This is a genomic window from Micromonospora sp. NPDC005413, assembly GCF_040606435.1.
Taxonomy (GTDB): Bacteria; Actinomycetota; Actinomycetes; order Mycobacteriales; family Micromonosporaceae; genus Micromonospora.
In genome coordinates this window covers 1-57,671 of the sequence record NZ_JBEXEV010000031.1, presented here as the reverse complement: position 1 = coordinate 57,671, position 57,671 = coordinate 1, and the positions used below count along the sequence as shown (strand labels likewise).

Annotated in this window: 42 protein-coding genes (1 of these 42 running past the window's edge); 13 read left to right on the top strand and 29 right to left on the bottom strand. The window is 70.8% G+C overall.

From position 1 onward, the window contains the following. The 3 genes in view from ABZS37_RS25930 to ABZS37_RS25920 are tightly spaced (at most 32 nt apart) and all read left to right on the top strand, a layout consistent with a single transcriptional unit that may run on beyond the window. Positions 1–3,001, top strand: the 3' portion of a protein-coding gene (locus ABZS37_RS25930) for a ThuA domain-containing protein (RefSeq protein WP_355173037.1). It extends 935 nt beyond the left edge of the window; only the last 3,001 of its 3,936 coding nucleotides appear in the window; its start codon lies beyond the left edge, outside the window; it ends in the stop codon at positions 2,999–3,001. Between the two features lie 8 nt (positions 3,002–3,009). Continuing rightward, positions 3,010–4,536: a plastocyanin/azurin family copper-binding protein gene (locus ABZS37_RS25925; protein ID WP_355173035.1), complete on the top strand. Its 1,527-nt coding sequence runs from the start codon at positions 3,010–3,012 to the stop codon at positions 4,534–4,536. 32 nt (positions 4,537–4,568) lie between these two features. Next, positions 4,569–5,546 carry a hypothetical protein gene (locus ABZS37_RS25920; protein WP_355173033.1) on the top strand — a complete coding sequence of 326 codons (978 nt, stop codon included), beginning with the start codon at positions 4,569–4,571 and terminating at the stop codon, positions 5,544–5,546. Positions 5,547–5,617: 71 nt separating this feature from the next. Here ABZS37_RS25920 and ABZS37_RS25915 read toward each other — a convergent pair whose 3' ends face one another. The 4 genes from ABZS37_RS25915 to ABZS37_RS25900 all read right to left on the bottom strand — a co-directional run bounded on the left by ABZS37_RS25915 (position 5,618) and on the right by ABZS37_RS25900 (position 9,182). Further along, the gene (locus ABZS37_RS25915; protein WP_355173031.1) at positions 5,618–6,049 is read right to left on the bottom strand and encodes a helix-turn-helix transcriptional regulator; all 432 of its coding nucleotides are present in this window, start codon (positions 6,047–6,049) and stop codon (positions 5,618–5,620) included. A 279-nt stretch (positions 6,050–6,328) separates the two neighbouring features. Continuing rightward, entirely contained in the window at positions 6,329–7,462 is a 1,134-nt protein-coding gene (locus ABZS37_RS25910; RefSeq protein WP_355173029.1) for a DUF1996 domain-containing protein, read from the bottom strand. A gap of 251 nt (positions 7,463–7,713) precedes the next feature. Beyond that, complete coding sequence (locus tag ABZS37_RS25905) at positions 7,714–8,253, bottom strand: hypothetical protein (protein ID WP_355173027.1); 540 nt, start codon at positions 8,251–8,253, stop codon at positions 7,714–7,716. A 224-nt stretch (positions 8,254–8,477) separates the two neighbouring features. Then, on the bottom strand, positions 8,478–9,182 hold the full coding sequence (locus ABZS37_RS25900; protein WP_355173025.1) for an SDR family oxidoreductase: 705 nt from the start codon (positions 9,180–9,182) through the stop codon (positions 8,478–8,480). A gap of 110 nt (positions 9,183–9,292) precedes the next feature. On the opposite strand from ABZS37_RS25900, the gene ABZS37_RS25895 reads away from it, so the two are divergent. Then, positions 9,293–9,676, top strand: a complete 384-nt coding sequence (locus ABZS37_RS25895; RefSeq protein WP_355173023.1) for a MerR family transcriptional regulator — start codon at positions 9,293–9,295, stop codon at positions 9,674–9,676. 71 nt (positions 9,677–9,747) lie between these two features. On the opposite strand, the gene ABZS37_RS25890 is transcribed toward ABZS37_RS25895, so the two are convergent. Then, positions 9,748–10,458, bottom strand: a complete 711-nt coding sequence (locus ABZS37_RS25890) for a DUF4386 domain-containing protein (RefSeq protein WP_355173021.1) — start codon at positions 10,456–10,458, stop codon at positions 9,748–9,750. A 110-nt stretch (positions 10,459–10,568) separates the two neighbouring features. Here ABZS37_RS25890 and ABZS37_RS25885 point away from each other — a divergent pair, with 110 nt between their 5' ends. Continuing rightward, positions 10,569–11,258 (top strand): TetR/AcrR family transcriptional regulator, encoded by a 690-nt coding sequence (locus ABZS37_RS25885; RefSeq protein WP_355173019.1) that lies wholly within the window; start codon positions 10,569–10,571, stop codon positions 11,256–11,258. 82 nt (positions 11,259–11,340) lie between these two features. Here ABZS37_RS25885 and ABZS37_RS25880 read toward each other — a convergent pair whose 3' ends face one another. Continuing rightward, the gene (locus tag ABZS37_RS25880) at positions 11,341–12,669 is read right to left on the bottom strand and encodes an alpha/beta hydrolase (protein WP_355173017.1); all 1,329 of its coding nucleotides are present in this window, start codon (positions 12,667–12,669) and stop codon (positions 11,341–11,343) included. A gap of 143 nt (positions 12,670–12,812) precedes the next feature. Further along, entirely contained in the window at positions 12,813–14,198 is a 1,386-nt protein-coding gene (locus ABZS37_RS25875; protein WP_355173015.1) for a serine hydrolase domain-containing protein, read from the bottom strand. Between the two features lie 238 nt (positions 14,199–14,436). Here ABZS37_RS25875 and ABZS37_RS25870 point away from each other — a divergent pair, with 238 nt between their 5' ends. Then, positions 14,437–15,813, top strand: a complete 1,377-nt coding sequence (locus ABZS37_RS25870) for an FAD-dependent oxidoreductase (protein ID WP_355173013.1) — start codon at positions 14,437–14,439, stop codon at positions 15,811–15,813. 52 nt (positions 15,814–15,865) lie between these two features. Here ABZS37_RS25870 and ABZS37_RS25865 read toward each other — a convergent pair whose 3' ends face one another. Together ABZS37_RS25865 and ABZS37_RS25860 are read right to left on the bottom strand one after the other, a co-directional pair. Beyond that, positions 15,866–16,342: a heme-degrading domain-containing protein gene (locus ABZS37_RS25865; RefSeq protein WP_355173011.1), complete on the bottom strand. Its 477-nt coding sequence runs from the start codon at positions 16,340–16,342 to the stop codon at positions 15,866–15,868. A gap of 27 nt (positions 16,343–16,369) precedes the next feature. Further along, positions 16,370–17,830 carry an SDR family NAD(P)-dependent oxidoreductase gene (locus ABZS37_RS25860; RefSeq protein WP_355173009.1) on the bottom strand — a complete coding sequence of 487 codons (1,461 nt, stop codon included), beginning with the start codon at positions 17,828–17,830 and terminating at the stop codon, positions 16,370–16,372. 178 nt (positions 17,831–18,008) lie between these two features. Here ABZS37_RS25860 and ABZS37_RS25855 point away from each other — a divergent pair, with 178 nt between their 5' ends. Then, the gene (locus ABZS37_RS25855; protein ID WP_355173007.1) at positions 18,009–21,188 is read left to right on the top strand and encodes a BTAD domain-containing putative transcriptional regulator; all 3,180 of its coding nucleotides are present in this window, start codon (positions 18,009–18,011) and stop codon (positions 21,186–21,188) included. A gap of 1 nt (position 21,189) precedes the next feature. Here the strand turns inward: ABZS37_RS25855 and ABZS37_RS25850 are convergent, their stop codons facing one another. After that, entirely contained in the window at positions 21,190–22,017 is an 828-nt protein-coding gene (locus ABZS37_RS25850) for an ABC transporter permease (protein ID WP_355173005.1), read from the bottom strand. Further along, complete coding sequence (locus ABZS37_RS25845) at positions 22,014–22,994, bottom strand: ATP-binding cassette domain-containing protein (protein WP_355173003.1); 981 nt, start codon at positions 22,992–22,994, stop codon at positions 22,014–22,016. The genes ABZS37_RS25850 and ABZS37_RS25845 overlap by 4 nt, the downstream gene beginning before the upstream one ends. Positions 22,995–23,279: 285 nt before the next feature. On the opposite strand from ABZS37_RS25845, the gene ABZS37_RS25840 reads away from it, so the two are divergent. Continuing rightward, a complete protein-coding gene (locus ABZS37_RS25840) occupies positions 23,280–24,224 on the top strand; it encodes a hypothetical protein (protein ID WP_355173001.1) in 945 nt (314 codons plus the stop codon). 182 nt (positions 24,225–24,406) lie between these two features. Here ABZS37_RS25840 and ABZS37_RS25835 read toward each other — a convergent pair whose 3' ends face one another. The 11 genes from ABZS37_RS25835 to ABZS37_RS25785 form a co-directional block, all read right to left on the bottom strand. Further along, the gene (locus ABZS37_RS25835) at positions 24,407–25,210 is read right to left on the bottom strand and encodes a methyltransferase domain-containing protein (protein ID WP_355172999.1); all 804 of its coding nucleotides are present in this window, start codon (positions 25,208–25,210) and stop codon (positions 24,407–24,409) included. Between the two features lie 32 nt (positions 25,211–25,242). Further along, the gene (locus ABZS37_RS25830; protein WP_355172997.1) at positions 25,243–26,013 is read right to left on the bottom strand and encodes an ABC transporter ATP-binding protein; all 771 of its coding nucleotides are present in this window, start codon (positions 26,011–26,013) and stop codon (positions 25,243–25,245) included. Continuing rightward, complete coding sequence (locus tag ABZS37_RS25825; RefSeq protein WP_355172995.1) at positions 26,013–26,756, bottom strand: ABC transporter ATP-binding protein; 744 nt, start codon at positions 26,754–26,756, stop codon at positions 26,013–26,015. Before ABZS37_RS25825 ends, ABZS37_RS25830 begins: the two co-directional genes overlap by 1 nt. Beyond that, positions 26,753–27,772 carry a branched-chain amino acid ABC transporter permease gene (locus tag ABZS37_RS25820; RefSeq protein ID WP_355172993.1) on the bottom strand — a complete coding sequence of 340 codons (1,020 nt, stop codon included), beginning with the start codon at positions 27,770–27,772 and terminating at the stop codon, positions 26,753–26,755. The genes ABZS37_RS25825 and ABZS37_RS25820 overlap by 4 nt, the downstream gene beginning before the upstream one ends. Continuing rightward, the gene (locus tag ABZS37_RS25815; protein ID WP_355172991.1) at positions 27,769–28,665 is read right to left on the bottom strand and encodes a branched-chain amino acid ABC transporter permease; all 897 of its coding nucleotides are present in this window, start codon (positions 28,663–28,665) and stop codon (positions 27,769–27,771) included. The genes ABZS37_RS25820 and ABZS37_RS25815 overlap by 4 nt, the downstream gene beginning before the upstream one ends. Then, on the bottom strand, positions 28,662–29,855 hold the full coding sequence (locus ABZS37_RS25810; protein WP_355172989.1) for an ABC transporter substrate-binding protein: 1,194 nt from the start codon (positions 29,853–29,855) through the stop codon (positions 28,662–28,664). Before ABZS37_RS25810 ends, ABZS37_RS25815 begins: the two co-directional genes overlap by 4 nt. Before the next feature lie 51 nt (positions 29,856–29,906). Beyond that, a complete protein-coding gene (locus ABZS37_RS25805; RefSeq protein WP_354997152.1) occupies positions 29,907–30,311 on the bottom strand; it encodes a roadblock/LC7 domain-containing protein in 405 nt (134 codons plus the stop codon). Positions 30,312–30,327: 16 nt separating this feature from the next. Then, positions 30,328–32,718: a nitrate- and nitrite sensing domain-containing protein gene (locus ABZS37_RS25800; RefSeq protein ID WP_355172987.1), complete on the bottom strand. Its 2,391-nt coding sequence runs from the start codon at positions 32,716–32,718 to the stop codon at positions 30,328–30,330. Between the two features lie 221 nt (positions 32,719–32,939). Beyond that, entirely contained in the window at positions 32,940–33,434 is a 495-nt protein-coding gene (locus ABZS37_RS25795; RefSeq protein WP_355172985.1) for a helix-turn-helix transcriptional regulator, read from the bottom strand. A gap of 251 nt (positions 33,435–33,685) precedes the next feature. Further along, positions 33,686–34,978: a cytochrome P450 gene (locus ABZS37_RS25790; protein ID WP_355172983.1), complete on the bottom strand. Its 1,293-nt coding sequence runs from the start codon at positions 34,976–34,978 to the stop codon at positions 33,686–33,688. 369 nt (positions 34,979–35,347) lie between these two features. Next, a complete protein-coding gene (locus ABZS37_RS25785; protein ID WP_355172981.1) occupies positions 35,348–37,702 on the bottom strand; it encodes an AbfB domain-containing protein in 2,355 nt (784 codons plus the stop codon). Positions 37,703–37,957: 255 nt separating this feature from the next. Here ABZS37_RS25785 and ABZS37_RS25780 point away from each other — a divergent pair, with 255 nt between their 5' ends. From ABZS37_RS25780 to pdxY, 3 genes are all read left to right on the top strand, one after another. Next, on the top strand, positions 37,958–38,974 hold the full coding sequence (locus tag ABZS37_RS25780; RefSeq protein ID WP_355172979.1) for a LacI family DNA-binding transcriptional regulator: 1,017 nt from the start codon (positions 37,958–37,960) through the stop codon (positions 38,972–38,974). A gap of 204 nt (positions 38,975–39,178) precedes the next feature. Next, entirely contained in the window at positions 39,179–39,973 is a 795-nt protein-coding gene (locus tag ABZS37_RS25775) for a serine protease (protein ID WP_355172977.1), read from the top strand. 142 nt (positions 39,974–40,115) lie between these two features. After that, positions 40,116–40,967, top strand: a complete 852-nt coding sequence (pdxY, locus tag ABZS37_RS25770) for a pyridoxal kinase PdxY (protein ID WP_355172975.1) — start codon at positions 40,116–40,118, stop codon at positions 40,965–40,967. A 49-nt stretch (positions 40,968–41,016) separates the two neighbouring features. On the opposite strand, the gene ABZS37_RS25765 is transcribed toward pdxY, so the two are convergent. The 7 genes from ABZS37_RS25765 to ABZS37_RS25735 form a co-directional block, all read right to left on the bottom strand. Then, the gene (locus tag ABZS37_RS25765) at positions 41,017–41,349 is read right to left on the bottom strand and encodes a putative quinol monooxygenase (RefSeq protein WP_354997160.1); all 333 of its coding nucleotides are present in this window, start codon (positions 41,347–41,349) and stop codon (positions 41,017–41,019) included. A gap of 38 nt (positions 41,350–41,387) precedes the next feature. Next, positions 41,388–44,705: a DUF87 domain-containing protein gene (locus ABZS37_RS25760; RefSeq protein ID WP_355172973.1), complete on the bottom strand. Its 3,318-nt coding sequence runs from the start codon at positions 44,703–44,705 to the stop codon at positions 41,388–41,390. Beyond that, positions 44,702–45,391: a hypothetical protein gene (locus ABZS37_RS25755; RefSeq protein WP_355172971.1), complete on the bottom strand. Its 690-nt coding sequence runs from the start codon at positions 45,389–45,391 to the stop codon at positions 44,702–44,704. The genes ABZS37_RS25760 and ABZS37_RS25755 overlap by 4 nt, the downstream gene beginning before the upstream one ends. After that, complete coding sequence (locus ABZS37_RS25750; protein WP_355172969.1) at positions 45,388–46,461, bottom strand: DUF559 domain-containing protein; 1,074 nt, start codon at positions 46,459–46,461, stop codon at positions 45,388–45,390. Before ABZS37_RS25750 ends, ABZS37_RS25755 begins: the two co-directional genes overlap by 4 nt. A 133-nt stretch (positions 46,462–46,594) precedes the next feature. Further along, on the bottom strand, positions 46,595–48,013 hold the full coding sequence (locus tag ABZS37_RS25745) for a PQQ-binding-like beta-propeller repeat protein (protein WP_355172967.1): 1,419 nt from the start codon (positions 48,011–48,013) through the stop codon (positions 46,595–46,597). 128 nt (positions 48,014–48,141) lie between these two features. Then, the gene (locus tag ABZS37_RS25740; protein ID WP_355172965.1) at positions 48,142–49,080 is read right to left on the bottom strand and encodes an acetamidase/formamidase family protein; all 939 of its coding nucleotides are present in this window, start codon (positions 49,078–49,080) and stop codon (positions 48,142–48,144) included. A gap of 108 nt (positions 49,081–49,188) precedes the next feature. Continuing rightward, positions 49,189–50,217 carry a polysaccharide deacetylase family protein gene (locus ABZS37_RS25735; protein ID WP_355172963.1) on the bottom strand — a complete coding sequence of 343 codons (1,029 nt, stop codon included), beginning with the start codon at positions 50,215–50,217 and terminating at the stop codon, positions 49,189–49,191. 579 nt (positions 50,218–50,796) lie between these two features. Between ABZS37_RS25735 and ABZS37_RS25730 the strand changes: the two genes are divergently transcribed. Then, positions 50,797–51,810 (top strand): LacI family DNA-binding transcriptional regulator, encoded by a 1,014-nt coding sequence (locus tag ABZS37_RS25730; RefSeq protein WP_355172961.1) that lies wholly within the window; start codon positions 50,797–50,799, stop codon positions 51,808–51,810. Positions 51,811–52,022: 212 nt separating this feature from the next. Beyond that, positions 52,023–57,620: a GH92 family glycosyl hydrolase gene (locus ABZS37_RS25725; RefSeq protein WP_355172959.1), complete on the top strand. Its 5,598-nt coding sequence runs from the start codon at positions 52,023–52,025 to the stop codon at positions 57,618–57,620. Positions 57,621–57,671: the final 51 nt, after the last annotated feature.

Here is a 57,671-nt window from a genome sequence, read left to right as displayed (position 1 = left end):
CACCGAATCCCTGCCGACGACCATCACCCGGTCGGACCGCTGGGACAACTGGGACCCGAACCCGATCGGCACCGTGCACACCCTCGCCCAGGTCGAGGAGCGGCACTACAACCCGGGGCCGGGCGCCAACGGCCCCTTCCACCCGGTGTCCTGGTGCCGGGACTACGACGGCGGGCGGTCGTTCTACACCGGCATGGGTCACACCGAGGGCAGCTACGGTGAGGAGGCGTTCCGCACGCACCTCACCGGAGCCCTCAACTGGACCACCGGCCGCGTACGCGGCGACTGCCAGGCCACGATCGCGTCGAACTACAAAGTGGAGCGGCTCACCGCGGCCAACCAGACCGGTCAGCTGGACCAGATCGGCGAGCCGCACGGGCTGACCATCGCGCCGGACGGCACGGCCTTCTACGTCGGCAAGGCGGCGTGCCCGAGCGGCCCGATCGCCGACTGGAACAACCCGAACGTGGGCCTGGGCTGCGGCACCATCCACTCGTGGGACCCGCGTACGAAGCAGGCCAAACTGCTCACCACCCTTGAGGTGATGGGCAACCGGGGCAGCGGCTCCGAGTTGGTGAAGAACGAGGAGGGCCTGCTCGGCATCGTGCCGGACCCCGCGTTCGCCGAGAACGGCTGGCTCTACGTCTACTGGATGCCGCACGACTCGATCGACCGGGTGAAGCGGGTCGGGCAGCGCACCGTCTCGCGGTTCACCTACGACCGCCAGGCGCAGAGCATCGACCAGGCCACCCGCAAGGATCTGCTGCAGTTCCCGGTGCAGATCCACAGCTGCTGCCACGCCGGCGGCGGCATGGCGTTCGACGCCAAGGGCAACCTCTACGTCGGCTCCGGCGACAACAACTCCTCCGAGGGATCGCAGGGCTACTCCGGCAACAACTGGACCCAGGAGTACCAGGGGATCTCGTTCCAGGACGCCCGCCGCACGTCGGGTAACACCAACGACCTCGCCGGCAAGATCATCCGGATCCACCCGGAGGCGGACGGCACGTACACCATCCCGGAGGGCAACCTGTTCCCGCCGGGCACCGAGAAGACCCGCCCGGAGATCTACGTGATGGGCGTGCGCAACATCGCCCGCCTGCAGGTCGACCCCGAGCACCAGTGGCTGACCGCCGGCTGGGTCGGCCCGGACGCCTCATCGCCCAGCCCCACCCTCGGCCCGGCCAAGTACGAGACCGCCACCGTCATCACCTCGGCCGGGAACCACGGTTGGCCGTACTGCATGGGCAACCGGCAGCCGTACCGGGACCGCAGCAGCACCGACGCGACCGTGCTGACCGGCTGGTACGACTGCGACAACCTGAAGAACGAGTCACCCCGCAACACCGGTCTGGTGGACATCCCGGCGGCCCGGGACAACATGATCTGGTATGCGCCGGACGGCGGGGGACCGGTGTTCCCGAAGAGGACGGACGGCAGCGGCCTCCCGACCTACGTCGCGGCCGACGCCACCTACACCCAGCCCTACCTGCGCGGCGGCGGGCAGGCCATCATGTCCGGTCCGACCTACCACCGCGACCTCGTCGACACCAACAGCGGCGTGGCCTGGCCGGAGTACTGGGACGAGAAGTGGTTCATCGGCGACCAGTCGAACGCCGCCAACCGGGTCGCGGTCACCGTCGACCCGGCCGGCGTGCCGACTGCCGCACCGCCGGTATTCGCCGAGTCGCTGCGGGCCATCATCCCCAGTGGCAACGGCGACGCCCGGCTGCAGAGCTGGATGGACGCGAAGTTCGGCCCGGACGGCGCGCTCTACCTGCTGGACTACGGAGGCGGCTTCTTCAGCCTGCACCCCAACCAGAAGCTGATCCGGATCACCTACACCGGCGGCGCACCCACCCCGGCACCCGCCGCGACCTCGGTCGCCGTGCAGAACAAACCGCTGACCATCGCCTTCAACGGCTCCCGCTCCGGCGGCGTCAGCCACCGGTGGGAGTTCGGCGACGGCACCACGTCGACCGAGGCGAACCCCCGGCACGTGTACGCCAAGGTCGGCACCTACACCGCGAAGCTGACCGTCACGTACGCCGACGGTGAGACGGCGACGGTGCAGTCCACGGTCACGGTGGGCTGCGCGGTGCCGGACGACCGGCAGAACGTGTGGCTCGACGACACGGACACCGGGGTGCCCAGCCGCACGGTCGGGCAGGGCTGCACGGTCAACGACCTGATCGACGACGAGAGCACCTGGGCCGACCACAACAGTTTCGTCCGGCACGTGACCGCGGTGACCCGCGCGCTGCAGGACGACGGGTTGCTCACCGCCCGCGAGTCCGGCACGCTCACCCGCCTGGCCGCCGCGTCCGACATCGGCCGGGACGGACACACGGGGTACGAGCCACTCTTCGACGGCACCGCCGAGTCGCTACGCGGTTGGCGGCAGGCGCCGTCCGGGTCGTTCGGCATCCAGCCGGACGGGTCGCTGCGGTCAAGCGGTGGCCTGGGCATGCTCTGGCACACCAAGGAGCTCGGCGACTTCTCCCTGAAGGTGCAGTTCCGCGACATCGCGCCGGGCACCGGTCGGGCCAACACCGGCGTCTTCACCCGCTTCCCGGACCCGCGGATCCCCCTCGACCAGCGACCGCCGGGCAGTTGCGGCACGGTCGGATCGGCCCGCACCTCGGAGGCCTGGGTGGCGATCTACTGCGGACACGAGATCCAGATCTACGACGGTGAGACCGGTGAGCCGCAGAAGACCGGTTCGGTGTACAACTTCGACCCCGTGCCGCTCGCCCAGGCCGGGGTCACCCCGAAAAACCAGTGGAACGACTACGAGATCCGCGTGGTCGGGCAGCACTACACCATGATCCGCAACGGTGTGGTGATCAACGAGTTCGACAACACGCCGGGCAAACAGTCCTCCCGCGCCGGCGACCCGCCGACCGATCTGCGGCAGTTCCTGCGCGGCTTCATCGGCCTGCAGAACCACGGTGACAACGACCTGACCGAGTTCCGCAACGTCCGCGCGCGGGAACTCTAGGAGAGACGATGACCCGACGACTGATGGCCGCGCTGGCGGCGCTCCTGCTCACGGTGATCCCGTTGGCCCCAACGCCCGCCTCTGCCGCCCCGCGCGTCGCGGAACAGGTATTGACCTGGACCGCCGACGACAACATCACCCGCTACAAGTCCGCCCCCGCCCAGGCGGTGGCCGGCGAGACCACGATCATCTGGGAGAACAGCGCGGCCACCGGCAACACCACCGGGATGCCGCACACGCTGACCTTCGACACCACCACCGACGGCTTCAACCACGACGTCACGCTGAACATCCTGGCCAGCCCGTTCGACGCCAACGACGGACGGCACCAGGCGACAGTGACGCTGACCCCGGGTCGGTACCGCTACTTCTGCTCGATCCCGGGCCACAGCCAGATGGTCGGTGAACTGGTGGTCACCGACGGCGGTGGCGGCGGCGACACCACCCCGCCGACGGTCGCCGCCACCGTGTCGGGTGACCGCGACGGGGACGGCAACTACGTGGCCGCGGCCACGGTGACCGTGACGGCCACCGACGCCGACTCGGGTGTGGAGACCGTCGAGTACCAGGTCGACGACACCAGCTTCCAGCCCTACACACAGCCGGTGCGCCTCACCGCGATCGGCGACCACTCGGTGCAGTTCCGTGCCACCGACCAGGCCGGCAACACCAGTGCGGTCGGCTCGGTGTCGTTCCGGATCGTCGAGCCGACCGAGGACGACACCACCGCGCCGGTGGTGACGGCCGCACTGTCCGGCGACCGCGACGGCGACGGCAACTACATCGGTACGGCGACCGCCACGCTGGCCGCCACCGACGCAGGCTCCGGTGTCGCCACCATCGAGTACTCGCTGGACGGGGCCGCCTTTGCCCCGTACGCGAACCCGATCGTCGTGAACGTGGTCGGGATGCACATGCTGCACTACCGGGCGACGGACGTCGCCGGTAACACGTCGGCCGAGCAGATGGCCCACTTCACCGTCGTCGCCCCGCCGGCCGGGGACACCACGCCGCCCACGGTGTCCGCCACGGTCACCGGTGAGCGGAACGACGACGGCGGGTACGTCGGTGGCGCGACCGTCACCGTCACCGCGACCGACGGCGAATCGGGTGTGGCGTCGGTCGAGTACGCGCTCGACAGCGGTGCCTGGACCGCGTACGCCAACCCGGTCACCGTTCGTGCCCCCGGAGCCCACACCCTGCGCTACCGGGCGACCGACACCGCGGGAAACTCCTCCACCGAGCAGTCGACGACCTTCACCGTGGTGGCCGACGGGACTGACGGCTGCCCCGACTCGGACACCCGGGCAATGGTGATCATCGACGGTGACGACACCGGGGTGGCCAACGTCGACACCGGCGACGGCTGCACCATCAACGATCTGATCGACGAACACGCCGACTACCCCGGCCACGCCGAATTCGTCCGGCACGTCGAAGCGGTCACCGCCACGCTCGTGACCGGCGGCACGCTCAACAAGCGGCAGCAGGGCGCCATCGTCCGGGCCGCGGCCCGATCGGACGTCGGCGCATGAGTCCTCGAACCTCATCGACAGGGAGTACAACGATGCCCAGACGTACCGTCGCCAAGCTGGCCACCGTCACCGCCGTCGTCGCCGCCTCGGTGCTGACGGTGGCGCCCAGCGCACACGCCGACCTGGTCACCTACTGCATCGGCACCGGCGGTGCGGTGACGGTGCCCAACGACCTGTTCGTGCCGGCCGGCGAGTCCTGCGCGCTGACCGGCACCACGATCACCGGCAACGTCAGCGTTGCCGCTGGCGGCAACCTGGTGGTCACCGGCGGCAACGTCAGCGGCGAGGTACGCGTCGCCGCGGACGGCTACCTGGACGCCTCCGACACGACGATCGGCGGTCAGGTGGTGCTGGCCGCCGGCGGGTACGGCGTCTTCCTCTCCGACGCCCGGACCGGCACCGTCACCGTGCGGCCGAAGGGTTCCGCGACCATCGACAGCTTCCTGTTCGCTGAGGAGTCGACGATCGCCGGAAATGTCACCGCAAGCGCCGGCGAGGTCCGGCTCGACCGCGGCACCCAGGTGGAGCGCAACCTCAGCAGCACCGGCACCTACTACACCGACGTGCACGACTCGTTCGTCGACGGCACCCTGTCGGTGCTGAACAGCGCCACCGGCAGTGTGGTGTGCGGCAGTGCGGTCCGGGGCCGGGCCACCTTCGCCGGCAACCTGGGCGGCGTGCAACTCGGCCCGAACGGCGGCCTCGACAGCTGCGCCTCCGGCGGCTACTGGGGCGGGGACGTCAGCATCACCAGCACCACCGGTGGCGTCACCGTCGACGACAACATCATCAACGGTCAGCTGACGGTGACGTCCAACGATCCGGCGGCCCAGGTTGCCGCGAACAACCGGATCCGCGGCGGCGTGGTCGGTGACCAGGCGGCTGCGACCACCAACCGGGCGGCGCGGGTGGCCGGTCCGGACCGGGAGGACGCCGGCGATCAGCGTGCGGAGGTCCGCCGTACGTCGGCGGTGCAGGAGGCCACCGCGGCCGGCGACGCCCGGCTCTAGCGCCGGATGGTCACGCCGGGCCGGACGTCATCAGGCGTCCGGCCCGGCGCCCTGTTCTCACCGGGCGGGTCTCAGCCCGCCCGCTGTGCCCCGATCGCCGACGGAAGCCCGTTGCGGCCCCGAACACCGAGCTTGACGTACGCCCTCCGCAGGTGGTTCTCCACGGTCCGTACCGACAACACCAGCTGGGCCGCGATCGCGGCGTTGTCGTGCCCGGTCGACGCCAGCTCGCAGATCTGCCGCTCCCGGGGAGTGAGCCCCTCACGGTCGGACGGCCGAGAATCAACGGCGGCCAGTATCCACCGCAGCGCTCCCGCAGCACATCGGCCCGACGGGCGAGCAGGTTGGCCCGGCGCTGGTCGCCGCGTCGGGCGTACGCCGCCTCGGCCGTGACAACCGCCTCCAACCCGAGCGTCAGGTAACCGCTGGTCTCCAGCGCAGTGGCGACGCGTTCCAGCGCGGCCGGGTCGTCGGCGGCGAGCGCCTGGGCGTAGTCGGACCACAGCCCGAACAGCGCACTGTCACAGTCGGCGGCGGCCTGTGCCAGCCGCTCGGCGGTCTCGGCGCTGGGTTCCAGCCGGGAGAACAGGTGCAGACAATCGACCGTGACCGTCGGTTCGTCCTGGCGCACCCGCGCGGCGACGCTCCGGAGCCGACCGGCATGTGACGCCACCGCAGCCTGAACGGCGGCGGACGGTCCGCCCGGGTGGGACAAGAACCGTGCCGCCGCCGTCATGCCCGGTCGAGCCGTCGTGCCCGGTCGAGCCGTCGTGCCCGGTCGACTAGAAGTTGCCGGCCGAGTTGCACTTCACGCCCTGGTCGAGGCAGTTGCGCACCCGTGCGGCGAGCGCCTCGTCCTTCCACGCGTTGAAGAAGTCCGCGTGCATGGAGAACGAGGTGCCCGACGCGAGGGTGATGCCGTCCGTGTTCGCGCTCAGCGGGTACGAGATCACGAACGACACCGAGGGGACCGGCACCGGGTGACTCTTCGGGCACGCCCCGGTGTGGTCACCGTTGGCCATGTGCGCCTTGTGGTCGGGGCTGTCCAGGTGCTTGCCGTCCCAGCAGTCCGGGAAAGTGACCTGCCGGACGATGTTCGCGGTCTTGGCGCAGACCGGGAAGGTCTTGTCGGCGCTGCGGCCGATCTCGCCGCCGATGCCGGCGCACCAGAAGTGGTTGCCCTGCTTGTCCGGGGTGTCGACCTGGTTCTTGGCGTTACCGGTGATCATTCGCAGGCCGAACGGGAAAGGCTGGGTCCTGCTCGGGTCCTTGAGGCGGGAACCGTAGTAGACGGTCACCTCCGTCGGGTCGACGACCTTGCCGTTCTGGTACATCGTCGGCACCCAGTAGGCGGACTGGTCGTCCGGTGAGTTGCACGTGGTCGCCTTCGACGCCCGCAGCGATTCGGCCGTCGAGTTGGCGTCGGTCGACCTGTTGCCCCAGAACGTGTGGTTGTGCGAGCCGCCGGCCAGCTTCGGCAGCACGATCGGGTCGTCGCTGTTGTGGTGGCTGGTCTTACAGCCCACATTGAACTCGGGCACCTTGACCGGGTTGCCGGTCACCGACTTGGGCTTGCGCGCGAAGAATGCCTTCGTCGCGGCGGCCTGCGCGGCAGGGTCGATGGTGATCCAGCCACCGGACGCGGTGGGCGGGGCGCTGCTGGTCGACGGGGTCGCGGGCTTGGCCGAGGCTGACGGCGTCGCCGAGGCGACCGGCGTGCTCGGGGTGGCTGACGGGTCGTTCGGGACGGCGGACGTCGGGGCCTCCGGGCCGGACGAGCCAATGCCGGTGTCGCTGGACGGCCCGGAGGCGCCGGGAGCGCCCGGAGCCTCCTTGCATCCGCCAGCGAGCGCCACGCTCAACAGCAACAGGGCGGTGACGGAACGACATTGTCCAGGGGTGGGTCGCACATTCATCAAGGGGGATGCACCTTTCTTCTTCCGAGAACGAAGAATACGAGCCGACCCCCTGCCCGCTTCCCACTGAATCGATTAATTCTCCCTTAAATATCGCTCCGCGATTGCCCGATCAGCTTTGTGGAGCTTCCTGGATGTCGTATCAATCTCAATTCTTCGAAAAACTGTAATCGGCGGCTTCGCCAATACTCCACTATCATGGGCCACCAGCTGGGGCGGTGCCGTCCGCGACCACCGGGTCCGGCGTTTCGTCAGCAGCTGTCGCGTGCCTTGCGTACAAAGGCCTCCCGCGAGGCGATCTTCGTCGAGTCCCGTCCGCGTGGCATCAGCACCTCGTCCGGGCCGATCCGCGGGAAGTCCGCGACGGTGAAGTCCACCGAGATGGCGTAGTGGCTGCCTGACCCGCTGAGGCTGTAGGTGACCCCGGGCCTGAGTTCGGTGAGCGGCTCGACGTCCACATCGATGCCTGCCTCAGCAGCAGGGATGTCGACGATGTCATTGACGTTCCAGCCGTCCGGCGGCGGACCGAACAGAGGGACCTCCACGACCTCACTCGCGGGTCGGCCGCTGACGCCCCACTTGATCAGCGTTCGCTCGCCCGCCTCACCCTGGTGGTCGTTCTCGAACACTCCGAACTGCGCGAAACTGTCGTCGCACGTGAAGAGGACGCCGACCGGTTGACCATCCTGGACGGCGAGGGCGACAAACGGCTCGTCAGGTGGGGTGCAGGAGGTAAGAAGGCCGAGAAGGGGAAGTGGAATCAGAATCCATGGGAATCGTCTTCTGCGCATGTCCACAGCGTTCCAAGACGACATCACACTTAGATGCCCCGACGATCACGAACGGTAGACAGCGTGGGGTGCTCAGTGCCCGACGCGCAACGGCTCAGTGGCGCGTCTGGCAGTGAGTTACCGCACCGCCGACCCGAGCTGGAGCCTCAGCCAGCGCGGCCCAGGCGCAGCAGAGCGCAGCCGCCCCGGGCGGACGGGCACGACCGGCGGCTGGCCCGACACCCTTACCGCCCGGTTACGGCGTAGAAGGCGCTCGGGTCCTCGGCGAGGGACGCCTTGACGTGACCGCTCCACTCGTCGGCGAGGACTTCGATCCTGCCGGCCTCGATACCGTCCAGTGCGGCGCGTACGACGTCGGCGGGGTCGACCTTCTCGCCGTCGTGGCCGGCCGACATGTCGGTGTCGGCGCTGCCCAGGTGCAGCCCGGTGACGAGGGTGCCCTGGCCGGCAAGTTCCAGTCGGATCCCGTTGGTGAGGCTCCATTCGGCTGCCTTCGCCGCGCTGTAGGCGTTGGCCCCGTCGTAGGAGAACCACGACATCGCCGACAGGACGTTGAGGATCCCCCCGCCGCCGTTCGCACCGAGCACCGGTGCGAACGCCCGGACCATGCTCAGGGTGCCGTAGAAGTGGGTGTCCATCTCGGACCGGATCCTGCTCAGGTCACCGGTGACCAGGTTGGTCCAGGTGGAGATCCCGGCGTTGTTGATCAGCAGGGTGACGTCTGACGCGACGGCCGCCGCCTCCTCGACGGATCGTGGGTCGGTGATGTCCAACCGGAGCTTCTCGACGCCGGGGATGTCGATCCGCTCCGGGTTGCGGGCCGTGGCGTACACCTTGGTCGCTCCGCGCTCCAGCAGCTGTCGGGTGAAATGCCGGCCGATGCCACGGTTGGCGCCGGTGACCAGCGCGACCGAACCGGGGATCCGCATGAGTGCCTCCTGGCAAATTCAAGGTCGAGGGGTACGCGGACTACGCTAAAACCTGACGTGCACGTGAGAGACAAGGTGCTGTGACCGGCGTCACCGCCAGGGGAGGGTCCATGCGGATCGGTGAACTCGCCACGAAGACCGGCGTGTCAGTGCGCGCGCTGCGCTACTACGAGGAGCAGGGGCTCCTGACTGCCGCACGAAGCAGCGGCGGTCAACGCCGTTACCTCGACAGCGCGGTCGACCGGGTGTACCTGATCCAGATGCTGTACGCCGCAGGCCTGTCCAGCAGGACGATCCTGGACCTGCTGCCCTGTGTCGACGCGAAGGTCAACACACCGCAGTCGCGGGCCATGCTCCGCGCCGAACGCGACCGCATCGATCAGCAGATCACCCAACTCCTGCGGGCGAGAGACCGGCTCGACGCGGTCATCGTCCTCAGTGAGAGCTCGGCCAGCGGCTGCACCCGGACGGACACGGACGTCCTGGTGTCGTAGCGGCGCGGCGAGTGCGTCCCCCTCGCGAGCGGGACCGGTCGGTGCCGGCTAGCCATCGACGGTGTTCGCGGCTAGGCGGCCACTGGCGCGTCCTCCGGTTGCCCGTCGGATGGTGCCTGGTCGTGTGCGTGGCGGCGGACGCCGCGCGTCAGCAGGTAGCCGATCATCCAGAACTCACCGATCGTCGCGGGAACGACCAGAACGTCGGCGATGCCCTGTGCGTCAGGGGCGAGGTATCCGATGAATGCGCTGAGCAGGTATCCGATGCCGCCTCCGACGAGGATCCAGCCGAGCGGGCGGGGCATCCAGTTCGAGCGGAGCACGCAGCGTCCCATGGGGATGAGCCACAGGCCGAAGAACAGCCCTCCGACCCCCCACAGGTTGCCGCTGGTCAGGTAGAGAAGTTGGACGGTGGCCGCCGCGTCGCCGACCGGGTCGAGCGCGACGTCGACCGCCGTGGCGAGCAGTGCCGCGCTGACGAGGACCACGACCGCGTTGATGAGGCCGAAGGCGGCGATGGCGCCGGCGGCAAGCTGGTCCGCGGTGCGGAACAGTCGATAGAACCATGCGGCGGCGAGGGCCTGGCTGATGACGATGAGCAGTTCGAAGGCGACCCCGACGCGCGCGAGTGATTCGTGCTGGACCAGGTTGGCGAGCGTCGCGTCGGGGTCCTCGGCACTGAAGAGTCGCGGCCGGATGAGCAGAAAGCCCAGTGCGCCGGCGAAGGCGAGGGCGAGGTAGAGCAGCCCGGTCACGCGGGCCGTACGGATCAGCGCGGGCATGGTGGCTCCTCTGGGGCCGTACCGGCGTGGAGGTGGTCGCGCTCCGACCATCAACCTTACGATGTAAGGCAACCATACGATGTAAGGTGCTGGCAAGAGGTGGGGGACAGGTGGCAGCGAAGGCAGTTCGGCAACCGCTCAGCCGTGAGCGCGTACTGGCAGCGGCGGTTGCCCTGGCGGACGCTGAGGGGGTCAAGGCGCTGACGATGCGCCGCCTCGCTGCCGATCTCGGTGTCGAGGCCATGTCGCTCTACCATCATCTGCCCGCCAAGGAGGCACTCCTCGACGGCGTCGTGGAGACCGTGGTCGCGGAGATCGGTGCTGCGGTTGGTGGCAACTCCACGAACGGTGGGAATGAGGACTGGCGGACGCGGCTGCGCCGGCAGTTCCTCGCGGCGCGTCAGATCATGCTGCGTCACCCGTGGGTGCCCGGGCTGTTGGGCTCGCGCCGCACCATCCCCGTCGGCCTGTACGCGTACTACGACGGGATCGTGGGCACCCTGCTCGGTGCGGGGTTCTCGCACCGCCTCGCGCACCGGGCGATGCACGCATTCGGCAGTCTGCCGCTCGGGTTCGCGCAGGAGATCTTCAGCCCGTCGTCGGCCGGCGGGAGCATGGAGGACGACGTCGCGGAGGCGGACCTGGCCGCGATGGCCGAGGCGCTACCGCACCTGACGGCCATGGTGGCCACCGAGATCCACGACGTCACCGACCCCACCCTCGGTTGGTGCGACGGCCAGACCGAGTTCGAGTTCACTCTCGACCTGCTCCTGGACGGGCTGGAACGCCTCCGCGCCTGAGGGCGAACCGTCGGTGGCCACGGCGAGCCCGCCCGCTTGGAAAGCGAACCCGTCGCTACGCGCGGTCGACCGGTGGCGCCGATCAGAAGTCGTTGACGTTCACCGACACGCGATGCTCGCTGGACTTCCAGTTGGGCACGTTGATCACGTCATATCCGCCGCCACGTTGACCGACCGTGATCCGTACGAGGCCGAGGTGCGCCGGTGTCGCCGGGATGAACATGTCCACGCCGGTGATGAAGGTCTGGCTGAAGAACTCCGGCAACGGTGCGGTCAGATCGGTCACGCCGTCGCTGCCGTCGTCGAACGCGAAGATGGCGATCGTCCTCTTGACCCGCGGCGTGTTCGCCGCGTTCAGGACGTCCCTGCCGTTGATCCAGAGGTTGTCGCCGGCATCGCCCTGGTCGCCCCACCACTCCTTCTGGCGTTGGATCGTCAGCGCCGTGTGCCGGTCGCTGGTGTCGACCAGCGCGCCCAGGCCCTCGCCCGGCACGCTGGTCGCGAGGCGTACGAACGAATCCGAGCGGAGGAACGGCTGGAAGTAGAAGTGGTGCGTCGCGGCGCCGGTGCGCACGATGGCGAACTCGTAGCGGGCTGTGGCGAGCACCGGGAAGGGACCGAACGAGCCGTCGCCGGCCAGCGGCACCCGATGCGTGGGCCGGTGCGACAACCGACTGCCGGTCAGGGAGTTGACCGGGAAGACCTCCAGGGTCGCATCGGTGACGCCGACGTTGCTCGGGAAGAGCACCGCGCGGCCGGAGACCCGGGCGGTGCCGAAGAGTTGGGGCACGATCCGCGTCGTGTGGGGCGCGCGACCCTGGAGGAACCGGAAGATCTCGCCGAACGACTCCGGCGACGACACGGTCTGGGTGTGGGACTGGTCGGGGAGGTACACGTTGGTCGCGCCCACGATGGCGCGGGCCGGGTCGCCCTCACCCCAGATCGCGAGGGTGGGCACACCGCCCGGCGGGGAGGTCGCGGTGCGCCCGTCCAGGTTGACGTAGTGCGCGACCCGCGCGGCACGCGCCGGTGAGCTGGTGAGATAGCCCTGCATGACGAAGGTGCCCAGGGAGTGCGCGAGCAGGTCGACCCTGTCCGCGCCGGTCGCCGCCAGCAGGCGGGAGATCCGTGCGTCGAGCCCCGCGTACACCTGGGGCAGGATCGTCGCGATGTTCGGTGAGTCGTACTCGTGGGCCTCGATGATGTCGATCGGGTAGCCGTTGCTGGCGAGACGTTTGGCCTGGGACTGGAACTGCGAGGCCGATCCGGCGCTGCCGTGCACGAAGATCACTGGGCGGTGCGTCGGCGCGGCGGCGGCCTCGGCGGCGCTCGGGACGGGGGCGACGGACAGGCTGGTGGCGAGCGCGACCCCGGCCACCACCGAGAGCAATCTCCGGCGAGATGTGTGCATCGGTCCTCCACCTTGAGGGACGAAGTATGTGCACTGCTAGCGCAAGCATCGTGTCAGGGTGAGGCCCAGCGGTCCACACTTTCCTGTTGACACTCCATAAATCTGAGGAAGGGTGGGGGCTCGATTGTGCAGTGGCGCTGCGGTCAGTTGACCTCCTTGGCGAGCAGGTCGCCGACGGCGGCGCGGACCGGGTCCGGGTTCGCCCAGCTCCAGTTGGGGTGCGCGCGGTTGGTGAGCAGGGCGAGGACGAGTTTGCGGTTGGGGTCGACCAGGAGCGAGGGGCCGGCGAACCCGGTGTGGCCGAACGTCCGGGTGGAGGCGAGCCTGCCCATGAACCAGCTCTGGTTGAGGACGACCCCGAGGCCGTGGGCGGCGGTCCGGTTGGGCCGCTCGGGGTCGACGGCGGGTTTCCCGGCGTTGAGGTTGGTGAGCATCCGGCGCACGGTCGCCGCGGCGAGGACGCGCTTGCCCTGGTAGGTGCCCCCGTTGAGCAGCATCTGACCGATGGCCGCGAGGTCGAGGGCGGTGGCGAAGACGCCGGCGTGACCAGCGACGCCGCCGAGGTGGTTGGCGACGTCGTCATGGACGGTGCCCCGCAGCAGGCCCCGGGACGAGCGGGCGTCGGTGGCGACCAGGCGACTGGCCTTCGCGCTGCTCGACAGCCAGGTGTTGGGGTTGAAGCCGGTGTCGCGCAGGCCGAGCGGGCCGGTCAGGTTGCTCTTGAGCGCCTGGTCGAGCCGTTGGCCGGTGACCTTCTCGATGATCTTGCCGGCGACCATGAGCCCGACGCTGGAATAGCGGAACGTGTTCCCCGGCACGGCCCCGGAGATCAGCCCGGTGGCGAGTACGGCGTTCCAGCGTGCCGCGTTGTCGGGAAGGCCGGTAACCTTGGCGCCGACCGGGAGACCGCTGGTGTGGGTGAGCAGCATCTCGACGGTGATCCGCTCCTTGCCCGTGCCGGTGAAGGAGGGCAGGTAGTCGCGGACCGGGGCAGCCAGCTCGACACGCCCCTTGTCGACCTGCTGAAGCAGCAGGATGGCCGTGTACACCTTCGTGACCGAGGCGAGGTCGAAGATGGAGTCGGGGCGCATCGCGACGCGTTGGCTCGCCGGGAGAAGTTTCGGGCCCGACCCGTAGCGCAGCGCCTCCCCGACAGCGGTGTGCACCGTCGTCGTCCCGTTCACCAGGACGACAGCCACAGCACCGGGGAAACCCTTGTGCTGGACGGTCTGCGAGGTAGCGGGCAGGTGCCGTCGGAGCAGGGCGGTCACGTCCTGGGCGTAGCGGGCCTGGTCGGCCCGCGCGGCACCGCCGCTCGGGGGCGGGGAGGCGCTCGGCGAGCCGGACGGCGCCCTGGTGTTCCCGGCCGGGCCGAACCCCACCCTGTTCCCGGCGGCGTCGGTCGCGGTCACCGCGCCGCCGGGGTCGGCCACAGCGGTACCCGGAGCGCCGTTGTCACCGCAGCCGGTGAGGGCGGAGGCCGCGGCGACCAGGCCGGCTCCGAGCAGAGTACGACGCGCGATGGGCATGGCGGAGATCGTGGCAGCCTTCGTGGGTGCGCGCCACCTGCCCCGCCGGAACGTCGATCGCCGGCCGGCCGGCACGCCGCCGGGTGGGTCACCTGGCCGACACGGTCAGTCAATTTTCGGCGTTTGTGCGACGATCGAGAGGCCTCACATCGAACGACCGTCCACCGGTCTGTCCCGCGTACCGCTCGCTGGCAGAAACGGGGGAGGGCACCACACCTCGTACCCCTTGGAGAGCACGATGTCCCTCTCCCCGTCCCGGGTCTTCGCAGAGCTGAACGCGGTGCGACCCCCCGACCAGACTTCTCCGATCATGGGTACGGCCGTCGTGGTCGGCGGCAGTGTCGCCGGTTTGCTGGCCGCCCGGGTGTTGTCCGACTACGCCGACAGCGTGGTCATCATCGACCGGGACGACCCGCAGGTGAGCGGCGCGCGGCCCGGTGTGCCACAGGGGACACAACTGCACGCGCTGCTGCCCGGTGGTCTCCTCCAGCTCCAACGCCTGTTTCCCGGGTTCCGGGAACAGGCCGTCGCCCACGGGGCGATCGAGGCGCCACCCGCCGCCAGGCGAAGCTATCTCGACGGCCGTCTGAAGGTGGTCGTCCCCGACGAGGACGACAGCCTGGCGGGCAGCCGGCCCCTGTTGGAGGGGCTGATCCGTCAGCAGGTGCTTCGACTGCCCAACGTCAAGACGGTCACCGCCCGTGCCACGGGTCTGGTGTTCGAGGGCGAGGCGGTCACCGGGGTCCGCTGCGACGTCGGTGGGGTGCCCGGCGTCGAGCGCGGTGACCTCGTGGTGGACGCCATGGGGCGTTCCAGCAAGCTGTCGGACTGGCTGGAGCGGGCCGACTGGGAGCGGCCGGTCACGCGACGGATGACCATGCACCTGAACTACGCGACCGCCCTGTTCCGGCGCACCGAGGAGAACCCGGCGGCGACGGTTGTCCTGGCGCTGCACACTCCGGGGACAATGGCGGACGTGGCGGGTGCCGCGTTCTTCGCCATCGAGGGCGGTCGGTGGATGGCCATGATGGCCGGTTACGGCGACGACCGTCCGGGGCGCACCAGCGAGGACTTCGTCCGTCGGCTGCGGGAGCAGTTTCCGCCGGAGTTCGGTGCGGTCGCCGAGAACGAGATGCTCGGCGACGTCCAGACCTACCACCATGCCGACAGCCGACGGCGGGACTTCCACGCGCTGAAGCGGTTTCCGGCCGGGCTGATCAGCGTCGGTGACGCCATCGCCTCGTTCAACCCGGTGTACGGGCAGGGAATGACGGCGGCGGCCCTGCACGCGGCCTGCCTGTCGACGTACCTGCGCTCCGGCCCGGATCTGACCGTGCCCGCGCACCACTACCTCGCGCTGCAGAAGGTCGTGGTCGACGCCGCCTGGTCGATATCGACCTCCGCGGACCTGGCGCTGCCCCACGTCGACGCGCCCTACCCGCGCGGCTACCGGGTCTCCAGCTGGGCCAGCAGGCAGATCATCACCGCGACCGTCACGGACGTGACGACCGCGCGACGGTTCAACGATGTCGTGTCCATGCGGGTGCACCCGCGCTCGCTGGCCCGGCCCGGCGTGATCCTGGGCGCCCTGCGCGCCAACCGGCGCGCACGCTGACCGCTGGCCACCCCCCGCCGGCCGGCGCCGCTCGGCTGGCGGGGGAGTTCGGCTAGCGGGGGAGCTTGCGCAGGATGTCGACGACGAAGCGGTGGTCGTCCAGCTGCGGCAGCCCGGAGACACCGACCCAGCCCACCACGCCGGTGCCGCGAACGCGCAGTGGCACCGCGCCTCCGGCCGCCGCGTACCGCGAGGCCGGCAGGCCGAACCTCTCGGCCAGCGTCACCTGCTTGTCCTGGCACAACCGGGCCATGTAGAGCGAGGAGTGCTCGAACCGCATCACCACTCGTCCCTTGCGGCGCAGCCAACCGTCGTTGTCCGCCGTCGACCCCGGCAGACCACAGTGGAACAGCTGACGACCGGCCCGCCACACCCCCACGGAGACCGGCAGGCCCTGCTCACTCGCGGCGGTGACGGCGAGCATCCCCAGCTCGTACGCGTCCGTCTCGGACAGGCCCGCAAGCTCCAGCTCGCTCTCCTCGCGCAGCAGCTCGTCCAGCGTCGGCCACGGGTCACGGTCAGCTGACATGTTGGTTCTCCTCGTCGTACGGGGTGATCACCAGGCGCAGGGCGCGTAGTCCTTCAGGAAACAGCCGTACAGATCCTCGCCCAGCTCGCCGCGGACGATCGGGTCGTACACCCGGGCCGCACCGTCGACCAGGTCCAGCGGGGCGTGGAAGCCCTCGTCCGCCAGTCGCATCTTCGTCGGGTGGGGGCGTTCGTCGGTGATCCAGCCGGTGTCGACGCTGGTCATCAGGATGCCGTCGGTCAACATCTCTTCGGCGCTGGTGCGAGTCAGCATGTTCAGCGCGGCCTTGGCCATGTTGGTGTGCGGGTGCCCCGGCCCCTTGTAGCCGCGGCCGAACTGCCCCTCCATCGCCGACACGTTCACCACGTACTTCCGGCGGGCCTTCGCGGCGGCCATCGCCGGGCGCAGCCGGCTGACCAGTACGAACGGCGCGGTGATGTTGCACAGCTGCACTTCGAGCAGCTCGACCGGGTCGACCTCGTGCACCCGCTGGACCCAGCTGTTGACCGAGTCGAGGTCCGGCACGAGACCGCCGGCGTCGATGGCCGTGGACGCCGCGATCCGCTCTGGCGAGGCCGAGCCGCTGGTGAGTGCCAGCGCGGTGAGCGCGTGCGGGGTGAGCGCGGTCGACTGCGGCCCGGCGGTCAGGCTGCCCACCGGGCCGCCCTGGCCGTCCGGCTTGGCGAACGTGATCAGCTCCGGTAGCGGGCCGTCCGGCAGGGCCGCGGCCTCCGCGGCGATGAGCTGCGCGTACGCCCCGGGGGACCGGCGGACGGTCTGCGCCGCGTTGTTGATCAGGATGTCGAGGGGGCCCTGGCTGCTGACGTCGTCGGCGAGGGCGATCACCTGGGCGGGGTCACGCAGGTCGATCCCGACGATGCGCAGCCGGTGCAGCCAGTCCTCGCTGTCGGGCATCGCGGCGAACCTACGGACCGCGTCGTGCGGGAACCGCGTGGTCACCGTCGTGTGCGCACCGTCGCGCAGCAGCCGCAGCGCGATGTACATGCCGATCTTGGCCCGGCCGCCAGTGAGCAGAGCGCGCCGCCCGGTCAGGTCGGTACGGGCGTCGCGGCGCTCCCGGTTGAGCGCGGCGCAGGACGGGCAGAGCTGGTGATAGAAGGCGTCCACCTCGCGGTAGCGCCGCTTGCAGACGTAGCAGCCGCGCGGATTGTGCAGGAAGCCCGCCGTCTCACCCGCGGTGGAGGTCGCGAGCGGGATGCCCTGGGTCTCGTCGTCGATCCGCCCGGGAGCGCCGGTGGCGGTGGCCTCCGTCACCGCCCGGTCGGCCGCGAGGATGGCGTCTCGCCGTTCCTCGCGTCGCCGCTGCTTGATCACCTTGTAGAGCCGGGCGGTGGCCCGCTGCACCCGCACCACGTCGGGGTGGTCGGGGGGCAGTGCCTCCAACGCCTCGAAGACGCTGAGGCAGGCCTCCAGCCGGCTTCGGTCAATGCCGTCTTGACCGGTTTCGGTATTGTTGTCCACCGTCATGCGTCTTTGTCTCGTCCCGTATCCCGTGCCGGATCCAGCCGGCCCACCCCAAGTCCGACCCGAAACTGTACGCACCACGCAGGCTCCGACGCATCCTGCGTGGGCTGCCCACCCGAAACCCGCCCAACGGGCAGGGACCCTGCTCGTCGGGCAAGCATGAGTGGGGGATGCTGGTTTCGTGCAGATCACGATCCTCGGCCCCCTCGCCGTCGGCGGCCGGCCGGTCCGGGGTGAACGGCTCGCGGCGGTGGTCCGTGCGCTCGTCGACGCGCGCGGGCGGGCGGTCTCCACGAGCCTGCTCGTGGACGCCGTGTGGGACGGCGCGCCACCCGACGACGCGACCGGCGCCGTCCAGGCGCTCGTGTCCCGGGTGCGCCGTCTCGGGCTGCCCGTGGTCGCGGTGCCGGGCGGATACCGTCTGCCCGCCGAGGAAGTCCTCGTCGACGCGGTCGAGGCGCGGACGCTCGTCGATCAGGCACGGACCGTGCTCGGGACCGGCGACGCCCGGGCCGCCCGCAACTCCGCCGATCAGGCGCGTGCCCTGTTCCCCGAGGTCCCGGAGCTCGGCACCGCCGAGGACACGCGCCTGTTCGCGGATGTCGCCGCGCTGCGCGCGCAGGCGGCACTCGCCGGCGCGGGCCCGTTCGACGAGGTCGACCTGAGCCGGCTCGTCGCGCGTACGCCTCCGGACGAGCCATCCGCCGCCCTGCTCGTCCGGGTGCTTGCCGCCCAGGGTCGGGAGGCGGAGGCGCTGGAGGTCGTCGAGAGACTCCGGACGGAACTGGCCGACCGGTACGGCACCGACCCGTCGCCCGTGATCACACAGGTCCACCTGGCACTGCTGCGCGGCGAGCTCACCAACCCGGTCGTCGTGGCACCACCCCGGCAGCCGGTGCGGATCGCCCTGCCCACCGCGTGGCGCCGGCCGATGACCGCCCTCGTCGGCCGGGAGCGGGACATCGAGACCGTGGGCGAGGCACTCGGCAAGGCACCCCTCGTGACGATCGTGGCGACCGGCGGCGCGGGCAAGACCCGGCTCGCCGCCGAGGTGACGCGCCGCGCGGCGGCAGCCGGGCAGTCGGTACGCGTGATCGAACTAGCCGGCCTGCGCTCGCCCGACGAGGTGCTGCCCACGGTGCTCGCGGCGCTCGGGGGCGGGGACACGTCGGCGACCGGCGGCAATCTGGGCCTCGAACGGAGGGTGCTCAGCCCCGAGGAACGGCTCCGCGCCGTGGCACCCGACCTCGACGGGCTGGTCGTGCTGGACAACTGCGAACACGTTCTCGACGCGGTAGCCACCGTCGTCGCGGACCTGGTCGCGGTGAGCGCACCGGAGGTCACGGTGCTCGCGACGAGCCGCGCCCCGCTGGGCCTGGCCGGCGAGCAGGTCCACCGGCTGACCGCGTTGCCGGACACCGACGCGCTCGCGCTGATCGATTCCCGGGCGAGGGCCGGTGGTGCGGTGCCGACCTGGGACACCGAGCGGGCGCTTGCTCTGTGTCACCGGCTCGACAACCTGCCACTGGCGCTCGAACTGGCCGCCGCTCGGCTGCGGCACATGCCGATCGACGACGTGCTCGCCGGCCTGAGCGACCGGTTCGCGCTGCTCGACGACGCCCTGCGCGGGCTGCCCGAACGGCACGCGAGCCTGTGGGCGATGGTCGACTGGAGCCGGGAACTGCTCCCACCCGAGAACCGCGAGCTGCTTCAACGGGTCGCGATCATCCCGGCGCCGTTCACCGCGGACCTCGCCGCCGCGGTCGCGCAGACGCCGGACGTACGTCGCGGGCTGGCGACACTCGTGGAACAGTCCCTGCTGACCCTGGTCGTGGGGGACGGTCCGCCCCGCTACCGAATGCTCGAAACGGTCCGTGAGTACGGCGAAGCCCGCCTCGACGCCGCGGGTGCCCGAGGTCCGGCCATGACCGGCCTGGTCGGGTGGGCCCGGGAGGAGGCTGTCGCGCTCGCCGACCGGTTCGTCGGCCCCGGTCAGATCGATGCGCTCGCCCGCTGCGCCGCCGAGCAGGACAATCTGGTCGCGGGTCTGCGCTGGGCGCTCGACCAGGACGACGAGCCGGCCATGATCGAGGTCGCCACCGCGCTGTTCCACCTCTGGGCGATTCGTGGACTGCACCTTGAGGTGTCCGGGTGGGCAGGGGGTCTGCTGCACATCGAGGACCCGGACCGGCGGCGCCACTCCGCGATCCTGCACGGCCGGTCCACCGGTCGCCCACTGCCCGACGCCGACCGGCTCGCCTGGATGTGCCTGTTGATCGGGGTCAACGCCGGCATCAGCGGCGAACTCCGACTCGCCGTGCTCGCCCGGCGGGCACTTCGGACCCTTTTCGCCGAGCGGCCCAACGAGGTGTCGTCCCGGTTGACCGTGCTCGCGTCGGCGTTACCCGCGTTCGACAAGTCCGACCCGGACGAGAGCATGAAGGGCACCGCCGAGATGATCGGGCACCCCGACCCGTACGTGCAGGGCCTCGGCCTATTCGCCCGCGCCGCGGTCCGGGAGAACGGCGGCATGCTCGACGCGTCGATCGTGGACTCCGAGCAGGCCTACCGTCGCTTCGAGGTGGCCGGTGACCACTGGGGCATGGCGATGGCGGCGGGGGCCGTCGGGCAGTTCCTGGTCCCGAGCGAGGACAACCGGTCGTCCGAGTGGATGGCGCGCAGCATCCGACACATGGAGCTGATCGGTGCCACGCAGGATGCCCGATCGATCCGGGTGCGGCTGGACGTGCAGCTTGCCCTGGTCGGCGACCGGGAAGCCGAGCGACGACTGGTCGAGACGGCGGCACCGGGCGAAGCCGAGGCGGTGGACGCCGCGGTGGCGGGCCTCGGGCTGGCTCACCTGGCCTGGCAGCGTGAGCGGTACGACGAGAGCCTTGCGTACGGCGACCGGGTGACCCGGATCCTGGTCGACTGGACCAGCCCGCCGCTGCAGCCGCGCGTCATACTCCGGGTCGGGGTGGCGGTCCTCCACCTCCGGGTGGCGCAGGTCCGGCCGACGCCGGGAGAGAACGCCGATACTCACGCGGTCGCCCTGCTGACCCTCGCCCGCGACGAGGCGTTCTCCTCGAAGGACCTGCCGGTGATCGGGGCGTGGGCCCAGGGCGGCGCCGAGCTCGCGGCGCACCGGGGCGACGTGGCGGCCGCGCGCGAACTGTTCGCGCTCGGGACACGCATCGGCACCCACGTCGGGGTGTTCTTCCCACCCGGAGACGCCGAACGGCTCAACGCCGCCCTCGGAAACGAGGAGCAGCGTGAGCCGTTGCTGACCGTGTGGCGCGAGCGGCCGGTCGCCGCGGTCGTCGCCCGGATCCGCGAGCTGATGGACGACCTGCTCGCCTAGCTCAGATCTTCTTGCGGTACGCGCGCAGCGCCAGCGGCATGAACACCGCCACGAGGCCGGCGCACCAGGCGAGCGTCCACCACACGTGGGAGCCGATCGGTGTGCCGAGGAACAGTCCGCGTACCGACGCCACCAGGTGGGTCATCGGGTTGACGTCCACGAAGGCCTGCATCCAGCCCGGCAGGGTGTCGGCGCTGACGAACACGTTCGACGCGAAGCTCAGCGGCATGATCAGCGCGAACATCAGGCCCTGCACGGCACCCGGGGTGCGTACCTTCATCGACACGAAGACCGGCAGCCAGCTGAGACACAGCGCGAACAGGACCGCGAGCAGGCACCCGGCGATCGCCCTGAACAGGTCGGTGTCGATCCGGAAGCCGAGCAGATAGCCGATCGCGAGGGTCGAGACCGTGACGATCACGTACCGGACGACGTCTCCGAGGACCGCGCCGACCAGTGGTGCGGAGCGGGGGATCGGCAGCGACCGGAACCGGTCGAAGATGCCCTTGGCGATGTCGGTGTTGAGGTTGACACCGATCGCGATGGCGCCGGTGGCGATGGTCTGCGCCAGGATCCCGGGCAGCAGGAACTGCAGGTAGTCGTGGGTGGATCCGGCGACCGCGCCGCCGAAGATGTACACGAAGATGATGAGGAACAGCACCGGCTGCAGCGTGACGTCGATGAGCGCCTCAGGCGTACGCCAGGTTTTGATGAGGCTGCGCTTGGCGAGCGCCAACGAGTGCCGGACCAGCCGGAACGGCCGTGGGTTCGGGGCTGCTGTCGAGAGGCCGCGGCTCGTTGGGGGTGCTGCGTCGATCAGAGTGCTCATGCCGCGACCTCCGTGGGGCGGGTGGTGTCGTCAACGGACGCCGTACGCCCGGTGAGGGTGAAGAACACCTCGTCGAGGCTCGGCAGGTGCAGGGAGAGTTCGGTGACCGCGATGCCGGCCGTGGCGAACCGCGCGACGCTCTCGGTCAGGGCCGCGTCGTCGGTGACCGGCACCGCGAGCACGCCCTTGCGGATCTCGTCGGCCTGACCGCCGGAGCCGACCTGGGTCAGGATCGCCGCGGTTCGGGGCAGCTGCGCCGGGTCGGACGGCCGAACCTCGAGGGTCTGCCCGCCGACCACCCGCTTGAGCCCTTCGGGTGTGTCGTGCGCGATGACCCGGCCGTGGTCGATCACCGTGATCGCGTCGGCGAGCGCGTCGGCCTCCTCCAGGTACTGCGTGGTGAGCAGTACCGTCGAGCCCTTGCTGGCCAGTGAGCGGACCACCTCCCACATATCCTCGCGCTTGGCCGGGTCCAGCCCGGTCGTCGGCTCGTCCAGGAAGATCACGTCGGGGGAGCCGACGAGGCTGGCGGCCAGGTCCAGCCGTCGCCGCATACCGCCCGAGTAGGTCTTGGCCTGTCGGTTCGCGGCGGCGGTCAGGTCGAACCAGTCGAGCAGTTCGGCGGCCCGTCGCCGGGCGCCGGTGCGCCCCAGCTCCAGCAGGGTGCCGAACAGCTCCAGGTTCTGCCGCCCGGTCAGGTCCTCGTCGACCGAGGCGTACTGGCCGGTGAGGCCGATGCTCTGCCGCACCCGCTCGGCGTCACGTACCACGTCGAAGCCGTTGATCCGGGCGGTGCCGCCGTCCGGGGTGAGGAGGGTGGAGAGGATGCGTACGGCGGTGGTCTTGCCGGCGCCATTGGGGCCGAGCACGCCGAGCACCGTCCCTCGGGGCACGGCGAGGTCCACGCCCTGTAGCGCCCTCGTCTTCCCGAAGTTCTTGACGAGGCCCTCGGCCTCGATCACCAGGTCAGCTGTCATGTCCAACAGCGTGCGCGGGTCGCCTGACACCGCCCTGACAGGCCACCGACACCGGCACCGACACGGGCTGACACCGGGACCGCCCGGAAGGGCGGCATCCGCACCGATGGTCGGAGTCGCGATATGCTGGCCCTGGCAGAGCGCCTGCCAGCGCCCGATGTGGTGGCCCACGCCCAACCGCATGCTGGGGCCAAGAGTCTCCGACTCCGCGCCGTTGTGCCGATTCCCGGCGTGCCGGCCACGCCGCCTGTTCGGTGGAGTGCGTGGGGCTGCACCGGAGGCGTCATGTCTGCTGATCACAATCTCCGACGGACCCCGGCCCCGGGACGTGCCCGTAAGCGCGCCATCCGGGAGCACGCGGCCCGGGCTGGCGTCGCCTACTCGGTGGCTGCCCGGCAACTCGAGTCGGTCGGTCTACAACCCGGCGAAACCCTCTCCACGTACGGGCGGACGATCTATCCGATCGGGTTTGACCCGTATCGCCAGTTGCTCGTCGAACGCCGTGAGCGGCGGTCGTTCGAGGAGCGGGTGTCGGACACGAGGCGGGCCGCGGCCCTGCCCCAGGGCCGTGCTCAGCACCTCGCCGAGCGCTTCCCGCCCAGCCGTGGGCGTACGGGCAGCGGGGTGGGCCTGCTCTATCACGGCGAGGGCCGCGAGGAGCTGCTCGCGATGCTGTACATCGTGATCGTGGCCGAGTCGCCGGGGCTGCTGCCCGAGGTGGGGGACCTCGTCTGGATCGCGGAGCTGGGCGAGGACACCGCGCTCGACACGGCCTGCGCCGAAGTCGACCGCGAGGCCCGCCGGCTGCTCGACCAGGAGCCGCTGGTTCTCTGGTCGAGCATCCAGAAGGCGCTGGTTATCGCCGAACGCGGCGCGGACTGGCAGGTCCGCGAGGAAGCGATCCGGCACGCCGCGCTCCTGGGCACGATGATGACGCCGCGTCTGGGGTACGCGGGCGAGCCGTACGTGGAGGGGCTGCCAAGTGCTGGTGCCCGGCAGATCCTCGACGCGCTGCTCATCGTCGCCGACGATGGACACGCGCCGGGCACCCGGGTACGCCTGCTCACGCAGCCGAACGACGCCCGGTCGGCCACGATCATCGGTGCCAGGTGGGGTTCGTCCGGTCCGCCGGTGGGCTATCTCGTGTGGCTCGACGGGGCGACGGCGCCGCGGTCGGCCCGCGCCGAGGACCTGGTCGTACTGCCCGACCAGGAGTCACTTCCCCGGTAGCCAGGGCTCTGACCCGGTCTGCCGCTGCCCACTGGCACAGGCCGGCCGGGCTCCCTGGCGGGGAGCCCGGCCGGTGCGGTCGGCGCCACCGTAGAGCTGTCCGGCTCAGCGGGGGGGGGTGGTGCGGCGGGAAAGGTACGGCGCGACGCGACCGTTCTCCGCGCGGTGGTCCACCTGACCTCTCAGCCCGGTAGACGACCCCGCGTGGAGACGAAGTGGTAGGACATGACGGCGAACCCGGGGTCACGGACCAGCCGCCGGAAGGCGTTCAGTTGGTTGGGCGACAGCCCCGCGGCGAGCAGGTCCGGCTCCAACTGGCGGGAGTTCGTCTCGTAGAGCGACGTTCCGGTCGACCCGCCGGCCCAGCTCTGCGAGTGGGTGATGGTGTCCAGGTCGGTCAGACCCGCGAGGGCCATCTCGGTGTGCACGTCCTGCGCCCACCCCAGGTCGGCTCCGTGGTCCTGTAGGACACCCAAGATGGCGTCCATGACCTGCGCGAAGAGCTTCGCGGCGTCATCGGTTGGCGCGGTCAGCACCCGCAGCGGCGCCGTGCAGTCGAACTCCTCGACCAGCAGCCAACCGCCGGGAGCCAGCGCGCCGGTGAGCGTGCGGAGGACCCGTCGTCGATCGGGGAGGTGCAGCAGCACCAACCGGGCGTGGATCAGGTCGAACGCGTCCCCGGGTGGCGGTTCGGTGCGGACGTCGTGTCGGCGTACGTGCAGGTTGCCCTCCGCCACGAGGTGCGTGGGGTCGATGTCCGTGGCCAGCACGTGACCGTCGTCGCCGATCGCGCGGGCGATCCGCCGGGCCATCGAGCCGCCACCGGCCCCGACCTCCCAGCAGGTCGCCCCCGGTCGCAGCACCGGGCGGGCCAGACGGCGCGTCGTGATCGGATCCAGGAAGGACTCCAGCGCGTGCATCTGGGGAACGGCGTCCGGTGCGCCATTGTCAAACGTGTACGCGTCATCGCTCGTGGCGGTTGCCATCGGTGTCTACCTCTCCGAGAGGGGTGGAGTGACTACGGGGTGTCGGCCCAGAGTCGAGGGCCTGGTCGGCTGGCCGGGGGTGGCGGAACGGCGGCGACGCTCAACATCGCCGCCAGTGGGGCCGGATCGACGCGCGCCTCGGCCGTCGGTCGGTCGTAGATCACCCGGCCGTACTCCAGCACCGCCACCCGGTCCGCGATCTCGATCGCATGCTGGAGCTGCTGCTCCACGAGCAGCACGGTCAACCCGTCGGCGGCGAGGCCACTGACGAGCTCGCGGACGCGCGCCGCCAGGTCGGGCGAGAGGCCCTCACACGGTTCGTCGAGCAGCAGCACCCGTGGTTGGCCGAGGAGCGCACGGGCTATAGCCAGCATCTGCTGCTCGCCGCCGGAGAGTTCGCAGCCGCGGTGTCGCAGCCGCACCGCCAGCCTCGGCAGCAGTTCGAGGGTCCGGGCCACCGTCCAGCCCTCGCCGCCGGGGGCGGCGGCCCGCCACGGCGCGGCCGCCAGGACCAGGTGCTCGGCCACGGTCAGCCGGGAGAAGACCCGCCGGCCCTGCGGGACGAGACCGACGCCGGACTGGGCGATGCGATGCGGTTGCCGGCCGGCCACGTGCACGCCGCCGATCTCGATGTGACCACTGGAGGCTCGCACCAGCCCGGCGATCGTGTGCACGAGGGTGCTCTTGCCCGCCCCGTTGCGACCGACGACGGCCTGGATACTGCCGGGGCGCACCCGCAGGCTGACCTCGTGCAGCACGATCCCTCCGGCGTAGCCGGCGCAGAGGCGATCCACACACAGCATCAGGCCACCCCGTCGGCGTAGGCCTGCCGCACCAGCGGCGAGGTACGGATCTCGTCCGGTGTGCCGGCGGCCAACGTCCGGCCGTCGCGGAGCACGGTGACCGTGTCGGAGAGGGCGTACACCAGGTCCAGTCGATGTTCGACAAGTAACACGGCGACCTCCCTGGGTAGCTCGCGGAGCAGCTCGACCAGCCGGCCGACCTCGATGGCGGACAGCCCGGCCGCCGGTTCGTCGAGCAGCAGCAGGCGGGGGCGACCGGCAAGGGCCATCGCGATCTCCAACTGGCGACGTTGGCCGTGTGCGAGGTGCCCCGCGGGCACCGCCGCGACGTCGGCGAGGCCCATCTGATCCAGCAGCGGGCCCGCCCGGTGTCGCGCGGTGTGGCGGCGTCCGCCCGGCCACCACCTGCGGCGTGCAATGACCCGCGGCAGCGCGGCCACCACGACGTTCTCCGTCGCGGTGAGCGTCGAAAAGACCGCGGGTCGTTGGTGTATGCGGTTGATGCCCCGCCGCGCCCGCGCCGCCGGGCCGAGGCGACTGACGTCCCGTCCGGCGAACCGCACCGTTCCGCGCTGCGGCTTCGTGGACCCGCCGATCACGTTGAGCAGGGTCGTCTTGCCGGCTCCGTTGGGACCGATGAGGGCGTGTCGCTGACCATCGTGGACGCACAGGTCCACTCCGGCGAGCGCGGCGAGCGAGCCGTACCGCACGTTGACGTCCTGGGCGCTGAGCAGGCAGGTCATCGTTGTAGCTCCGGGACCGAGGCGTGGTCACGGGCGGGTGGCGCGTCCGGCTGCCTCGGCGGGGCGCTCGGCGGGCGCAACCTGCTCCGTGCCCGGTTGACGCCGGTGGGCAGCAGGTAGACCGTCGCCACGAACAGCGCGCCCAGCACCAACGGCGCGTGGCCGGGCAGCACCCCGAACAGCCAGTCCCGGACGGCGATGACCAGCGCCGCGCCCACCAGGGCGCCGCCGACCGAGGCGGTGCCACCGATGACGACACCGAGCAGCAACAGGGCGGACGTGTCGAAGCCGAAGTCGGCGGGGGAGATGTACTGCTGGGCGACGACCAACAGCGAGCCGGCGGCGCCGGCTATCGCCCCGGCGGCGATGTGCGCGCCGGACAGGTACAGCGGCACCCGGTGGCCGCTGGCGCGTAGCCGCGTCTCGTCGTCCCGACCGGCACGCAGCAGCAGCCCGGCCCGGGTACGCAGCAGCAACAGCACCGCGCCGACCACCGTGGCCACGACGACCAGGGTGTACAGATAACGCGCCTGGTCGCTGGCCAGGACCGGCAGACCCCAGAACGGGCGGACCGGGGCGATGCCGGCCAGCCCGTCGGTGCCACCGGTCACCGACCGCCAACGGCCGAGAACGGTCACGACGAGTTCGCCGATGGCCAGGGTGATCATCAAGACGATCACCCCGCGGGCGTGGACGACGAGCGGCACGGTCAGCGCGGCCAACACCGCCCCCGCGCCCGCCGCGACGGCGAGCTGCACGACGCCGACGTCGGAGATCCGGCTCCCCAGCACGGCGCAGCCGTAGGCGCCCGCCGCGTACGGTGCGGTCTGGCCGAGGGTGGGCATGCCGGCGACGCCGGTGAGCAGCGCCACGCTCACCCCGACCAGGGCCAGCGCCAACGTCCGGGCGAGGATCGCAACGGTGTAGTCGTCGACCACCCAGGGCGCCACGACCAGGCCAGCCAGGACGAGTGCCGCGACCGCGCCCCGTCCCCGCCGGATCACCTCGTCCCTCATGTCGCCCCCCACCTGCTGGCGAGGCCACGGGCCCGCACGGCCAGCACGGCAGCCATCGCGGCGAACAGCAGGAACGGTGCGGCGGACGGCAGCAGCGCCACCCCCAACGTCTGGATCTCGCCGATCGCGAGTGCGGCGAGCAGGGTGCCGGCCATGGACCCGAGGCCACCGAGGACCACGACCACCAGGGACAGCAACAGCACGGTGTCGGCGGTGTCCGTGCCGGGACCGATGATGGGCGCTCCCAGGACTCCGGCCGCGCCGGCCAGCGCACCGGCGGCGGCGAGCACACCGGCTCGGATCCGCGCGGGACTCACGCCCAGACAGGCGACCATCTCCGCGTCGTCCACGGCCGCCCGGACCAGCATCCCGGCCCTGGTGCGCCGCACCACGAGGTAGAGCGCGGCGGCGATCGCCGCCGCGACGACGATGAAGACCAGCCGGTACGCGGCATAGCGGTGGCCGGCGACCACCACCGAACCGTCCAGGGCGGCGGGCACCTGGACCCGCGGATCGTCAGGTCCGAAACCGGCGACGAGCAGGCTGCCGCCGGCCAGCGCCACCCCGAAGGTCAGCAGCGCCTGCGTGAGGTGGTTGCCGGTGGCGACCGGCGTGAGCAGGCCGGCCAGCAGCACACCCGCCGCGGCGGCGGCCAGCACACCCACCGCCAGCGCCAGCGCCAGACTCGCCCAGCCGCCGTCAAGCAGCGCCGCGGCGGTGTACCCGCCGATCGCGTAGAGCAGGCCGTGCGCCAGGTTGAGAATGTTGGCGACGCCGAAACAGAAGACCAGGCCCGACGCGGCGACGAAGACGAGCAGCCCGTAGGCGACGCCGTCCAACGCCGGGATCAGGTACGGGTCGATCCGGTTCGTGCCGGCCGCCACCGCGATCATCGGCCGACGGTCGCGAGGTCACCCACGACGGTGTTGGACAGCGCCCGGCCGTCCTGGCGGACCTGCCGCAGGTACCACTTCTGCACCGGGGAGTGCGTGGCGGTGGAGAACTGCCAGGTGCCGCGCGGGCTGGCGATCTGGCCGAGCTGACCGATGGCCGCGTTGATGGCCTCCGGAGTCGGGTCGCTCCCGGCAGCCCCGATGGCCCGGTCCAGCACCGCCGCCGCGTCATACGAGGCGAGCGCGTACGTGGTCGGGGAACCGTCGTGCTTCGCCTTCCACGCCGCCACGAAGGCGCGGTTCTCGGCGTTGTCGAGGTCGGGGGAGTAGTTGAGCACCGAGTAGATGTCCCGGGCGGCCTCGCCCTGCGCGTTGAGCACGCCGCCCTCGGTGAGGAACCCGGCCGCGTACAACGGGACGTCCTTGATCTCGGACTGCGCGTACTGCTTGACGAAGTCGACGGCGGCACTGCCGGCGTAGAAGGTGTAGACCGCCGACGCGCCGGAGGCCTTGATCCGGGCGAAGTACGGGGTGAAGTTGGTGGTGGCCGGGAACGGGGTGAAGGTGGTCTTGCCGTCGGAGTTGGCGAGCTTCCCGCCGACCTTGGCGAACGCGTCGGTGAAGCCGCGCAGCTCGTCCCAGCCGCCCTGGTAGTCCGGGCCGATCGCGTACACCGAGCCCTGCACGTTGTCGCGGACGTGCTGGGCGATCGCCGCTCCGGGCTCGTCGGAGAGGTACGAGGTGTGCCAGACCCGGGAGACGTCCTTGAGCTCCGGTCGGCCGTTGGAGCCGACGAGTGGCACCTTGGTCTCGTTGAGCAGGGGGGTGACCCCGGCGACCGAACCGCCACCGACGATGCCGGTGAGCGCGACCACGCGGTCCTGCTTGAGCAGTTTGGTCGCCGCCGGCACCGCGGTCTGGGCGCCGTTGCCCTCGTCCGCGACGACGAGGTCGACCTGTCGACCGCCGAGCTTGCCGTCGTGGGTGTCCAGGTAGAGCTGGAAGCCGTCGCGGATCTCCGTACCGACGGCCTGGTACGTGCCGGACAGCGACGCGAGCAGGCCGATCTTTATCGAGCCGCCGGCGCTCGTGCCGGGCCCGTCGTCGCCGCAGGCCGTGCTGACGCCCAGCACGAGCGCGAGCAGTGTCGCGGTGAGGGCATGGCTGCGCCGAGGGGTGGTGAGTGACATGTGTTTCTCCAGGGGAAGGGTGGGGTTCCCGGCGTGGGGGCGCCGGGATTGTCAGCGGCTGCGGGCGAGTGCCGCTCGGGCCGCGGGGGTCAGCGCGTCCCCGATGCGGTTGGCCAGCTCGGTCATCTCGTAGGAGACCTTGCCGACGTCACACTCGGGTGCGGCGAGCACCAACAGTGAGGCGCCGTCGTTGAAGGCCATCGAGAACATGAACCCGCCTTCGAGCTGTGTGACGTTGGAGATCACCGCGCCGGCGTCGAAGAAGGCGGCCGCGCCCCGCAGCAGGCTGACCAGCCCGCTGCCCGTTGCGGCCAACTGGTCGGCCCGGTCCGGCGGCAGGTCACGGGTGGCGGCCACCATCAGGCCGTCGGCGGAGATGGCGATCGCATGGCTGACCTCGGTCGCGCGCGCGGCGAAACTGTCCAGCAGCCAGCCGAGATCCTGTTGGTCGCTCACGTGCTCTCCTGTCGCGTCATTTGTTGCCGAGGTCGATCGGGGTGCGGCGGCGGGTCGCCACACCGCGCGCGTACGCGGCCATCGCCGTCGCCACCTGCGCCGGGTCGCGGTACTCGGACCGTTGCTGCTGCTGGGGCACGGTGACGCCGCCGGGCACGAGATGCCGTTGCGGCTGCCGTTTGGGCAGGCCCGACGTGGTGGTCGTGGCGACCTCGGGGGTGGTCGCCTGGGCGGCGGTGCGCCAGGCGTCGTCAGCCGGGCTGGACCACGCCTGGCCGTCCTCGCCGTCGACGACATCGGTGTGGAACCAGTGGTTGACCTGTTCGAAGATGAGCAGCTCCTCGGTGGGCGCGTTACCCCGGTCGGGGGGTGGGGGAGCCGGTCGGAACACCGGCGCCGCCGGCAGGGTCCGCTCGCCCAGGGGGCGCCCGGCGGAGGGCTGGGGACGCGGCTGGTACGGCGGTGGAGGGCTGGTCGTCCGGGCCGCACGCCGCGACAACCGACCGGGTGCGAGCAGGTACTCCTCCGGTGGCAGCGACCGGATTATCGCGGCGGGCAGCGTCGCCTCGGCGAGGATGCCGCGCCGGGGGCCGCGTCGCAGGTGGACGGTGGCCCCCAGCCGGGCCGCGAGCTGGCCCACCACAACGAGCCCCATCGCCCGTACGGCGGCCACGTCGATGGCCGGTGGGCGGGCCAGCAGCTCGTTGAGCTGCTGCATCCGTTGCGGGGACAGCCCCACGCCCTCGTCGCTGATCTGGACGATGACGCGGTCACCCAGGCTTCGGCCGCTCACCCATGTCTCGCTGCCCGGCGGCGCGTACGTCGTCGCGTTGTCCATGAGTTCGGCGAGCAGATGCACGACCTCGTCGACGGTCTTGGCCGCGACGGCGACGTCTCCGTCGATCATGCCGAGCCGGATCCGCGCGTAGTGCTCGATCTGCGACAGCGCTGCCTGGAGCACCTGTTGCAGAGGGACGTCGTGCTGGCGTACGCGACCGACGCCGACGCCGCCGAGCACCAGCAGGCTGGCGTTGATGCGTCCCATCCGGGTCGCCAGGTTGTCCAGCGTGTACAGCTGGTGGAGCCGGTCGGGGTCGGTCTCGTCCCGCTCGACCAGGTCGACCTGGGCCAGGACGGCGTCGACCAGTCGCTGCTCGCGGCGGCTCAGGTGGATGAAGATGTCGGCGGTGTTGGCGCGCATGACGGCCTGCTCGGCGGCTGTCCGCACGGCGGCCTGGTGCACGGCGCTGAACGCCTGGCCCAGCTCGCCGATCTCGTCGTCGCTGGACGGTTCGAGGGCGGCGGTGGACTGCTCACGGGCCAGCTTGTGCGGGTCGACGGCGGCGCTGCCCGGCTGCTGGAGCTGGGCCACCACGGCGGGGAGCTGTTCGAACGCCACGGCGTTGGCCGCGTCCCGCAGGCGACGCAGCCGGCGGGTGATCTGCCGAGCGACGGCCCAGGTCACCAGCGCGGTCAGCACGAGTGCCAGGAGGACACCGACCGCTTCGGCCACGGCCCGGCGGCGCTGGTCGGCGTGCGCGGCCCGGACGTCGTCGAGGACCGCGACGTCGACCCGCCCCCGCAGCTCCGCCAGGCGTGCGGCCCGCGCCTGTGTGGTGGACACCCAGCCGGCGGTCTCCAGTTGCAGCCGCGACCCCGGCTGGGCCCGGAACACCTCGTCCTGCATCCGTTGCAGGGCGAGCGCCTCCTTGCCGGTGCCGGCCTGCTCCCACCAGATGCTCCAGTCGGGCGGGGCCAGGGCCAGGAACGACAGGCTCGACTCCGTGTAGCTGGTACGGGCGGCGGTGAGGTCCTGCTGCATGGCCGGGGTCAGCTCGCCGCCCGCGACAGCGCGGAGCACGGCAACCTGCTGCTGACCGATCGCCTCTGCCGTCTTCGACAGCGCCGCCGAAGCCCGGATCCCGTCGGCGAGCTGGGCGTTCACCACGCCGTGCGAGACGTTCTCCCGAAAGTTGATCAGGTCGGCGATCGCGATCCGGTAGCTGAAGGTCATCGCCGACACCGAGGCGTGCGTCGCCGTACGCACCTGGGTGCGTAGCGGGGGGAGGCTGTCCAGGGCCGCGTCGATGCGGCGCAGGAGGGCCCGGTTGGCGTCGGCGTCGGCGGACAGCCGATCGCGCTGCCGGCGGTAGCGCGTGACGGCATCGTCGGTGGTGGCAATCTCCGCGCCGAAGGCGTCCTGCTGCTCCGGCGCGGAGTAGGTGAGCAGATCGGCGGCGGCGATGCGCTCGCGTTGCAGCCGGTAGGCCAGATCACCCGCCTCGGCACCGACCTGTGCCAGGATCTGCAGGTCACTGGCGCGGGCTGTCTGGCGTGCGCTCTCGGTCAGCGCGAGACCGGCGAAGCCGATCACGGCGACGAGCGGTGCCGCGACGATGAGCCGCATCCGGCTCGCTATCTTCCAACCGCGTCGGCGGGTCGGGTAGGGTCGGGCCGCGTGGGACCTGGTGCTCGACGCCAAGATTGACTCCCACGACTCGTCGATGACGGTCTATCCGCACGTTGCCGAATGCAAGTCCCATTCCGCCGGAAGCCGCGCCCGGAGACCAGACCTGGCCGTGGTACAAACTGCCCGTACCACCATCTGTACCCAGCGTCAGCAGACGGTCACGCCGCCGAGGTGACCGGAATGGCGAGGTCAGCGCTGGTCGTCGAGGGGTCCGGCCGCCGGGTTCCGTCGTCCGGGTCGGGCTGGCCGTTGAGTACCTGGCCGATCAGCTCGCGCAGTTCGTCGATGGCGTCCACCACGGCGCCCGGGTCGCGCGCGTCGCGCTGACGCGGCGCCGGCCGATCCAGCCCGGTCGGCTCCGGGGCGCGGGGGCCCCGGCGGCCGTCGGCCGCCAACTGCTCGGCCGCGACCTGCGGCCACAGTGCCGCCAGCTGGCCGCCTGTGCTGAGCACGTCGTCGCAGCGCACCGCGAACTCGTGACTACCGAACCGTCGACCCGACTCCACCGCCGCGACCGTCTCCCGGCTGAACCGCACCAGATCCGCCAGGGCCCGCTGGGTCAGGCCCCGTCGGACCCGGCAGCTGCGCAGTTCCCACCGGAACCGCTGGCTGGCGGCGGCGCGAGCAGAGCTCGACGGGGGCGTGTGCTCCATGTGCTCACCTTCGTGGCAACGGGGAATCAGCAGCGGACTCAGATTGAGGCCGAACGATGGTAGTGGCATTCATAGGGGGCAATTCTTAACCCTCGACGTGATGGGTGTGAAGACGTTTGCCGCGGTGGATCGCAAGCGATAGCGTGGACGGTCCGCGCCGGATCCGTTGTGGACGCCCGCGGCGCCGACCCTGCGCCGACCCGCCCGACACCCCGTTCAGCCCCAGGCCAGCTCCGCGGGCGCGCGCACGATCAGGCGGCCTGCACCTCGGCGCTCGCCGCGTCCCGCGCCGACGAGCCGTCGTCCGGCGCCATGACATCGATTTCCGCGAGGAGTCTGTGGTGCGCGCGAAACGCAACATTGGGTTTGTAGGAACGATGTGGCACGGGTGTCAGTCGTAGACCGGGAATGGCGGCGGCGAGTCGGGTGAGGGCGATTCCGGCCTCGAGCCGTGCCAACGCCGCGCCGATACAGAAATGGGGGCCGTGGCCGAACGACAGGTGATCGGTCACGTCGGACCGGTGCGGGTCGAACGTGTCCGGGTGGGCGAAGACCGCGGGGTCCCGGTTCGCCGCTCCGATCAACAGCAGGCAGCGCGCCCCCGCTGGGATGGTCACCTCTCCCAGGGTGACGTCCCGGCGGGTCACTCGCAGCCAGCCGTCGATGGCCGGCGCGAACCGCAGCGTCTCGGCCACGAACGCGGGGACGGTCTGTGGGTCCGCAGCGATCGCCGGCCATCGCTGGGGACTGGACAGCGCCTGGTCGAGGGCGTGGGCGAGCAGCCCGGCGGTGGTCTCGTGACCGGCGACCAGGAGGTTGAAGGCCATGCTCGCCACCTCGGGCACCGTCAGCACGGCGTCATCGTCGTCGCGGTAGGCCAGAGCCCGGCTGATGAAGTCGTCGCCGTGGTGCCCCTGGTCCACCCGCTGGCGGACAAGCTCATGGCAGTAGCGCCAGAACTCCAGCAGATCCTGCGCCAGGCGCACCTGCTCGGCCGGGTCTGGCTGCCCCCAGATGAGGGCGATCTGGCCGTCCGCCCAACTCCGGATCCGGCCGACGTCGGCGTCCGGCACCCCGAGGATGTCCAGGACCACCAGCAGCGGGAGTTCGGTGGCGAATTCCGGGAGAAGGTCGACCTGGTCGCCCTGGCGGGCGACGAGCCGGGACACCAACTGGTCGACCCGGCGGCGGACGATCGCGCCGTACTCGGCCTCGACCCGGTCGGGGGTGTTCGCGAAGGTCGCTCGTAGAGCCCGGCGGGTGCGGGGGTGCACCGGAGGGTCCGCGGCGGCCGTGGTGGGCGGCACGTCCATCTGCATGATCACACTCATCGCCTCCGGGCACACCTCGTAGACCGGAGCGAGGGTGAGGGCGTTGGCGAACGTCGCGGCGTCGGCGAGCGCACGCCGGACGTGTGTGTGCCTGCTGATCAACCACAGGCCCAGATCCTCGGCGTAGTGCACCCCGGCAGGATCGTCGAGAATGCGTCGCCACATACTTGCCGGATTGGTGAGATAAACCCCGGTGAACGGATTCAACCGCACGGAACGCCTCCTGATGGACGCGGCGCGAAACCGGCAGCGCCCCTATTCGGCGTGCCACGTCAGTTGGGCCGACAATGGCGCGCACCTGCCTCTGACTCATCACGGTGCGCTGACGGGCCACACAAGTCAAGATTGGTGACCGTCTATTTCAGAAGTGACGGGCGAGCTCGGCCAGATGCAAGTTGCGGCTCGCTCCTTGCCGTCAGTTTCCGCATTTCCCTCATGACCCGAGAAACGACCGCTGGGACAGCAGGTGACGCCGCAGCGGATCGTCCGTCCAGATAATGGAAGCGAGAGTCGGCCGACGCGGGGGGTTCCGGCCCAGGCCGGAACCCCCCGCGTCGTCGCTGTCCTGGTGACCCTGACCGGTCAGGGCGCCCACGGGGCGGCGATGTTCCAGGTGCTGTCGGCGGCCCACAATGCCGGCGTGTTGTACGCGTCGCCGCCGACGCCGTTGCTGAGCCAGACCTCCGAGTTGTAGTGCCGCAGGTACTTACCCCGGAAGTTGTACGACTCCAGCGACACTCCGGTGCCGGTCAGTCCGACCCGGGCACACCAGGTGGCGTCGGCGCGGGTGAGCGCGGAGCCGTCATTCGGGGAGTTGCGGACCCGGGAGTTCTGATGGCGCAGGTACTGCCCGGGAAAGTTGACCGACTCGAACGAGTAGCAGCCGGTGTCGGCCAGACCGGGCCGCACCGTGTACGTGGCGTCGGCCTTCAGCAGGCTGGAACTGGCGGCGTCGACCACCTCCGTGTAGGCCAGGCTGTCCTGATGGCGCAGGTACCGGTTGGTGTAGCCGGGCGTGGTCACCTGCAACGACCGCCGGGTGTTGACCGGCAGGGCGACGGGTGCCGCGCTGCCGATGGTCTTCGAGGCGTTGATGAGGGCGGTGTTGGCGGCGCGTACCCGCGCCTGATCCATCTTGATCACCTGCCGGTCGTAGGTGAGGAAGCCGTTCAGCTCGCCCTCCAGGTCGGTGATCTCGGTGTAGATCGAGGCGCTGAGTCCCTTGCCGAGCATCAGGTTCTGGCTGCCCTGCACCAGCCCCACGTACCGGTCCGTGAGCGCGGTCGAGTTGGCCTGCCACTCGTAGGCGAAGAACTGGCCGTTCGGGCTGTGCTCGTGGCCCGGGGTGTGCAGGCCCAGGCCGCCGAACTCGCCGAGCACCGCGATCCGGCTGCTCGACGGCACGGGCGAGTCCGGTCCGAGGTAGACGTGCCAGTCGTCGATGTCACCGTTGCCGGGGTTGCCGAGGGACTGGCAGCAGTTGTAGCCGCTGTGCGGGTTGACCAGACGGGTCGGGTCCTGGTTCTTGATGTTCTGCGCGACCCGACGGGTGTCGGCCAGTGCTCGCTCACCCCAACCCTCGTTGTAGGGCGTGTACGCGACGACGGCGGGGGAGCTGCGGTGCTCGTCGACGATCTCGCGTGCCTCGGTCTCGAACTGCGCCTGCTGGGCGTCTGTGGGGTTGATGTCCTGCGCGGTCATCGACGGGATGTCCTGCCAGACCAGCAGCCCGAGCCGGTCCGCGTGGTAGAACCAGCGCTGCGGTTCGACCTTGATGTGCTTGCGCACCATGTTGAAGCCGAGATCCTTGTGCTTCTGCAGGTCGAAGGCGAGGGCGGCGTCGGTCGGCGCGGTGTACAGCCCGTCCGGCCAGTAGCCCTGGTCGAGGGTGCCGACCTGGAACACGAACTGCCCGTTGAGCTTGGGGCGTAGCACCCCGTTCACCAGGCCGGTGGTGATCTCACGCATGCCGAAGTAGTGCGTGGTCCGGTCCACGGTGGCAGCTCCGGCGTTGCGGAGGGTCACCCGGAGGTTGTAGAGGAACGGGTCGTCGGGTGACCAGCGGCGAGCGTTGGGCACCGGCACGCTGAAGTCGGTGAAGCCTCCGGTGGCCGAGCCGACGACGGTGCTTCCGTTCAGCGCCTCGGCGAGCACGCTGTGGCCGCTCACGTCGCCCCGGGTGAAGACCCGGACCCGCAGGGTGTTGTTGGCGAGGTTCGGATAGACGTCCACGCTGCTGATGGAGGCCGTGGGCACCGGCTCCATCCACACCGTCTGCCAGATGCCCGAGCTGGGGGTGTAGAAGATTCCGCCAGGCTGCTTGGTCTGCTTGCCGATGGGGGGCAGGCTGCCGTTCTGCCGGGTGTCGGTGGGGTCCCAGACCTTCACGACGATCTCGTTGGCCCCGGCGGCGAGCTGGGGGGTCACGTCGAAGGTGAAGGCGTCGTAGCCGCCGGTGTGCGCACCGACCCGGACGCCGTTGACCCAGACGGTGCTCTGCCAGTCGACCGCCCCGAAGTGCAGCAGGGTTCGCCGGCCCGACCAGTTCGGCGGGATGGTGACGGTGCGTCGATAGAACAGGTAGTTGCGGTTGTCGTTGGCGGCCCGCTGGATGCCGGAGAGTGCGCTCTCCACCGGGAAGGGCACGTTGACCCGCTCGGGCAGGTCGGTGCCGAACTGCGGGGCGTCGTCGGTGGCGGACTGGCGTAGCTGCCACTCGCCGTTGAGATTGAGCCAGTCCGGCCGGGTCATCTGCGGTCGCGGGTAGTCCGGCAGTGGTGTGCCGACCAGCGCCTGGCTGGTCCAGGGGGTGGTCAGTGGCGGCGTCTTGGGCGGGGCGGCCTGTGCCGGTCGGGTGGGTGCGGCGAGCAGGCCGGCGACCAGGGTGAGGATGAGCAGCAGAGGCAGGGCGGGGCGGATGGGGACCTGTCGTGTCATGCCGTCTCCGGGGGGCGAGTCGCCGCGGGCGGTGCAGCCGGGCCCGAAGCGCGTTGGCGGTGGGCATCGGGTGGTCGCGTGACGAGGGACGGGCGTCATCGACGGATGTCGGTGGAATTCCCGTGATCAACCAATCGGTGTGATTGACATCCATCACCACCTCTATAACGTTATAGAGGTGGGCCGGGCCTTCCGTCAATCCTTGTCTGTCAATGTCTTTCCCGTTCGCCAGTCGGCTTCGCGAAGGGTCGGTGGATGGGCGTCAGCCTGAAGGACATCGCCGAACGCGCCGGCGTGTCGCTGGCCACGGTCTCGAACGTGGTCAACGGTTACCGACCGGTGGGGGAGCGGACCCGGCAGCGCGTGCAGCAGGCGGTCGACGAACTCGGGTACAGCCCCAACCTCAGTGCCCGGCACCTCCGGCGGGGGCGTACCGGCCTGATCGCCCTGGCCATCCCGGAACTGAACAATCCCTACTTCGCCGAGCTTGCCGAGATCGCCATCTCCGAGGCCGCCGGGCTCGGCTACACGCTCGTCATGGAGAACACCGCCGCGGATCGGGAGGCGGAGCTGGCGCTCCTCGACGGCTCCCGGCGGCACATCATCGACGGCCTGATCCTCAGCCCGGTGCGGATCGGTCGGGAGGAGGTGCTGGCCCGGACCGCCGACAGTCCGCTCGTGCTGATCGGCGAGGGCGTCTACGACGTGCCGCACGATCACATCGCCATCGACAACGTGGCCGCCAGCCACGCGGCGATCCAGCATCTCGTGGCGATCGGCCGTCGCCGGATAGCGTTCATCGGCGCCACCCCGGGCGGTGACCGGCAGTCGGCGCACCTGCGTGTACGCGGCTACCGGGAGGCCCTGGCCGCCGCCGGCCTGCCGTACCGCTCGCGGCTGGTCGCCCGCACCGATGCGTTCGGCCGCCTCGACGGCAAGCGGGCCATGCGTGACCTGCTCGCCCTCGGCGATCCCCCGGACGCGGTGTTCGGCTACAACGACCTGGTCGCCATCGGCGCGCTGCGGGCGCTGATCGAGGCCGGTCACCGGGTGCCGGAGGACGTCGCGGTGGTCGGGATCGACGACATTGAGGAGGGACGGTTCAGCACCCCGACCCTCACCACGATCGCACCGGACAAGAGGGAGATCGGCCGTCTCGCGGTGCGCCGCCTCATCGCCCGCATTGAGGGCGCGGAGGTCGCGGCGCCCCTGACCGTGCAGACGCCGTTCCGACTCATCCGACGAGAGAGCACCGGCACTGCGGGCGGCTGACGACCACTCGCCCCGGATAACCGGCGCGTCGACCGTGCCCGCACGGTGTCGCCGGCATGGGCACCGACGCACCGCTCGGGATCCATAGCACCGGTGGTAGGACCAAGAGAGGATGTCGTATTCAATCCATTGATCTCAATATGATTGCCGCAATCTTGAATCAGGTGCGCTCACGAGGCGTGCCATCCTGATGCGGAGGAATGAATGGTTCGCTGGCGTACCCTCACTGGCCTGTTGGCCACCGCGGTGACCGTGGTGACCGCGGCCAGCCTCTCTCTCGCCGCGCCGGCCGCCGCGGCCGACAACCCCGTGACGCCGAACGTCGTGGGCGGCACCCGCGCCACCCAGGGCGAGTTCCCGTTCATGGTGCGGCTCTCGATGGGGTGCGGCGGGGCCCTGTACAGCGCCCGGCTGGTGCTCACCGCGGCACACTGCGTGGGTGCCACCGGCACCAACACCAGCATCACCGCAACGCTCGGGACCGTCGACCTCCAATCGTCCAGCCGGATCACCGTCCGGTCGAACTACGTCTACCGGGCTCCCGGCTACAACGGCAACGGCCGGGACTGGGCGCTGATCCGGCTGGCCACCCCCGTCACCGGGCTCAGCACGCTGCCGATCGCCAACACGACCGCCTACGACAGCGGCACCTTCACCGTCGCCGGCTGGGGTGCCGCGCGCGAGGGCGGCGCACAGCAGCGGTACCTGCTCAAGGCCACCGTCCCGTTCGTGAGCGACTCCACCTGCAGCTCCAACTACGGCGGCGATCTCATCCCCGCCCAGGAGATCTGCGCCGGCTACGCCAGCGGCGGTACGGACACCTGTCAGGGTGACTCGGGAGGCCCGATGTTCCGCCGCGACGCCGCCAACGCCTGGGTCCAGGTCGGCATCGTCAGCTGGGGCAACGGCTGCGCCCGGCCCAACTACCCGGGCGTCTACACCCAGGTGAGCTACTTCGCCTCGACGATCGCCTCGGCCGCGGCGAGCCTCGGCGGCTGACCGTACGACCGGTCGGGCGGCCCGGACGACGATGTCCGGGCCGTCCGCTCGTGCTGTCACCGACGGTCAGCGCCGAGTGGGCCACCCGACAGAAACGGCGGGCCGCGCGTGCGGTGCCTGCCGGAGCGGCCATGATGAGCCGGTGAAGATCCTGTCCATCCAGTCGTCGGTCGCCTACGGTCACGTCGGCAACTCGGCGGCGGCCTTTCCCCTGCAGCGGCTCGGGCACGAGGTCTGGCCGGTCCTGACGGTGCACTTCTCCAACCACACCGGGTACGGCGCGTGGCGTGGGCCGGTGCTGCCGGCGGCCGACGTGGCCGAGGTGATCGCGGGCATCGAGGACCGGGGGGTCCTCGGCAGCGCCGACGCGGTGCTGTCCGGCTACCAGGGCGACCCGGCAGTGGGCGCGGTGATCCTGGAGGCGGTGCAGAAGGTCAAGGCGGTCAACCCGGCCGCGGTGTACTGCTGCGACCCGGTGATGGGCGACGCCGGTCGCGGGATGTTCGTCCGTCCGGGCATCCCGGAGTACCTGCGGGACACCGTCGTGCCGCGCGCGGACATCATCACGCCGAACCACTTCGAGCTCGACTTCCTCGCCGGCCGTACGACGAACTCGCTGACCGAGGTGCTCGACGCGGTCGACGCCGTGCGCGCGACCGGGCCGCGGCACGTCCTGGTCACCAGCGTGCTCCATGGCGACGTGCCCTCGGGCTCGCTGGAGGTGGTGGCCGTCTCGGACGAGGGCGCCTGGGCGGTGACCACGCCGCTGCTGCCGATCAACCCGAACGGCGGTGGCGACGTCACCGCGGCGCTGTACCTCGCGCATCTGTGGACGACCGGCTCACCCGCGACCGCGCTGGAACGCACCATCGCCTCCGTCTTCGCCATCCTTGAGGCGACCCTCGCGGCGGGCACCCGGGAGATCCAGTTGATCGCGGCCCAGGACGTGATCGCCGACCCGCCGGCCCGGTTCACCGCCCGACGGCTCCGCTGACGAGTCGACAAGGACGTGCCGGCGGGTCGACAGAGCGCGCCAGCGTCGGTCAGCGGCTGTCGGTGACGGCCATCTCGCCGAGCAGCGACCAGTCCTCCTGCGGCACGGTGGCGTTCACGATGCGTGGCGTCTCGGCCAGGTGCGGCGGCAGGGTCTCCTGGGCCGTGCGGAAGTGGGCCGACTGCACGTGGGCTCCACCGGCCTGGTCGTCGCGGAACGCCTCGACCAGCACGTACTCGGTCGGGTCGTCCACGCTGCGGGACCAGTCGAACCACAGGCAACCGGGCTCGGCCCGGGTCGCCTCGGTGAACGCGGCGGCGATCTGCGGCCACCGGTCGGCGTGCTCGGGCAGGACCCGGAACTTGGCGGTAATGAAGATCATGGCCTCAGGCTACCCAGACCGGCCGAGGTGCGGGTGGGTCAGCCGTCGACGCCGGTCGGACGGGCGCGGGCGACAACCTCCTCGGGGGTCAACGGCGCCTTCGGATGGTGCGTGAGGCACAGCGGGGTATGGACCTTGACGAACGAGAACCCCTCCCCGGCGGCGTAGAATTCACCGCTGTTCAGCAGGCCGATGTCCGGGAGTCGCCCACCCTTGGCCTCGGCGAGCTGACGGGCCGCGTCGATCTGCGCGGGCGCGTTGAGCAGCCCGAAGAACTGCGTCGTCGCGTTGCCGGAGATCTGGTTGTGCAGACCCTTGGGCGCCTGCGTGGCGAAGACCAGCCCGAGCCCGTACTTGCGGGCCTGCGAGGCGAGCGCGATCGAGCTGGCCGTGCAGGCCGTGGCACCGGTCGACGGCGCGAGCGTCTGCGCCTCGTCCATCACGAACAGCCCACCCAGCGGTCGGTCGCCGGCGGGGTGCCGCTTGATCCAGGCGAAGAGCGCCATCTGCAACTGGTTGACGAAGCTCTGCCGCTCCTGGTCCGACGTGAGGCCGACGAAGCTGATCACCGACACCCGAGCCCGTCGTCCCGGTGACGGCGTCAGCAGCAGCCCCGGGTCGGCCGGTGCACCGACCCCGCCGAAGAGCGGGTCGGTGACCATCGCCGCCTTGAGCGCCTCGGCCAACTCCTCGGCGAGCTTGCCGGCGCGGGCCAGCCGACTGACCCCGTCGGGTAGATCGGCGAGGAACTCGGTGAAGCCGGGCAGGCCCACCATCCCGCTGCGCGCGTACGCCTGGAGGGCCTCGGTGAGGACGGCCTTGCCCTGCTGGGCGAGCCTGCTCGACCGGCCGACGCCGGCCCGGGGCGCGAGGGCCTCCACGGCCGAGCGGACCGCCTGGTCGAACTCGTCGGGCCAGTCGCGCAGCGAGGTGAAGTCGGGCAGCGGCTGGAAGCTCAGCGGCCGGCCGGCGGTGACCCGGGGCGTCCACACGACCACCTCGGTGTGCGCGAGGTAGTCCGTGGCCCGTTCGGCGTCGCCGGGACCCCAGCCGCTCGGTGGTTCGGGCCACGCGTCGCCGAGCCGAGCCAGGTCGTTGTTGGGGTCGAGCACGATCGCGGAGACACCCTCCCGGGCGCACTCCTCGACCAGCCGGCGGATGAGCACCGTCTTGCCCGAGCCGGACCCGGCGAACACGACGGCGTGCCGGCGCAGCGACTCCAGGTCCACGGTGAAGGGGCGCCCACCGTCGACCGTCCGCCCCAGCCCGATCGCCCGCGCGCCGGCCTCGACCACGAGGTCCGTCGGGTCAGCGGTGGCGGGCGCGGTGGCCGGACCGGTCGAAGGTCCACCGGTCGCGTCGGCGGTCGGTGTGTCCGTCGGGCCGGGACGGGCGCCGCCCGACGCTGCGCCGGGGCCGGCGCTTTCGGGTTCTGCGCCGGGGCCGGCGACGTCGGGTGCCGCGCCGGGGCCGGCGCTTTCGGGTGCTGACGGCGGGGTGCCTTCGTGCGTTCGGTCGGGCCCGGGCAGGACCGCCCGGAACAGCTTGGTGCCGCTGGCCGGACGGCGGGACACCAGCCACTCCTGCAGGGCGGTGGACGGCTCGGCCGCCATCATCCGCAGCGCCGCGAAGACCCGCAGGTCCGACTCCGTCACTCCGCACCGGACGCCGCCGGCCGCGTCGAAGCCGGTCAACACCTCGGTCGTACGCTTCCCAGTCGGCCACGGGCCGTTGCGCAGCAGGATCAGCCGCCGTTGCGGCAGGTCCCGGTCCAACCCGGCCAGCGTGCACGCGGCCTTGACTCGGGCGGTGACGGCAATGGCGTTGGGGTGCGCGATGGCCCGAAAGCACCAGTGCGCCTCGTTCTCGGTGGCCTCGTCGAGCACCTCGATCAGCCGCCCGTGCAGCGCGGGCTTACGCCCGGGCGGCGGGTCGTGCTTGTAGGTGGCGCCGGTCGGAGCCTGCTCGGCGATCCAGGCGGCAAGGCCGGCGGCGAGCAGCGGCGGCATGTGCTCGTCCTCGCCCGCCGGGGCGACGGCGGCCGACACGTCCGCGATCGCCACCAGCTCGGCGAACCGTGCGTCCAGCTCGCGCAGGCGGCGCTCGTCCGTCGTCGGGTCGCCAGACACGCCGCGGACGGTGCTCGTCGTCGGCGTCGAGTCGGCGCCGTCGATGAGCCGGTCGAGCTCGACCACCTCGTCGCGGTCGCGACACCAGGCGACATGGCGGTCCACCCGACGCAGCAGGGCACGTGGCGTCAGGGTGGGCGCGTCGGCGAAGGCGGCAGGGGCGATCGGCCAGGTGGGGTGGGGTGGCACGAAGTGTGGACCCGCGAACGCGGCGGAGAGGCGCTTCGCCACGATCGCCTGGCCGATCTCCGGGGTGGGGATCCGGTCCGGCAGGGTCGCCTCACGGAACCGGTCGCCGACCGGGGTGGGCACGGTGCGTGTCATCAGCACCCAGGTGTCCGGCAGACAGGAGACGACGACCAGCGTGCGGCGGGTGACGTCGCGGAGCTTGAGCAGGCCGTCGGCGATCGGGCCGAGCACCTTGGCCTGGCCGTCCTCCAGCCCGTTGTGGTGGTTCAGCAGGGACGTGCTGGTCTGGGCGAAGAGCGTGTCGAGCTGGTCCACGGCGATGACCGTGGGATCCAGCGTCAGGGCCATCAGCCGGGAGATGTCCTGCACGATCTGCTGCGGGGTCCGGATCGTGGCGCTCATGCCCCACGCCGCCCGCGCGGCCGGGTCGCCCGGCTCGGAGATCAGGTGGGCGTAACCCACGTCCTGGGCGTCGAAGTCGAGGGCGCCGTGCAGGACGAGCGCCCGGGCGGTGTCCTGGGCGTCCCGCCCGACCTCCCGATCGCGGGAGCGCAGCGCCCGGATGAAGGCGTCGAGCTGCTCACGGGTCACCGGTTGGGCGCCGGCGACCGCATCGCGGACCTCCACCGGCAGGCCGAGCTGGGGGGTGAGTCGACGGAGGAAGGTCTTCAGCTGGGTGCCCCAGCCGACGTGGTCGCGGCCCATGCCCTCCACCAGGGCCAGGGCGACGCTCTCCCAGAACGTCTTGCCGCTGACCATGTCGACCAGGAAGAAGTAGCCGCCGTCGTGCTGGATCCGTTCGCGGACCGCCCCGAGCAGGTGGGTCTTACCGGCGCCCGCGCGGCCCTGCATGGCCACGCCGAGCGGCACCGTCGTGTCGTCGGTGCGGGCCCGCGCCACCCCGCGCAGGATCTCCGCGACCACCTTTTCGTGCAGCTCCGGCACGTTGTGCGGGCTGGGTCGCCAGACGTCGTCCGGGGTGACCGCCGGGTTGAGACTCACCGCTTCCAGGGCGGCCCGCTGGTCGTCGGAGATCACGCTGGGCCGATCGCCAGGGCGTGGTTGTCCTCGTTCCCGATGCGGACGGCCGCGGCGCGGTCCCGGGGGGTCAGCGACTTGGTGTTCGCCACCGGGATGATGCGGACGTCCTCCCGGCCGACCATCGCCCGCAACACCGCGTCCAGTGAGGCCTGGTCGGTGTCGGCGAGCCGGTCCCGGACGTCGGCGAGGCCGACCCAGGCGCCCGGCGCGGTGGCCAGGTCCCGGTACGCCGCGCGAACCAGCTCCTCCACGTCTGCCGCCGCCGGCGTTGCCGGTGCCGGTGCTTCGTGCCCGGGCTCGCTGGCCGGCGGGGCCGCCGCGTCGGTCTGCTTGAAGAACTCGCCGTGGCTGACCCGGAGCCGGTCCAGCGAACGGTGCAGGTTGGACAGGACGGTGAACAGGGACCGGGTCGCCGAGCCGGCCTGCTTCGGCGGTGCGGCGGTGTGCAGCTGACGGACCACCCGCCAGCCCTCGTCGGTCAGCTCGTGGGCGAACGGGCGGTGCGACTTGTCGGTCTCGACCAGGCCCAGGTCGACGAGCTTCTGGTTGTCCTTGCCGGTCAACGCGAAGCCGGCCAGCTCGCGCAGCTCGACGTTGGTGAGTCGGCGCGCCTCGACCATCAGCACCACGAGGGCGTTGATCTGGTTCGGCGTCAGGTGCGGGACGTCCGCCGGGCTCGTCATGATGTCTCATCTCCGTCGGGGTGCGTGCCGTCCGTGCGTCGCCGGGCCAGCAGCCGACGGATCCCGTCGACCACCCCATGCGCGTCGGACAGCACCTGCTCATTGGTGAAGCGGAGCACGTCCAGCCCGAGCAGTTGCAGCTGTACGTCCCTCCGCCGGTCGTTGGCGAAAGCGATTCGCCCCCGATGTTCCGGGCCGTCCACCTCGACCGCAAGACCCTCGACGGGCCAAAAAAGATCCAGACGGTACGTCGCACCGAGTACGTGCCACTCGTACGTCTGGTTCCACCGCCGGCCCCGCGCCCACTCGTGTGGCGCGAGGGCGCGTTCCAACGCCTGCTCGGCCGCGCTGTCGCCGCGTGGCACGCCCGCGATCGGCGGCCAGGCCAGGATCGACGAGTCCCGCCCGTTGGTCGCGTCCGGAATTCGATCGGCCGTGCGGGCAAGCTCGGCGAGATACGTCGGCACCATCATCGGCACCGGCCGGACCCGGTCGGCGTGGCGCAGGGGTGCGCCGGCCAACCACACCGTGAAGCCGCCGTGCCGGACCAGCCACTCGGCCGCGGCCACGAGCGTCCGCTCGGCGCTGGGGTCCAGGTCGGGCAGGGCGACGAGGAGTACGCAGTCCTCCCGGTCGTACGCCTCGGCGATCACCCGGGCGAGCCCGGCGGCGCGTACCTCCGCCGCGAAGCGGGACCGGCCGGTGGGCTGGCGCGGACCGCGTAGCCCACGCTCGGAGAGGTCCGCGAGGAACGGGCCGAAGTGCCGGGAGCGGGCGGCGGTGCGGGCCGCGAGGGCACGCACCGCCGCCACGCCGAGCGTGCCGTCTCTCTCGAAGCGGTCGGCGCCCGCCAGCCAGCGGGGGAACATCGCGAGCGCCGCGGTGTCCAACTGGTCGAGGAGCGCTTCCACGAGGTCACCGAGCGGACCCACGACCGTGGGCCGGTAGTGCACGATCGCGGGCGCCGTCGGCGGCAACGGGTCGAGTGCCACCCGCAGCAGCTCCGGGTCGGCGTTGGGCAGATGGCTGACCCGCCGCGTCGGCGGGGCACCCCACCACGGTGGGGTCACCGCGAGCACGCCTCGTCGGTTTCACCGTCGGCCCGGACGAGGTGCGCCATGCCGGGCACCCTACGACACCGAGGCGCCCGGCCGGTGGCCCCTGCGTGCCGGTCCAGTTACCAGCCTCGGCCGCGATCGCCGCTCACCGCAGGCGGCGGATGTCGCCGAACGCCCGGTAGAACCCGCCACGGCTGGACTGGCGGACCTCGGTCACCAGGTAGCGGGCACCCGGCTCGCGGATCCCCTTGGGAAACTGCACCGACCAGTCGCGCCGGTAGCCGTCGGACAGCACCTGGACCCGCAGCCGCCCACGATCGTCCAGGCACTGCACCACCACGCCGCCGTCGACGTCGCTGGTCACCTCGACGACCGTCGGCTCCGCGGGTCGCGGTGCCTGGCGGGGGGCCTTGACGTCGCGCACCTCGGGGACATCCCCGGCCTGGGCCGCGCGAATCGCCGGCTCGCTCGCGTCGATGCAGGCCAGATGGCCGCCGGTGGTGACGACGTAGAGCCGGTCGTCGTGGTACTGCATGGAGTACGCCGAGCCGCAGCCGGTGCCGAGCTTCCACAGCCGGGTGCCCGCCGAGTCGAAGCAGTAGATCGAGGACTGGCTGTCACCGGCGAAGACGTACTGGCCGCCCTCCGCGGTGGCGCAGGAGAAGACCGGAGCGTCGCACTGGTAGCTGCGTTCGACCCGACCGGCCTTGGACAGCCGCACCACCTCGCGGGTGCCAGTTCCGGCGAACACGCTGCCGTGCTCCTGCCAGCCGAAGAGCACCGAGCCCGTCCTGGTGTGCCACAGCTCGCGGCCGGTACGCCACTCGTAGCCGGTCACCCCCTGCGAATGGCCGTGGTAGATCGCGTCGGTGTCGCACCGCACCATCCACGCCGAGCGCCCCCGCCCAGGCCTACGCCACAGGAACTCGTCCTCGTGGTCGACGGCGGTGATCCCGCCGTCGGCGTCCGAGACGCCCAGGACACCGTCGTGGATGTCGAGCCAGTAGATGTCGATTTCCGGGGCGATCGCGTATGCCACCCGGGGCACCTTGCCGGAGAGGTCGTAGACGTTGCCGTCATCGCAGCCAGCGTAGATCCAGGCGTCGTCGGCGACGATGCACTTCACCCCGTCGGGCAGGCGGACCTGGCTGCGCACCTGGGCGTCATGGTCGAGAATGGTGATCATCCCGTGCTCGTTGCCGACCATGCAGTGGCGCCCGTCGACGAAGATGCCGAAGGCGGGGGCACCGGAGTCGTAGCGCCAGAGCACCGGCGCGGTGCGGGCGGTGGAGCGGGTGCTGACGATCTGCCGTCGGGAGACGGTGCGCTTCTGCCGGACGCCGGCGACCGCTGGGGCGTACCCCTTGCGGACCTTCTCCCCGATCTTCTTCGCCGCGGCGGCCCGGGCCCGGGCGTTGTCCGGATAGGCGCTGGCCTTGATCTGCCCTTGGTCGCCGATCCGGCCATAGCGCACGGTCAGCGTGGCGTTGTCGACGATGACCTCGTAGAACTTGTGCGCACCGTCCACTTCGGACAGTTCGAGGTAAGTCGTCTCCTGGGACATGCAGGGCCTCCGAGGGGTCAGCGACCGGCCCGACGGGGCCGGCGCGGCGACAGTGACGACACGCTAACGGCGGCCCCCGACACAAATCGGCCCCCGCCGGTCAGCCCTGACGCAGGACGACATGTGGGTCACTGCTCTGGCCAGCGCAGCGCGTCGTCGCGGAGCACCGCGTGCGCGCCGACGGTCTCGTTGACGATCTGCGTCACCCGTACGTCGACCGCGACGCTGGCCAGCGCCACCGCGTCCGGGCGGCTGAGGCCGTGCAACCGCTGCATCAGCGTCAGCATCGAGTCCAGGGCCATGAACGTGGCGTCGTCGAGGGACGCGCCGACGCCAAGGGTCAGCCACGCGTCCGCGGTGCGGGCCACCGGACCGGTGACCGGGAAGTCGTCGCGGACGTCGATGGTCAGGGTCACCTCGTCCATCGGGCACTCGATCGCGGTGCCGCCGACCTCTCCGTCGCCCTGTGCGGCGTGCCCGTCCCCAACGGAGAACAGTGCGGTGTCCACCGGGATCGGCAGTAGCAGGGTGCTGCCGGCGGTGAGGTCCCTGCAGTCCAGGTTGCCGCCCCAGGGGCGCGGCGGGGTCGTCGAGTGACGCCCGGATTCGGCCGGCGGCATGCCGAGCACTCCCATGAAGGGCCGCAGCGCGACGGTGTGGCCATGCTGGTTGCGGCCGGTCATCGTCACCGGGTCCAGCGTCCAGGAGTGCACCACCTGCTGCTCCTCCACGCCGTAGCGCTGGTTGAACTCGCTCGGCCAGCCGCCGGCCACGGCCGTTCCCCAGGTGGCCGGGATGACCGCGTCGATGCGTACCACGAGGGTTTGGCCAACCTGAGCACCGCGGACCGCGACCGGACCGATCAACGCGTGTCCGTGCCCGGGTTGGTGCTGCGAGGCCCGGGGCCGTTCCCGGTTCCGTCCGCCGGGGTACGGGCCGGTCGACCACCAGCAGTCCAGGGTGCGGTAGGTGACGGTGTCGCCGGGGTCGATGGTGAGCACGGGCGGGAAATCGGGGGAGAAGTGGCCGTGCAGGGTGGCATCCCCTGGCGTGAGGGTGTGTCGCATCACCGCAGGCTAGTGGCACCTGATCTGGACGACGGAATGGCACGTGTGCGGGCGGGCGCCCGGGGCGAACCGGGCACCCGCCGACATCGAGTTGGTGACAGGGCGGTGTCAGCCCGCGGTGCAGGAGCGGATCTGCGGACGAGCGCTGCTGTTGCCGTTGGTCATCGTGGTGAAGCCGAAGGTGTTGCCGCTGCCGTTGGACCGCACGGTCATGACGGTGCCGCTGCTGTCCCAGGTGGCGTTGCCGTTCCAGATGGTGGAGACCCGCTGCGGAGCCGTGATGGCCACGACCACGGTCCACGTGCTGGCGCCGGTGACCGTCACCGACGTGTTGTACCGGTCGCCCCAGACGTTGGGGGTCGTCACCGTCGTGGTGCAGTTGCCACCGGTCGGGGGCGGGGTGCCACCACCGGGCGGCGGGGTCGTGCCGTCGGGTGCGACCGCGCGGCCGGTGGACGGCGAGATCATTCCGGGGCACAGGTTGCGGCTGGTCAGGTTGGCCATGATCTGGGGGATCGCGTCGCGGGTGTTCTGGATCCCGTCGTGCATGAGGATGACCTGACCGGCCTGGAGGCGGCTCGCGTTGGACACGATCTGGCTGACGCTGGCGCCGTTCCAGTCCTGTGAGTCCACGTCCCAGATCACCTGGCGCATGCCGAGCGATGACGCGACGGACTGAAGGGTGGAGTTGGTCTCCCCGTATGGCGGCCGGAACAACTGCGGCCGGCTGCCGGTGGCCGATTGGATCGCCGAGCTGGTCTGGGACAGGTCGGACTGCATCTGAGCCTGGGTCATCGAGGTCATGTGGGCGTGGTTCCAGCTGTGGTTGCCGACCCACATGCCTGCGGCCACCTGCGCCTGTGCCGCCGACGGGTTGTTCTGGACGTTCTGCCCGACGTTGAACATGGTGGCCCGTGCGCCGTTGGCGCGCAGCACGTTCAGCAGCGCGCTCGTGTTGCCGGTCGGGCCGTCGTCGAAGGTGAGCCCGACGTACCCGTTGCAGGTGGCGGCGCTTGACGGGGTCGAGGTGGCCGCGAGGACGACGCCGCACGTCGCGACGGTGGTGGTGAGGACGGCCAATGCCACGCGCATCCGCCTCGATCGCAGGGTCGTGCCGGGGGAGAACTTTCTGCTCATCTGGTGCCCCTTCTCGCAGGCCCGGACGCGCCCGGTGCGGGCAGCACCGTCCGGACAGGTGTGGGTGAGTGGGGAGGTCAGATCGAAACCGGCACGAAGTCGATTGCATTGACCTCAATGGATCGGAGTATTACAGCGAGAATTCCGACGCGTCAACAAGTTCCGGAAGGCCTCCGGAACGATCTGGTCGGGTGTTCGAGGCCTACCCCCAGGTTGACCCGAACCGACCAGCCGTCTGGGCGCGAGCCTGATCATCATGGGTGGCAAGGACCCGGCGGTGGGATCCGAAAAAACCACCGGAACTATCGGCGTCGATCTGCTTCCGGTCAAGACTTCCGGGGGCCGCCATTCCCGCGGAGGGCATTGCCGAAAACGTTTTCGGCGTTCATTGTCAGAGGCCAGGCCACCCGGTTGCTCGATGCGGGGGAGTGCTCAGGTCGGGGACCGTGTCGTGGGCCTACCCGAACGAGGGGGCAGGTTGTGATCGAGAACGATGGCCGCACTGCGGTGAGCGACTCACAGCCTGGGTCGCCTGACCCGTCGCGCGGTGACCGTGCCGGGCGGTCAGGTCGCTCGATCATGCGCGACGTCGCGGAGCTGGCCGGGGTGTCCTCCCAGACGGTCTCCCGGGTCATCAACGGGCATCCGCACGTCGCGGACGACACTCGGCAGCGGGTGCTGGCGGCGGTCCGGGCGCTGGACTACCAGCGGAACTTCGCGGCTCGCGCGTTGGTCACCCGACGCTCCGGCACGCTGGGGGTCATCGGCTACGAGAGTCCGCTGTACGGGCCGACATCGATGTTGTGTTCGATCGAGGGCGCCGCCCGATCTGCGGGCTACTTCGTCAGCGTCGCCAGCGTCCGTCACCTTGACCGTCGTTCCGTGCTCGACGCGGTCGACTGGCTGCGTCGGCAGTCGGTCGAGGGGATCGTCGCCATCGCGCCAAAGGCCTCCATGGCCGAGGCGCTGGGTGAGGTGTCGGACCGGGTGGCCTGTGTGACCGTGGGCGGAGGCTACAGCGAGACGGTCCCGAGCGTGCGGATCGACAACGTCGCCGGGGCACGGCTGGCCACACGGCACCTGCTCGACCTGGGCCACCCGACCGTCCACCACGTCTCGGGCCCGCCCGACTGGCCGGAGGCGGCCGACCGGGCCAGCGGTTGGCGGGACGCTCTCCGCGCGGCCGCCGCGCCCGTACCTGCGGCGGTGCCGGGTTATTGGAGTGCCCGCTCCGGGTACGAGCAGGGCCGGCGCCTGGTCCGCGATCCGTCCGTCACGGCCGTCTTCTGCGCCAGCGACCAGCTCGCACTCGGTGTGCTGCGAGCGCTGCACGAGGCCGGCCGGAGGATCCCGGGCGATGTCAGCGTCGTGGGCTTTGACGGCGCACCGGACGGGGGGTACGTTCTGCCGCCGCTCACCTCGGTGCGGCAGGACTTCACCGAGCTCGGCAGGCGCAGCCTGGAGTTGTTGCTGTCGCGCGTCGGTGGGGCCGAGGGAGCACCGGCGTCGCGCTGCGAGCTACTGGTGCCGGAGTTGGTCGTCCGTCAGAGCACTGCGCCGTTGCGTCGTGTTTCGCTGCGATCAACCCGTTGACACGGTTGTGGTCTGGCCGGGACTATCAGCGGCAGTCCACTGCTCCTGCCTTCATCGGTCACGAGTTCGATGACAACGATGTCAGGCCAACTCCGAAGGAGAGCGTATTGGCCGAGATCGGCGGGCCCGGCGGTCCACTCTGCCCAGACGTTCGACGTACTCGACCCGGTTCGAGTCGAAAGGCACCGTCCCTTATGTCGCATACCCCCCTTGTGCGTTCCCTGTCTCCCCGCCTGATCGCCGCGACAACGGCAGTCCTGCTGCCGGTCGGGCTGCTCGTCGCCGCGCCCCTGGCCAACGCCGCTTCCGCACCGCCAACGCCCGGCACCTTCAGCTCGTCGTTCGAGCCCGCAGACCCGCAACCCGCCACCAGCACTGTGGAGACTGGCTCGAACGGAAAGCCGGTCCAGGGGAACCTGAGCGGAAAGGTCACCACGCTGCCGGGCAGCCTGCTCGGCCAGGTCGGCACGGTGACCGCGAGCGCGGAGAACCCCCCACGAGAGATCGCCGCGAACCTCAAGGACGACGATCCGTCGACCAAGTGGCTCGTGTTCGAGTCGACCGGCTGGGTGACCTACCAGCTCGCCACGCCCGCGACAGTGAAGCGCTACTCGCTGACCTCGGCCGACGACGCACCAGGCCGCGACCCCAAGGACTTCGTCGTGCAGGGGTCCAACGACGGCCGCACGTGGACCGACCTGGACAAGCGCGCCGGCGAGAAGTTCACCGGCCGATTCGCCACCAACAGGTACAGCTTCACCAACACGAACGCCTACGGCTACTACCGGCTGAACATCACCGCCAACTCCGGTGACTCGCTCGTGCAACTCGCCGACTGGAACATCAGCGACGGCTCGAACGTCCGCCCGCCGGCCACGCCCATGGTCAGCGCCGCCACCGCCGGTCCGAACGGCGGCTACACCACGAAGCCGGACGCCGGGTTCACCGGACTGGCCGCGCTGCGGTATGCGGGCGGCGCCGAGGGCAACGGCCGCTCGTACGCGACCAACAAGCTGTTCGACGTCAACGTCCCGGTCGGGCCGAAGACCCGGCTGTCGTACAAGATCTTCCCTGAGTACACCAGCGGCGACGCCCGGTACCCGTCCACCTACGCCGCCGTCGACCTGCACTTCACCGACGGCAGCTACCTGAGTGGGCGTTCACCCGTCGACCAGCACGGCTACCCACTCACGGGCACCGGACAGGGCGCGTCGAAGGTGCTCTACGCCGACCAGTGGAACCTGGTGCAGGCCGACCTCGGCACGGTCGCACGCGGCAAGACGATCGACCGCATCCTGCTCTCGTACGACAACCCGCAGGCCACCGAGGAGACCCGGTTCCAGGGGTGGCTCGACGACATCGAGCTGGAGGCGTCGCCGACCCCGATCGACGGCTCGACGTTGACCAACTACGTCGACACCCGGCGCGGCACCAACTCGACGGGCGGTTTCTCGCGCGGCAACAACCTGCCGATCACCGCGGTGCCGAACGGCTTCAACTTCTTCACCCCGGTGACCGACGCGACCTCCGACTCGTGGGAGTACCAGTACCACCGGGTCAACAACGCGGCCAACCTGCCCATGCTGCAGGGCCTCGCGATCTCCCACGAGCCAAGCCCGTGGATGGGTGACCGCAACCAGATGTCGGTCATGCCGGTCGTCGGCGAGGGGTCCCTCACCGGTCAGCCCGCCAGCCGTGCGCTCGCCTTCACCCACGACGACGAGGTGGCACAGCCGGACCTCTACCGGGTCACGCTGCAGAACGGCCTGATCGCGGAGATGTCGCCCACCGACCACGCCGGGATCATGCGGTTCACCTTCCCGACCGGGCAGGCGAGCGGAAGCCTCGTCTTCCACAACGGCACGTTCACCATCGGCGCGGACGGCACCTTCACCGGCTGGGTCGACAACGGAAGCGGCCTGTCGGCCGGCCGTAGCCGCATGTTCGTGTCCGGCGCCTTCGACCGGGCGCCGAGGGCGTCCGCCGCGACGTCCGCCACCTTCGACGTCTCCGCCAACCGGGAGGTGACAATGCGCCTCGCGACGTCGTTCCTCTCCGTCGACCAGGCGCGCCGGAACCTCGATCTGGAGGTCACCGGCAAGAGCTTCGACCAGATCCACACCGCCGCGACGGCGACGTGGAAGGACCGGCTCGGCCGGGTCGAGGTGCGGGGCGCCACCGAGGCGCAGCTGGTCACGATGTACTCGAACCTGTACCGGCTGAACCTCTACCCGAACTCGCAGTCGGAGAACACCGGCACCGCCGCCGCGCCGCGCTGGCAGTACGCGAGCCCGGTCTCGGCGCCCACCGGCGCGTCGACCCCCACCCAGACCGGCGCGAAGATCGTCGACGGGCAGATCTACGTCAACAACGGCTTCTGGGACACCTACCGGACCGTGTGGCCCGCCTACGCGCTGCTCTACCCGGACGTCGCCGCCAAGATCTCCGACGGGTTCGTCCAGCACTACCGCGACGGCGGCTGGATCGCCCGCTGGTCGTCCCCCGGCTACGCCGACCTGATGACCGGCACCAGCGCGAACGTGGCGCTGGCCCAGGCGTACCTCACCGGGGTCAAGCTGCCCGACCCGCTCGCGGCGTACGACGCGGCCGTCAAGGACGCGACCGTCGCGTCCGGGCGCAGCGCGGTCGGACGCAAGGGCATCGAGACCTCCCTGTTCCTCGGTTACACGCCGACCTCCACGGGGGAATCGGTGTCGTGGGCGCTGGAGGGCTTCATCAACGACTACGGCATCGGCAACATGGGTGCGGCCCTGGCCAAGGACCCGGCCACGCCGAAGTCGGAGCGCGCTCGCCTCAAGGAGGAGTCGCGGTACTTCCTGGAGCGTGCCCGCAACTACGTCCACCTCTTCGACCCGAAGACGAAGCTCTTCCAGGGCCGCGACGCCGCCGGTAACTTCCTCGCCGGTGACCCGCTCGACTGGGGTGGCGTCTACACCGAGACCAACGGGTGGAACTTCGCGTTCACCGCCCAGCAGGACGGCCAGGGCCTCACCAACCTGTACGGCGGCCAGAAGGCCCTGCGGGACAAGCTCGACACGTTCTTCTCCACCCCGGAGAACGCCGACCGGCCCGGCGGGTACGGCGGCGTCATCCACGAGATGCTCGAGGCGCGCGCCGTGCGGATGGGTCAGCTCGGCATGAGCAACCAGCCGTCGCACCACATCCCGTACATGTACAACGTCGCCGGCGCACCGGCCAAGACGCAGGCGACGGTACGGGAGATCCTGCGCCGCCTCTACGTCGGCAGCGAGATCGGTCAGGGCTACCTGGGCGACGAGGACAACGGCGAGATGTCGTCGTGGTACATCCTCAGTTCGCTGGGCATCTACCCACTGCAGGCCGGGTCGTCCGAGTGGGCCATCGGCTCACCGCAGTTCACCAGGATGACCGTGCACCGCAGCGCCGGCGACATCGTCGTCAACGCGCCGAACAACAGCACCCGCAACGTCTACGTGCAGGACGTGAAGGTCAACGGCAAGAAGCAGCGCGGCCTGTCCCTGGACGTGGCCACGCTCGCCAAGGGCGGCACCATCGACTTCCAGATGGGCCCCAACCCGTCGTCGTGGGGCGGCGGCAAGAACGACGCGCCGCCGTCGCTGACCAAGGGTGACGAGGCGCCGAAGCCGTTGCAGGACACCACCGGCCCCGGTCTCGGCACCGCGACCGCAACCGGCGGCCAGGACGCGTCGAAGCTGTTCGACGACTCGTCGACGACGCAGCTGACCTTCACCTCGGCGACCCCGCAGATCAACTGGGCCTTCCGTGGTGGCAAGCAGAAGCCGAGGTACTACACCGTCACGTCCGGGGCGAGTGCGGGCGATCCGGCGGAGTGGCGGTTGCAGGGCTCCAACGACGGCATCACCTGGGCCACCGTGGACTCCCGCAAGGACCAGGTGTTCCCGTGGCGCAACCAGACCCGCCCGTACACGATCGACAAACCAGGACGGTTCGCGCAGTTCCGCCTCGCCGTGACGAAGACCGTCGGTGCCGCGCAGACCACCCTCGCCGAGATCGAGTTGCTCGCCGGGGGTGACCTCGAACTGGGCGGCGGCGACATCACGGTGACCGCCGCGGGCAGCGTCAACGCGACGTCCGGCGTGCCCGTCTCGGTGCCGCTGGCCTCCGTCACCGGCGGCACCGCCAGCGGTTACACGGCCACGATCGACTGGGGTGACGGCACGCCGGTCACCGAGGGCACCGTGACGCTGAGCTCGCGGGCCGTCTACAGCGTCGGTGGGTCGCACACCTACGCCACGCCGGGCTACCACCAGGCGAACGTCACGGTGACCGATGGCGAAAGCCAGAGCTCCGCGACGGTCGGCGTCGAGGTGGCGTACGCCCCGAACTCCGGCCTCACCGCCGCGTTCGACACCGTCTGTATCGGTGACGAAGGGGTGCTCGCGGCGGACTGCGACGCCAAGTCGTGGGCGTACTCGCGGGCCGCCCTGGCGGCGGGCGGTGCGACCCAGGGTCAGCGGCAGCAGGTTCCCGGAACGGCGCTGCAGTTCACGCTGCCGGTGATCCCGGCCGGGCAGCCGGACAACGCCACCGGTAACGGTGCGACGGTCGTTCTCGACCTTCCCGACGACGCCAGGAGCATCGCGTTCATCGGCGCCGGAACGCAGGGCAACCAGAGCACCACCGGCACGGCGACGTTCAGCGACGGCAGCACGGCCAGCGTCCCGATCCAGATGAGTGACTGGACGCTGGGCGGCAACGCGAACGGCACCCCGTCCTACGGCAACATCGTCGTTGCCAGGACGGCGTACCGGCTGCAGGGCACGAGCCGGGACGGCGCCCAGCCGTTCCTGTTCGCCACCGCGCCGTACCAGATCCCGGCGGGCAAGACGCTGGTGTCGGTGACCCTGCCGACGCAGACCGGTGACCCCCGCTCGGCGGGCCGGATCCACGTGTTCGCCGTCGCGAACGACGGCACGGCGGCCCCCGCGCTGGCGACCGTCGCCCCGAAGGACCAGACGGCGAACGCCGGGCAGGCCCTCGCGGCGAACCTGGGTGCGGTGACCGGCGGCGTTCCCGGCACGACGGGCTACCATGCCCGCGTCCAGTGGGGTGACGGCACGACTCCGGACGACGTGACGATCAGTTCGTCCGGTGCCATGAGCGGGCAGCACACCTACGCGCGGGAGGGCACCTACACGGTGCACGTCACCGCGTGGGACACGGTGTCGAGCAGCACCGAGGCCTTCACCGTGACCGTGGCACGTGGCGGATCCCAGCCGGCGATCGCGCTGTCGGCGGACGGCACCGTCACCACCGGCGGCGCGATCACCGTCGACGGCAGCGGGTTCGCCGCCGGCGAGCAGGTGACCGTCAGCGTCGGCACCGACCCGGCCCGGACCACGAAGGTCGCGGCCTCCGCGACGGGAACGGTGCGAGCCTCGGTCCCGACGTCCGGTGACGCGCAGCCCGGCCGGTACGCCGTCACCGCGACGGGCGCGTCCTCTCGTACGCCGGCCACGGCCACCGTCCAGGTGACCGAGCAGGCGGAGGCGCCGAGCTACCAGCCGCGGGTGGTGCTGCTGAGCTCGTCAGGCCCACGCGGCACGGCGATCACGGTCGACGGTTCCGGGTTCGTGCCGAACGAGGCGGTCACGATCACCTTTGGGAATGACCTCGCCGTCACCACCGTCCCCGCGAATGGTGACGGCGTGATCTCCGGCGCGACGGTCAGTGTCCCGGGTGCGGCGAAGGCGGGCGCGACCAGCGTCACGCTGACCGGTGCCACGTCGGCGACGACGGTGTCCCGACCGTTCAGCGTCACCGGCTAGAACCGAGGGCGTAGCAGAGACGTCGTGGGCGGGCCGTGATCACGGCCCGCC

What these genes read in the sequence shown, in the direction of transcription:
- ABZS37_RS25925 (WP_355173035.1), top strand. Translation starts at nt 3,010, where the DNA reads ATGACCCGACGACTGATGGCCGCGCTGGCGGCGCTCCTGCTCACGGTG.
- ABZS37_RS25920 (WP_355173033.1), top strand. Translation starts at nt 4,569, where the DNA reads ATGCCCAGACGTACCGTCGCCAAGCTGGCCACCGTCACCGCCGTCGTC.
- ABZS37_RS25910 (WP_355173029.1), bottom strand. Translation starts at nt 7,462, where the DNA reads ATGAATGTGCGACCCACCCCTGGACAATGTCGTTCCGTCACCGCCCTG.
- ABZS37_RS25905 (WP_355173027.1), bottom strand. Translation starts at nt 8,253, where the DNA reads ATGCGCAGAAGACGATTCCCATGGATTCTGATTCCACTTCCCCTTCTC.
- ABZS37_RS25900 (WP_355173025.1), bottom strand. Translation starts at nt 9,182, where the DNA reads ATGCGGATCCCCGGTTCGGTCGCGCTGGTCACCGGCGCCAACCGTGGC.
- ABZS37_RS25895 (WP_355173023.1), top strand. Translation starts at nt 9,293, where the DNA reads ATGCGGATCGGTGAACTCGCCACGAAGACCGGCGTGTCAGTGCGCGCG.
- ABZS37_RS25890 (WP_355173021.1), bottom strand. Translation starts at nt 10,458, where the DNA reads ATGCCCGCGCTGATCCGTACGGCCCGCGTGACCGGGCTGCTCTACCTC.
- ABZS37_RS25880 (WP_355173017.1), bottom strand. Translation starts at nt 12,669, where the DNA reads ATGCACACATCTCGCCGGAGATTGCTCTCGGTGGTGGCCGGGGTCGCG.
- ABZS37_RS25875 (WP_355173015.1), bottom strand. Translation starts at nt 14,198, where the DNA reads ATGCCCATCGCGCGTCGTACTCTGCTCGGAGCCGGCCTGGTCGCCGCG.
- ABZS37_RS25870 (WP_355173013.1), top strand. Translation starts at nt 14,437, where the DNA reads ATGTCCCTCTCCCCGTCCCGGGTCTTCGCAGAGCTGAACGCGGTGCGA.
- ABZS37_RS25865 (WP_355173011.1), bottom strand. Translation starts at nt 16,342, where the DNA reads ATGTCAGCTGACCGTGACCCGTGGCCGACGCTGGACGAGCTGCTGCGC.
- ABZS37_RS25860 (WP_355173009.1), bottom strand. Translation starts at nt 17,830, where the DNA reads ATGACGGTGGACAACAATACCGAAACCGGTCAAGACGGCATTGACCGA.
- ABZS37_RS25850 (WP_355173005.1), bottom strand. Translation starts at nt 22,017, where the DNA reads ATGAGCACTCTGATCGACGCAGCACCCCCAACGAGCCGCGGCCTCTCG.
- ABZS37_RS25845 (WP_355173003.1), bottom strand. Translation starts at nt 22,994, where the DNA reads ATGACAGCTGACCTGGTGATCGAGGCCGAGGGCCTCGTCAAGAACTTC.
- ABZS37_RS25840 (WP_355173001.1), top strand. Translation starts at nt 23,280, where the DNA reads ATGTCTGCTGATCACAATCTCCGACGGACCCCGGCCCCGGGACGTGCC.
- ABZS37_RS25835 (WP_355172999.1), bottom strand. Translation starts at nt 25,210, where the DNA reads ATGGCAACCGCCACGAGCGATGACGCGTACACGTTTGACAATGGCGCA.
- ABZS37_RS25830 (WP_355172997.1), bottom strand. Translation starts at nt 26,013, where the DNA reads ATGCTGTGTGTGGATCGCCTCTGCGCCGGCTACGCCGGAGGGATCGTG.
- ABZS37_RS25825 (WP_355172995.1), bottom strand. Translation starts at nt 26,756, where the DNA reads ATGACCTGCCTGCTCAGCGCCCAGGACGTCAACGTGCGGTACGGCTCG.
- ABZS37_RS25820 (WP_355172993.1), bottom strand. Translation starts at nt 27,772, where the DNA reads ATGAGGGACGAGGTGATCCGGCGGGGACGGGGCGCGGTCGCGGCACTC.
- ABZS37_RS25815 (WP_355172991.1), bottom strand. Translation starts at nt 28,665, where the DNA reads ATGATCGCGGTGGCGGCCGGCACGAACCGGATCGACCCGTACCTGATC.
- ABZS37_RS25810 (WP_355172989.1), bottom strand. Translation starts at nt 29,855, where the DNA reads ATGTCACTCACCACCCCTCGGCGCAGCCATGCCCTCACCGCGACACTG.
- ABZS37_RS25800 (WP_355172987.1), bottom strand. Translation starts at nt 32,718, where the DNA reads ATGCGGCTCATCGTCGCGGCACCGCTCGTCGCCGTGATCGGCTTCGCC.
- ABZS37_RS25795 (WP_355172985.1), bottom strand. Translation starts at nt 33,434, where the DNA reads ATGGAGCACACGCCCCCGTCGAGCTCTGCTCGCGCCGCCGCCAGCCAG.
- ABZS37_RS25785 (WP_355172981.1), bottom strand. Translation starts at nt 37,702, where the DNA reads ATGACACGACAGGTCCCCATCCGCCCCGCCCTGCCTCTGCTGCTCATC.
- ABZS37_RS25780 (WP_355172979.1), top strand. Translation starts at nt 37,958, where the DNA reads ATGGGCGTCAGCCTGAAGGACATCGCCGAACGCGCCGGCGTGTCGCTG.
- ABZS37_RS25775 (WP_355172977.1), top strand. Translation starts at nt 39,179, where the DNA reads ATGGTTCGCTGGCGTACCCTCACTGGCCTGTTGGCCACCGCGGTGACC.
- ABZS37_RS25765 (WP_354997160.1), bottom strand. Translation starts at nt 41,349, where the DNA reads ATGATCTTCATTACCGCCAAGTTCCGGGTCCTGCCCGAGCACGCCGAC.
- ABZS37_RS25755 (WP_355172971.1), bottom strand. Translation starts at nt 45,391, where the DNA reads ATGACGAGCCCGGCGGACGTCCCGCACCTGACGCCGAACCAGATCAAC.
- ABZS37_RS25745 (WP_355172967.1), bottom strand. Translation starts at nt 48,013, where the DNA reads ATGTCCCAGGAGACGACTTACCTCGAACTGTCCGAAGTGGACGGTGCG.
- ABZS37_RS25740 (WP_355172965.1), bottom strand. Translation starts at nt 49,080, where the DNA reads ATGCGACACACCCTCACGCCAGGGGATGCCACCCTGCACGGCCACTTC.
- ABZS37_RS25735 (WP_355172963.1), bottom strand. Translation starts at nt 50,217, where the DNA reads ATGAGCAGAAAGTTCTCCCCCGGCACGACCCTGCGATCGAGGCGGATG.
- ABZS37_RS25730 (WP_355172961.1), top strand. Translation starts at nt 50,797, where the DNA reads ATGCGCGACGTCGCGGAGCTGGCCGGGGTGTCCTCCCAGACGGTCTCC.